Origin of the sequence: Micromonospora luteifusca, from assembly GCF_016907275.1 — a bacterium.
Classification (GTDB): domain Bacteria; phylum Actinomycetota; class Actinomycetes; order Mycobacteriales; family Micromonosporaceae; genus Micromonospora; species Micromonospora luteifusca.
Map to the genome: position 1 here is coordinate 4,974,538 of NZ_JAFBBP010000001.1, position 55,176 is coordinate 5,029,713.

Sequence of the window (55,176 nt, forward strand, 5' to 3'; positions counted from 1 at the left end):
CCTGAGCCTCGGGCTGACCGTCCTCGCCGTCGCCGTGCTGTTCCGGCACGCGCCGCGCCGCAACCAGCCCGGCCTGTCCTGGCTTCTGTTCGGCGCGGGCATCGCCACGGCCCTGTGGTGGCTGGCCAGCCTGCTGCTCGCCGCGTACGTGCGGTTCAGTGACGGCTTCGGGCAGACCTACGGCGCGTTGACCGGCATGATGGCGCTGCTGCTCTGGGCCAACCTGACCGGGATGGCGCTCTTCGGTGGGCTGGCCTTCGCCGCCCAGTTGGAGGCCCTGCGGATCGGTGTGGAGGAGCCGGCCCAACCGGATCTGTGGGAGCCCGACAATGACCGCGCCGAACTGCTCGACACCGGGGACATGACGGCGCTCTAGCGGCACCGGCGTGTACGACGGACGCGGATCGGGTAAAGCGCCTGCCCAGACGGACAAGGGAGGTGCGGGGTGACCGCGGTCAAAGAGGTGGCGCGACGTCCGATCGGTCATTTCGCCGAGCGGAGCATCGCCGGTCTGGTGGCCGTCACCGGCGCCGGGGTGGCCTTCGGGCTGTTGTTGCTGCTCGTCCGGGTGCGGTGGAGCCCACTACAGGACGTCGACCACGCGGGCGCCGAGTGGTTCAACGGGCTCGTCGCCCCACACCACGCACTGGTCACCGTCCTGCAGGCGGTGACCGACCTGGGCGGCCGCCCGATCCTCATCTGGTTGGTCAGCATCGCCGTGGTCGGGCTGCTGATTCGGAGACAACCACGGCTGGCCGTCTACCTGATCATCACCGGCGTCGGTGGCCTGATCCTCGATCCGTCGCTGAAGACGCTGGTCGGCCGGCTCCGCCCGGTCGTGGACGTGCCGATCGCCAGCGCCCCGGGGAACAGCTTCCCGAGCGGGCACGCGCTGGGCTCGTTCGTCGCGTACGGGGCTCTGCTGCTGGTGTTCCTGCCGGCCATGACGCCCCGCTGGCGCAAGCCGGCGATCGTCGGCGTCGGCGTGCTGGTGGCGCTGGTCGGTCTGACCCGGATCGCGTTGGGTGTGCACTACCTCTCGGACGTGCTGGCCGGCTGGCTGCTCGGCGCGGCCTGGCTGGGCGTCACCGCGTACGCCTTCCGGCTGTGGCGCCGCGAGCGGGGGCGCACGGTGCCGCCGCTGACCGAGGGCCTGGAGCCGGAGGCCGGGCACGACATCGCTCCCGCCCCGGCGGAGGAGCACGTGCTGGCCCACCCTCGCTCGGCGGTGGCCGAGCTGCTGGTCGGTTGGGTGCTCGTGTTCGGGGCGCTGTACGGCTTCGGCACGTACGTCAGCTACCACGCCAAGGGCACCTTCTTCGACACCCTCGACACGGAGGTGCCCCGCTGGTTCGCCGAGCGGCACACCGAGGTGCTGACGGAGGTGAGCTGGTGGTGGAGCAAGTTCGGTGACACCCACGCGATCCTGATCATCTCGCTGGTGTTCTGCCCACTGGTGCTGGCGGTCTGGCGGCGCTGGCGGCCGGTGCTCTTCGTGGCGCTGGCGATGGTGGGGGAGCTGACCCTCTTCCTCGCCTCGGCCCGGGCCGTCGACCGGCCTCGACCGGCGGTGGAGAATCTCGACGGGCAGATGCCCACCTCGTCGTTCCCGTCGGGGCACATCGCGGCCACGATCTGCGTCTGGCTGGCGATCACCGTCATCGTGTTCCCGCGTACCGATCGGTGGTGGCGTTGGGTCTTCGTGGCGCTGGCTGTGATCATGCCGATCGGGGTGGCCACCTCCCGGATGTACCGGGGGATGCATCACCCGACCGACTTCATGGGCGCGATCCTGCTCTCCGCGCTCTGGATCGGGCTGCTCTACCTCGTCATCCGCCCGAACGCCGACCTGGAGGAAGGCAACCAGCCGGCCATCGAGTCGGAGGATGTGGACACCCTCGACGACGAGCTGGCGCGGGCCGGCCGGGCCGACTGAGCGCCGCCGTGCTGCGGGCGATGACCTGGAACATCCGCACCGGCGGTCGGGATCGCGGCGGCTCCGACCGGCTGGATCAGGTGGTCCAGGTCATCGACGAGCAGGCGCCGGACGTGCTGGCCTTACAGGAGCTGCGTGGCTTCGACCGCGGCGGGCTGATGGCCGCGGTGGCGGGCCGGCTGGGCATGACGCCCCACCTGGCCCGGTCCTGCTTCGGGCAGCCGGTGGCGGTGCTGGTCCGGCCGCCGTACCAGGTCGTCGACGCGGGGACGCTGCGCCGGCCGTTCCACCACGCCGCCGTCCGCGTCGTGGTGGCGACCTCCGCCGGCCCGTTCACCGTGCTCGGCACCCACCTCTACCCGTACTCCGGGGGTCGGCGGCGGATGGAGGTCGACTGGCTGGTCCGCGCGGTGCGGCGTGCCCCGGGACCGCTGACCCTCGTCACCGGTGACCTCAACTCGCTCGACCCGACCGTCGACCACACCGAGCGGCTGGCCGGGATGCCGGCCCTCTACCGGCGGCGGCACCTTCGCCGCTCCGGTGGCGCCGTGGACACTCGCGCGATCGGCCGGCTGCTCGCCGCCGACCTGGTCGACCTGTGGCCGTCCTGCAACGTCGGAGCGCCGGAGGCCGCCGGCCTTACCGTTCCCACCCGGTTCGGCGGGGCGGAGTTCGCCGGTATGCGGCTGGACTACCTGCTCGGCACCCACGCCGTGGCCGAGCGGTTGCGGGAATCCCGGGTGCTCCGTGGCGGAGCGGCGGACACGGCCTCGGACCACTATCCGCTGCTGGCCGCGATCGAGGTGGACGCCGGCTGAAGCTGCTCGCCGCCCCGGCCCCGCGCCGCTGACCGTGGCGGCGCAGGCCCTCAGAGCACCAGGTTGAACAGGACGGTGAGCACCACCGAGGCCACGATCGAGAAGAGGATCATCAGGAGGCAGCCGAGGCCACCGCCGAGCGGGCGGATCTCCGTGTTGCCGAAGCGCATGAGGGTCACCTGTCCGTGAGTGCGCAATGCGCGGCGAGGAACTTGTGGATCGCGTCCGCGACCGCCGTCGGGGCCGTCGTGGCCACGTTGTGCGAGGCACCGGGAACGACCACGAGGTTGGCGTCCGGCACGAGCCGGGCCGCCTGGGCACGCCACTGGGCCGGTACGACCGGGTCACGCTCGCCAGCTACGACCAGGGTCGGCGCGGTGATCCGGACCAGATCCGTCTCGATCGTGTTGTGCACCGAGTGCGACAGCGTCGCGAGGACCCGCCAGGGTCGGGCGTTCCAGATGTCCCGACCCAGGATCGGCGCCTGCAACGGTGCCTCGCCCAGCGCGTCCAGCAGCAACCGACCGAGTTGAGCCCGAGGGGACCGGGCCGCCGGGTCGCTGGTCGGTCCGGCCAACACCAGCGCGCGTACCGCGTCCGGATGGGTCGCGGCGAGCGCGGCGGCCACCTCCGCGCCGAAGGAGTGCCCGAGCAGGCAGACCGGTGGCAGCCGGTACGCGGCCAGCCACGCGGCCAGGTGCTCGGCGTGCCTCTGGACGTCGTACGCGCCCTCGGGGTGCTCGGTCAGCCCGAACCCGGGCAGGTCCGGCACGTACACCGGGTGGGTGGTGGCGAGCGCGACGGCCAACGGCGTGAGGTAACGGTGCGAGACGGCCAGGCCGTGCACCAGCACCACGGGCGGCGCCCCGGTCCCCGGGTCCGCGCTGCGCCGGGTGTGGGTGCGCAGTCCGTCGACGAGCAGCCACTCGCTGGTCAGTCCGGCGGCCGGTCGGGGCGCGGCCGGGCGCGGCGCAGGTCGACCGGACCGAAGCGGCCCGATGGCCTCGGCGTCACAACGCCCGCAACCGGGGCAGCAACTGCTCCTGCGCCCAGTCCAGGAACATCGGCTGGGTCTCGCCACCGACCTGGACGATCGCCACATGGGTGAAACCGGCGTCGACGAACTTGCGGAACGCCTCGACGTGCGCGTCCACGTCAGGGCCGCAGGGAATGCCCTCGGCGACGTCCTCTTCGCGGACGAACTGGGTGGCGGCGGCGAAGGACTCCGGGCCGGGCAGGTCGGCGTTGACCTTCCAACCCATCCCGAACCAGCGGAACTGGTCGTGCACGATCTTGCGGCATTCGGCCTCGTCGGGGCCGTAGCAGATGGCAACCTGCCCGTAGCGGGGCTGGCCGACGCCCCCGGCGTCGTCGTACATCTCGATGATGCGCCGGTCGGGCTCGGTGGAGATGATGCCGTTGCCGTACTCGGCGGCCAGCGTCGCGGACTGTCGACCGGACGCGGCGACGGCCATCGGCACCGGCCGCTCGGGGCGATCCCAGACGTAGGCGTCGGGCACGTCGAAGTGATTGCCGGAGAAGGTCAGCGTCTCCCCGTTGAGCAACGGCCGGATGATCTGCAGTGCCTCCTCGAACATCTCGTGCCGTTGCTGCACGTGCGGCCAGCCGCCGACCACGTGCTCGTTCAGGTTCTCCCCGGCGCCCAGGCCGAGGGTGAACCGGCCGTCCGAGAGTGCGCCGATCGTGCTGGCCTTCTGCGCGACCACGGCCGGGTGGTAGCGGCGGATCGGGCAGGTCACGAAGGACATCAGCTGCGCGCGGGAGGTGGCATGGGCGACCGCGCCGAGCACCGACCAGGCGTACGGGGAGTGGCCCTGCGAGTCCAGCCAGGGGGAGTAGTGATCGGACATCACCAGTTGGTCGAAGCCGGCCGCCTCGGCCCGTACCGCATGGTGAACCAGGTCCTTGGGCCCGGCCTGCTCGCTCATCAGGGTGTAGCCGACGCTGACCATCCTGGTATCCCCTTTCACTGACGGATCGTTCCCGGCATACCCAGGTCGGCAGTGGTCAACCCTCCCGTCCGGTTCGCGCCGGTAGTGCTTGACGGATGGCGGCGACCTGCCTACCGTCGTTCTTAACCGGTTAAGACCGGGGGTGTGGCGCACATCCTGTGGTGGGGATGATCGCCCCGTGACGGCCCGCGTCCGCGTGGGCCGTTGCGGCTGTCCAGGGCTTGGCCCTGATCACTGAACCGGTTGCGCCGATCAAGCCATCGCCATACGCTGATGTCCGCGCGCCACGAGTCGGGGCGCGGCTGCCGGGCTGCAGCCGCCTTCCCCTGTCACGTCCCACCCCTGTCGGGCACCGGGGGTCCTCCCTGAGGAAGGCCATGAAGACTCGACTCACCGCCGCCGGTGCGGCCCTGCTCGCGTTGCTCGTCGCCGTGCTGGCATTCGGCCAGCCGGCGCACGCGGCGGCCGGTTTCACCGTCGCGAACGGCAAGTTGTACGACGCCAACGGTGCCGAATTCATCATGCGCGGCGTCAACCACGCGCACACCTGGTACCCGCAGCAGACCAGCACGTTCGCCGACGTCAAGGCCCTCGGCGCGAACACCGTGCGGGTGGTGCTCTCCAGCGGCGACCGGTGGACCCGCAACACCAACGCCGACGTCGCCAACGTCATCTCGCTGTGCAAGGCCAACCGGCTGATCTGCGTGCTGGAGGTGCACGACACCACCGGGTACGGCGAGCAGAGCGGGGCGATCACCCTCGACCGGGCCGTCGACTACTGGCTCAGCCTCGCCGACGTTCTCGCCGGCCAGGAAAGATACGTCATCGTCAACATCGGCAATGAGCCGTACGGCAACCAGAACTACGCCTCCTGGGCCACCGACAACGCCAACGCGATCAAGCGCCTACGTACTGGCGGGCTGACCCACACGATCATGGTGGACGCGCCGAACTGGGGGCAGGACTGGTCGTTCACCATGCGGGACAACGCCGCGTCGGTCTTCGCCGCCGACCCGGCGCGCAACACCGTCTTCTCCATCCACATGTACGGGGTCTTCGACACCGCTGCGGAGATCAGCGACTACCTGGGCCGTTTCCGCGCTGCCGGCCTGCCCGTCGTGGTGGGCGAGTTCGGCTTCAACCACTCCGACGGCGACCCGGACGAGGACACCATCCTCTCCTACAGCCAGGCGAACGGGATCGGTTGGCTGGGCTGGTCGTGGAGCGGCAACGGCGGTGGCGTGGAATATCTCGACCTGGCCACCTCCTTCAACCCGGCCAACCTGACCAGTTGGGGTCAGCGGCTCTTCAACGGCGCCAACGGCATCCGGCAGACCGCCCGGGAGGCCAGCGTCTTCGGTGGCACCCCGCCGCCCACCACGCCCCCACCGACGACGCCCCCACCGACCACCCCTCCGCCGACCACGCCCCCGCCCACCACCCCGCCGCCGGCCGGTGGCTGTGTTGCCACGTACACGGTCGTCAACCAGTGGCAGGGCGGCTTCCAGGGCGAGGTGCGGGTAACCGCTGGCGCTACGGCGATCACCGGGTGGACGGCCCGCTGGACCTTCGCCGGCGGTCAGAGCGTCAGCCAGTCCTGGAACACCACGTTGACCAGCAGCGGCGCCACGGTGACGGCACGCAACGCGGACTACAACGGTCGACTCGCGGCCGGTGCCAGCACCAGTTTCGGCTTCGTCGGCGGCTGGACCGGCAGTAACGCCGTGCCGCAGGTGAGCTGCACCGTGAGCTGATCATCGAACCAGCGACGGTGGCCGGGTCCGTGCGGGCCCGGCCACTTCTGTGCCGCGCGGTGCCCGAGCGTAGATCGCAGATGATGAATGACCTGGCAGGATGCTGCTGTGTGGGATTTGCCACATCCATCGGAGACGGCAAATGAACTGTTCGATCCCTAAGGTGGCCCTGCGGTTGCTTTCCGGCAACCGTTCAGCCCGCAGGGGCCACGGGGATCCTTTTTGTACGACTGTGCACAGTTGCGCCCACGAGCGATGGGCGCGACCAGTTTCACCACGCCCGGAGCCAGTGTGCCGTGCTCAACAGCCGACGACGTCAGCGCGGCACCACGTGCCCTCGCGGCGTTTCGACGCACGTCGTCACTGACGCCGGTACGCGCCGCGCAGCGTCCCTGCCCTCCGATCCAGAAAGGATCGTTTGTGTCATCGTCTAATCGGCGGCGAGCAGTCCAGGCAGGCCTGCTCGCGGTAACCCTGGTGGCGGGGCTCCTCAACGCCTCGCCGGCTCAGGCCGTGACCGGAGGAGCGCCCGTCACCGACGGGTCGTTCGACTTCGTTGCCAAGGTCGACGTCGGATCGATGGAGCGCTCGTGCAGCGGCTCTCTGGTCGACGCCTGGTGGGTGCTCACCGCCAAGAGTTGCTTCAGCTTCGACGGCCAGCCCGTGGTCGCGGGCAAGCCGACCAAGCCGACGACGGTCACCATCGGGCGCCCCGACCTCACCAAGTCGACGGGCACGGTCGTTCCGGCCTTCCGGATCGTGCCGCACGCCACTCGTGACCTCGTGCTCGTGCGGCTGTCCCACCGCGTCGACGTGACCCCGGTGGCGCTGGGTGCCGCACCCGCGGTCGGCGAGCAGCTCACCGGTGCCGGCTTCGGTCGTACCGCCACCGCCTGGGTTCCCGACCAGTTGCACGGCGGATCGTTCGCTGTCCAGGCGGTCGGGGCGTCCACCCTGGACATCCTGGGTAGCGGGCAGACCGGTATCTGCCGCGGCGACCTCGGCGGCCCCACCGTTCGCGTGGTGGGCGGCAAGCCGCAGTTGGTCGGCGTGCACCAGACCTCGTGGCAGGGCGGTTGCCTCGCCGAGACGGAGACTCGCCGCGACGCGGTGGACAGTCGGGTCGACGACCTCGCGTCCTGGTTCGCCGCGACCATGCCGCAGGGTGTGGCGACCGACGCCACCGAGGATCTGAACTTCCTGTACACGTACGACTCGGGGGATGCCGGTCCGACGACGTTTCCGACGAACTCGACGGGCGGTTTTCCCGGCCCGATCGGATCGTGGACGGGCGGTGGGAAGGACTATTACCACCGGGACCGGGTCAAGGTGTTCAACGACGACTTCGACGGTGACGGCATCAAGGACCTTGTGGTCCTGTCGACCCGCACCGATGGCAGCTTCGCCATCGACACGTTCATCACCGGTCCGGACGGCAAGTACGGTGCGCCGCTGCGTTCCTGGACGGCGGATGCCACCTGGGGTCATCTCGGTGCCATGAAGATGGCCTCCGGCGACTTCAACGGCGATGGCCGGGCCGACCTGACCGGCTTCTACGGCTTCAAGAGCGGCACCGGCGACGAGGCCTGGATCAACTGGATCGCCCGACCGGACGGCGGCTTCGACGCCCCGTCCACGGTGTGGCGGGCGTCGGAGTTCGGCACCTGGGGCTACACCGCGGTCTTCGCCGGGGACGTCAACGGGGACGGCCGGGCCGACGCCTCCCTCTTCTACCGCTACGACAGCGGGGCCATGTCGATCTTCACCTGGCCGGGTCAGGCCGACGGAAAGTTCGGCACCCCGTACACCTCCTGGTCCACCCCGAAGGAGAAGCCGTTCGGTGTGCTCTCCGCGATGAAGTTGGCCGACGGTGACTTCAACGGCGACGGTCGCGGCGACGTGGCGGTGTTGTACAACTACGGAGGCAGCCACACCGGTCTGCACACCTGGACGGGCAAGGCGGACGGGACCTTCAACGCGCCCGTCGCGTCCTGGTCGTCGACCGGCTTCGGCCAGTTCGCCAAGATGAAGCTGGCCACCGGCGACTACAACGGCGACAAGCGCGACGATCTGGGCGTGCTCTACTGGTACGCCGACGACAGCTTGGGGATGCACACCTTCACCTCGACGACGAGCGGAGGCTTCAACGCGCCGTTCGGAACGTGGCTGAACCGTCCGCGGACCTTCGGTTGGTGGGTCAACATGCGGTTCGACGGCGAGTGATCATCTCTGCCTGAGGGGGTTCCCCCGCTTCCCCGACGGGAGGCGGGGGAACCCCCTCACCGCTGTCGTCAGTGCTCTCCGCTCAGGTTGACGATGACCACCCCCGCGATGATCAACGCGATGCCGGCGAGTTTGACCAACCCGACCGGCTCGTCCAGGAACACCGCCCCGATCGCCACGATGGTCGCGGTGCCCAGGCCCGACCAGAGGGCGTACGCGACGCCCACCGGGATCTCCTTGACGGCCTGGGCCAGCAGGAGAAACGCCAGCACGTAACCGCCGAGGCACCCAACGGTCGGCCAGAGCCGGCTGAACCCGGCGGTGCTCTTGAGCAGGCTGGTTGCCAGCACCTCGGCGAGGATGGCGATCCCCAGCAGCACGTACGCCATGCGTCCCCAGTTCTGCATGCTCGGCGGAAGTCGTCGGTGGTCAGGCTAACGGCCCCACCGGTGCCAGGACGGCGCGTGGGTTCCCCGGGCACCTGTCGTCGACCGCGCCGATCAGGCCTCGGGTCAGGCCTCGGGTCAGGCCTCGGGTGCGGGCGGCGAGGCTTCGGCGGCGAGCCGGGCCGCTCGCATGGTGAGGTAGCGCTGTTCGGGAACGCTGCTCGTGCGCGCGGCGGCGGCCCGGAAGTCCGTGACTGCCTGCTCCCGGTCACCGGCCATCTCGTGCAGGTGGGCGCGGGCGGCGGGCAGCCGGTGGTGCCCGGCCAGTCGGGGGTCGTCGGCCAGCGCGTCGAGGGCGGCTAGGCCGGCCGCCGGCCCGTACACCATGGCTGTTGCCACGGCCCGGTTGAGCGCCACCACCGGGCTGCCGACGAGCCTCTCCAGCACCTGATAGAGCGCCAGGATCTGCGGCCAGTCGGTCTGCTGAGTGCTCGGCGCCTCGTCGTGCAGGGCGGCGATGGCGGCCTGCACCTGGTACGGGCCGATCGGCCCGCGCGGCAGCGCACGGGTGACCAGCGCGACGCCCTCGGCGATCGCCGTCGCATCCCAGCGGCTGCGGTCCTGATCGGCCAGTGAGATCAGCTCGCCGGAGGGCCCGGTCCGCGCCGGCCCGCGCGCCTCGGTGAGCAGCATCAACGCCAGCAGACCGGCCGATTCGCTGTCGTCGGGCAGCAGCGTGTGCAGCGCACGGGTCAGCCGGATCGCCTCTACCGCGAGGTCGATCCGGCGCAGGTCCGGGCCGGTGGTGCTGGTGTGTCCCTCGGTGAAGACCAGGTAGAGCACCTGCCGGACGGCCGTCAACCGGTCGGCCCGCTCCGCCGGCTCGGGCATCCGGAACGGCAACCCGGACGCGCGGATGCGCTGCTTGGCCCGGCTGATCCGCTGTGCCATGGTCGCCTCGGGCACCAGGAACGCCCGCGCGATCTCAGCGGTGCTCAGCCCGCCGACGGCGCGCAGGGTCAGCGCCACGGCCGACGCCGGGGCGAGCGCCGGGTGGCAGCAGAGCATCAGCAGGACGAGTGTGTCGTCCCGTTCGGCGGTCAACTCCTCGTCCGCGGCCGGCGCGTACTGTCGGTCGTCCGGGTCCCGGCGTGCGACCAGGTCCTCCCGGCGGCGTCGGGCCTGCTCACCGCGGACCAGCTCGATCATCCGGCGGTAACCGACCTGGATCAGCCAGCCGCGCGGGTTGGCCGGCACCCCCTCGGCCGGCCACTGGGTGGCGGCGGCCAGCAACGCCTCCTGCACCGCGTCCTCGGCGGTGGCGAAGTCACCGAAGCGCCGGGCGAGCACGCCGAGGACCTGCGGCGCCAACTCGCGCAGCAGGTCCTCGAAGCGGGGATCGGTGGAGGCCAGCCCTCACAACTCCTGGGCAGGGGCGGACATCACCGGGTGCACCTCGATCGGCATGTTCAGTGGGCGGCCGCCGGGGCCGGGTGCGGTGGAGATGTACGCGGCCAGTTCCACCGCCCGCTGCGGGCTGTCGCAGTCGATGATCCAGAAGCCGGCGAGGAACTCCTTCGTCTCGGCGAACGGCCCTTCGGTGACCACCGGCGTCCCGCCCTCACCGGCGCAGACGATTCGGGCCTGCTGCGGGCCGCCGAGGCCCTGTGCGTCGACCCACTCGCCGGCCGCGGTGAGCTTGTCGTTGACCTCGCCCATGAACGCGATGTGCGCCTGGACCTCCTGCGGGGTCCAGGTGTCGATGCCGGGGAAGTCCGTTCCGGCGGCGCTGAACTGCATCAGCAGCATGTACTTCATGGTTGGCTCCTCACGCCTGCGCACCCTCGTCGGTGCTCTCACCCTGAGGTAGAAGCAGGCGGCACCCTTCTCGACACCCCGACCAGAGATTCCCCGGAATCTTTTCAAACGACGGCATCGACCTCCAGCACCAGGCTCTGCTCCGGGTGCAGGGCGGGCAACTGCACGCCCACCCGGGCCAGCGCGGCCCCGCTGAGAGTGACACCGCCTGCCAGCCGGACCGGTGCCGCCCGCTCGATGGTCGCCGGGGCCGGGACGCCCGTCACCGGCCGCACGAGGTAACGCCGGTCCGGGTCCAGACCGGGCAGCCGGACCGCGCCGGGGACCTGCGTGACCGAGGTGGCCAGCCGTGCCACCGCGTACACCGCCCGGCTCTTGTCGCCCTCGACCACACCGTGCGCCCAGACGGCCGGGTCCGGGTGGTCGACCCGGACCACCCGGCCGGCGTGCAGCAGCGGGCGCAGCCGCTTGTGCAGTGCCACCCAGGCGGCCAGCTCGGTCTGCTCGGCGGCACTGATCGACGCGATGTCCCACTCGATGCCGTGGTGGCCGAAGATCGCGGTCGCCGCCCGGAAGCCCAGGTCGTGTACGCGGTTGGTGGTGTGCGAGCGTTCCGGGCCGACGTGCGTGCCGATCAGCTCCGGTGGCAGCAGCAACCCGGTCCAGCGCTGGATGCTGAGCCGTTCCAGGGCGTCGTTGCAGTCGCTCGCCCAGACCCGGTCGGTCCGGGCCAGGATGGCCAGGTCCACCCGTGCGCCGCCGGAAGAGCAGCTCTCGATCTCCACGCCGGGATGCCGGCGGCGCAGCTCGTCGAGGAGCCGGTAGACCGCGAGGGTCTGCCCGTGCACCCCGGGCCGGCTGTGGTGCCCGGCCTCGGTGAGGTCCCGGTTCTGGTCCCACTTGAGGTAACTGATCCCGGGATGGTCGGTGAGCAGGGTGTCGAGGCGTTCCAGCAGGTAGTCGTACGTCTCCGGGATGCCCAGGTCGAGCACCTGCTGGTTGCGCCAGGCCGGCGGCAGCCGCCCCGGCACGGCCAGCAGCCAGTCCGGGTGCGCGCGGAACAGGTCGGAGTCGGGGTTGACCATCTCCGGCTCGACCCACAGGCCGAACTCCAGGCCCCGGCCGGTCACGTGGTCGATCAGCGGTTGCAGGCCGTCGGGCCAGACGCCCTCGTCGACGTACCAGTCGCCGAGCCCTGCGGTGTCGTCGCGCCGGCCGCGGAACCAACCGTCGTCGAGCACGAACCGCTCCACACCGATCTGCGCGGCCCGGTCGGCGAGCGCCCGCAGCCGGTCCAGGTCGTGGTCGAAGTAGACCGCTTCCCAGACGTTGAGGGTCACCGGTCGGGGGGAGCGCGGGTGCGAGGGGCGAGCCCGCAGATGCCTGTGCAGCACGTCGCTGAGCCCGTCGAGCCCGGCGTCGGACCAGACCGCGTAGAGCAGGGGAGTGTCGTACGACTCGCCGGGGCCGAGCCGGATCTCTCCGGGGGCCAGCAACTCGCCGCCGCCGAGGGTCGACTCGCCGGTGGGCTGCCGCTCGGCGAAGGTGACGTGGTCGCCGCTCCACGCGGTGTGCACCGCCCAGACCTCGCCGTGGCCGAAGCCGAATCCGGCGGTGCCCGCCACCAGCAGCAGGGTGGCGTCGTGTCCGGTCCGCCCGTGCCGGCCCTCCCGGACCCAACTGCCCTGCTGCCACAGGTGCCGCTGCGGAGAACGTTCCCGGCACCACCGGCCGGTCAGGTCGAGCAGTTCGGTGGCGACCGCCGGCACCGGGAGGACCGGGGTCAGCTCCCGCAGCTCGTACGCGCTGTCGCCGTCGTTGCGTAGCCGGTGGCGAATGGTCAGCAGGCCGTGCGGGTCCAGCGCGATCTCGATGGCCAGGGCCAGACCGGCGGCCGGGTCCGACGCCCGCACGGTCAGGCGCGCCGTGTCCGAGCCGCTGTCGTCCACGTCCAGGCCGTCGAGGCGGAACGCGGTGGACCAGTCCCTTCCGTCGCGGTGCCCGGCCAATCCCGGCCGGCCGCTCCAGCCGGCACTGAGCTCCGGCAGCAGCGACAGGACGGTCGGCTCGTCGAAGCTGCTCGGCACCACCGGCGGTACGGTCGCGTCCGCGAGCTGACGTCGGCCGTCGTCGTCGAGGTCGCCGACGTCGCCGCCCCAGTGCACGACCCGGGGCAGCCCCGGGCCGCGCGCGTCGAGCAGCAGGCTGGTCCGCGCGCGGCGCAGGTGCAGGATCGTCATCCTTTGGAGGCTCCCAGGGTCAGGCCCCGAACGAAGTGCCGCTGGAGTATAAAGAAGATCACCAGGGTGGGGATCGCGACGAGCACGCTGCCCGCCGAGACCAGGTTGTTGTCGGTGAAGAACTCACCACGCAGGTTGTTGAGCGAGCTGGTCACCGGGAACTTGTCGCCGGTACGCATCAGGACCGTGGCCCAGAAGAACTCGTTGTAGATCCAGGTCACCTCCAGGGTCGCCAACGCGGCCAGGGCCGGCCGGCACAGCGGCATGGTGACCTGCCAGTACTGCCGCCAGATGCTGGCCCCGTCGACCATCGCCGCCTCGTACAGGTCGCGGGGCAACGCCTTCATGTAGTTGCTGAGCACGAAGACGCAGAATCCACACTGGAAGGCGACGTTCACCAGGATCAGGCCCCAGTAACTGTCGTAGAGCAGCTCCGAGTCGCTCATGAACTCCGGCAGCGGCACCTCGGTGAACAGCCGGAACAGCGGGATGAGCAGCGCCTGCTGGGGCAGGAGGTTGGCTGCGGTGAACACCCCGAGCAGCACGATGTTGAGTTTCCAGCTGAACCGCGCGATGACGAACGCCACGCAGGAGGCGAGGAAGAGGGTCAGCAGCACCGCCGGCACGGTGATGTACACCGAGTTGAGGAAGTGCTGCCCGAACTCCGCCGTCCGCCAGGCGGTGACGTAGTTGTCGAGGGTCCAGCCGCCGAACGAGACGTAGCCGTTGGCGGCGGTGTAGTCGTACGAGCGCAGCGAGGTCAGCACCGCCCAGGCGATCGGGAAGAGCCAGGCCAGCGAGACGACGATGAGGAAGCCGTGCAGCAGCAACCGCAGCGGGGTCAGCTTGCGGCGGCGCTGCGGCGCGTGGGGTTCGCCCTCGGTACGCCGGGCGATGGTCGCGGTGCTCATTCCCGGTTCTCCCTCATCACGGTCGCCAGGTAGATGGTGATGAAGACCAGCGAGACGACCAGCATGATCGTCGCCAGTGCCGAGCCGAACCCGATCCGGCTCGCCTCACCCACCACGTTCTGGGTGACCAGCGCGGAGATCAGCTCCAACCCGTTGCGGCCCTTGTTGACGACCCAGACCAGGTCGAACGCCCGCAGTGACTCGATCACCGTCACCACCAGCACGATGATGTTGATCGGTCGCAGCACCGGGAAGACCACCCGGAAGAAGGCCCGGCTCTCCGAGGCCCCGTCGACCGCCGCTGCCTCGCGCAGGGACGGGTCGACGCCCTTCAGCCCGGCCAGGTAGAGCAGCATGATGTACCCGACGTGCCGCCATCCGGAGGCGACCATGACCGCCCAGATGTTGACGTTCGAGTCGCCGTACCAGTCGATGTTGCTGCCGAAGACGGCGTTGATCAGACCCTGGTCGCGGGAGTAGAGCAGCTGCCAGACGAAGCCGATCAACGCCAGCGAGAGCACCACCGGCAGGTAGAGCGCGGTCTGGTAGAAGCGGCTGCCGCGTATCTCCTTGTCGAGCAGGACGGCCAGGAACATGCCGAACGGGGTGGCGACCACGAACAACGCCGCCAGCCAGAGCAGGTTGTGCTGGATCGCCGGCACGAACGGCGGGTAGATGTTCACCACGTCGCTGTAGTTTCGTGCGCCGACGAACTCGATCTCGTTGAGTGGGCCGATGCCGTCCCAGTTGGTGCCGGAGAGCAGCACGGTGGCCACCGCCGGCAGCCAGACGAACCCGGTGACGAGCAGCAGCGGGACGAGCACCATCAGCGTGATCACCACGCGGTCGGTGCGGGACAGGAGCCGTAGCCGCCGGCGACGACCACCCGTGGAGGTGGTCGCGGCCGGCGGCGGCACGGCGCGATCCGCTTGGATCAGGGGTAGGTCGGACATGATGTCCTCCCCCTTCCGCCGTCAGTCAGTGAAGATCGACTTTTTCTGGTTTTCGATGCTCGAGGTGAGCCCGTCGATGTCCTTGGGGTTCTTGATGAACTGCTGGATCGCCGGGATCATCACCGTGGAAGCGAAGTCCGGCCGGGTGTCCCGGTCGAGGAACTGGGCGATCTCGGTGGCCGACCCGACCAGTTCGGCGGCCTTCTTCTGCAGTGCGGTGTAGCCGCCGACGTCCGCGCCACTGTTGGCGACGAGGACGGCTGGGTCGTTCTTGAGGTTGATGTCCGCGGCGGCCTTGCCACCGAAGTACTCCAGCAGCTTGCGCGCGTTGTCCTCGTTCTTGGGCTTGCGGGCCATCATGTAGCCGTCGATCGGAGCGTCCAAAGCCTTGGCGCCGATGGCCGGGTCGATCTCGGGGAAGGTGAAGAAGTCGAGGTCGTCCTGCTCGTCGTTGCTGAACTGCTGACCGACGAAGAGACCGAGCAGGTACATGCCGCTCTTCTTCTGCTGCAACGACTGCGCGGCCTCCTGCCAGGTGCGGCCGAGGCTGTCCGGCTGGTGCAGGGGGAGCAGGCCGGCCCAGGTGTCGAAGACCTTCTTGACCTTGTCGGAGGTCCAGGCTTCCTTACCGGCCATCAGGTCGACGTGGAACTGGTATCCGTTGATCCGCAGGTTGAGGATGTCGAAGGTGCCCATCGCCGGCCAGCCGTCCTTGTCGGCGAAGGCGATGGGGATGAGGCCGTCCCGTTTCATCTGCGCGCCGAGCGCGGTGAACTGGTCCAGGGTGGTGGGCACCTGGTAGCCGTGCTGCTGCCACACCGACTTGCGGTAGAAGACCGCCCACGGGTAGTACGTCGCCGGTACGAAGTACTGTTTGCCGTCGTCGCCGGTGGATGCCTTCTTGAAGGCATCGGAGTATCCGGAGAGCTTGCTCCACACGTCGCTGATGTCGCTGGCCAGGCCCTTCTGCGCGAAGAAGCGCATCCGGTAGCCGGCGAACCAGGTGAACACGTCGTCCGGCTTGCCCTGCAGGTAGTTGTTGATGTTCTCCTGGAACGTGTTGTGGTCGACCGTGTTCACCGCGACCTGCACCCCGGACGAGGTCTTGAACCCGTCGGTGACCTTGGCGAGGACGTCCTTCGGCTTGGGGTCGGACTGGTTCGAGCCGAGCGACACGTCCTTACTGGACCCTCCGGAGCCGGCGTCGTCGCCGCAGCCGGCGAGCAGGCCGGTGCCGAGCAGCGCACCCGTGCCGGCCGCGCCAGCCAGCAGCGATCGCCGGTTGATGCCGGCGACTGAGGACGGTACGAGCCGAGCGAGGTACTCGGCTTGGGACTGGGGACGGGACATCTGTGCCTCCTGCGGATGAAGAGGTGCTACGCCCAAGGGCCGTCAGGGGTGGTGAAGGCGGTGCCGGCGTCGTGATCACACATTGAGATCCACCGAGAACCCACATTGGCGAACACGAACGGCCATTGGGGCCTCAAGCTACCCTTCAGTCGGACTCTGTCAAGAGGGCAGTTCGCCTCTGATAACCCAGTCGTGATGCGGCTGTTACGTGGTAAACGTTGGAAACGAATCTATGTTGGAACCTGTTGACTTCGGTGGATCTGTGGGTGCACCCTCAGCTGTCATGCGGCGATGGCAGGGTGACAGCATCTATTTCGGCGGCGATTACAACCCCGAGCAGTGGCCCGAGGAAATCTGGTCGGAGGACGTCGAGCTCATGCGCCGGGCCGGGGTCAACCTGGTCTCCGTCGGCATCTTTTCCTGGGCGCTGCTGGAGCCCACGCCGGGCCGGTTCGAGTTCGGCTGGCTGGACCGCGTGCTGGACCTCCTGCACGTCGGCGGTATCCAGGTCGACCTCGCCACCGCCACCGCCAGCCCGCCACCGTGGCTCGCCCGGGCGTACCCGGAGACGTTGCCCCGCCGTGCCGACGGCGCGATCCTCTGGCCGGGCGGTCGACAGGCGTACTGCCCCAGCTCCCCGGTGTTCCGCGAGCGGTCGCTGGATTTGGTGCGCGCGGTCGCCGGCCGCTACGCCGAGCACCCGGCGGTGGTGATGTGGCACGTCTCCAACGAGTTGGGCTGCCACAACGTGCACTGCTACTGCGATGTCAGCGCCGCGGCGTTCCGTGGCTGGCTGCGGGAGCGCTACGGCGACCTGGACCGGCTCAACGACGCCTGGGGCACGGCCTTCTGGAGTCAGCGCTACGGCGACTGGGCCGAGATCAACCCGCCGCGCACGGCGCTGACCTTCGCGAACCCCACGCAGCAGCTCGACTTCCTGCGCTTCTCCTCCGACGAGCAGCGCGCCCAACTGCGCGCGGAACGGGACGTGCTCAGCAAGCTGGTCCGTCAGCCGGTCACCACCAACTTCATGATCGGCATGGGCGTCAAGCACATGGATTACCACTCCTGGGCCGACGACGTGGACCTGGTCTCCAACGACCACTACCTGACCGCCGCCGACCCGCAGGGACATCTCGGGCTGGCGTTCGCCGCCGACCACACCCGAGGCGTCGCCGGCGGTGATCCCTGGTTGCTGATGGAGCACTCCACCAGCGCGGTCAACTGGCAGCCGCGCAACGTGGCCAAGCTGCCCGGGCAGCTACGGCGCAACAGTCTGGCGCATGTCGCCCGCGGCGCCGACGGGGTGTTGTTCTTCCAGTGGCGCGCCTCCCGGGCCGGTGCCGAGAAGTTCCACTCCGCGCTCGTGCCGCACACCGGGCCGGACACCAAGGTGTTCCGCGAGGTCTGCCAGCTCGGCGCCGACCTCAAGGCGCTGGCCGAGGTACGTGGCAGTCGCGTGGACGCCGACGTGGCGATCCTGTTCGACTGGGAAGCATGGTGGGGCGTCGAGTTGGATTCCCACCCCAGCGTCGACGTCCGGTACGTCGACCGCCTCACCGCCCTGTACGGAGCGCTCTGGCGAGCCGGCGTGACCGCCGACATCATCCACCCGTCGGCGGACCTCAGCGGCTACCGGCTGGTCCTGGCGCCGACCCTCTACCTGGTCCGGGACGCCGACGTCGCGGCACTGCACTCCTACGTCGAGGGTGGTGGCACGGTCGCCGTCACCTACTTCAGCGGCATCGTGGACTCCAACGACCACATCCGGCTCGGCGGCTACCCGGGCGCGTTCCGGGAGTTGCTCGGTGTACGCACCGAGGAGTTCTTCCCCCTGCGCGAGGGCGAGCAGGTCCGACTCGACGACGGCAGCACCGCCGACGTGTGGACCGAGTGGCTGCACCCCGACGGCGCCGAGGTGCTCGCGTCGTACACCGATGGGCCCTTGCCGGGCGTGCCGGCGCTGACCCGACATCGGGTTGGCGACGGCGCCGCCTGGTACGTCGCCACCCGGTTGGACGAGCCGGCCACGGATCGACTCGTCGCCCGGCTCGTCGCGGAGGCCGGCGTGCGTCCGGCGGCGCCGGCACCATCCGGGGTGGAGGTGGTTCGACGACGTGACGGCGACCGGAGCTGGCTGTTCGCGATCAACCACACCGACACCGAGGTACGCCTGCCGGCGCGCGGCGTCGAGTTGTTGACCGGAGGACACTGCACCGGTGAGCTGGCACTGCCAGCCGGTGAGGTGGCGGTGGTCCGTGAGGATCGGACCTGATTCTGACGACAGTCACGGCGCGAAGGAGGTTCCCCCCATGCTTGCCCAGCAGCGGCAGACCGCCATCCTCGATCTGATCCGCCAACGTGGCGGCGTACGGGTGAGTCACCTGGTCAGCCGGTTCGGCGTGTCCGACATGACGATCCGGCGGGACCTGGAGGTGCTGGCCGAGCGCGGCCTGGTCGACAAGGTGCACGGTGGTGCGACGCTCGCCGGGCCGGGTTCCGCCGAGGAACCTGGCTTCGCGGCGAAGTCGATCCGTCAGCAGGCAGAGAAGCGGGCCATCGCCGAGCGGGCGGCGAAGATGGTGGAGCCGGGGATGGCCATCGCGCTCTCCGCCGGCACCACCACAGCGGCGCTGGCCACCCTGCTCTCCGACGTCCACGGGCTGACCGTGGTGACCAACTCGATCCCGGTGGCCGACGCGCTCTACCAGAACCCGCGCGCCGACCAGACGGTCGTGCTGACCGGTGGCATCCGTACCCCATCGGACGCGTTGACCGGGCCGGTGGCCGAGGCGGCGATCAGCGCGCTCAACGTCGACCTGCTCTTCCTCGGCGTGCACGGGCTCAGCCCACGAACCGGCTTCACCACGCCGAACCTGCTGGAGGCCGGGGTCAACCGCTGCCTGATCGGCGCGGCCCGCCGGCTCGTGGTGCTCGCCGACCACACCAAGTGGGAAACCATCGGCATCGCCACCATCGCCCCGCTGGAGGCAGCCGACGTGCTGATCACCGACCGTGGGCTGCCACCCGAGGCACGCACCACGATCGGCGAGCAGGTCGGCGAGCTGGTCGTCGTGGAACCTGACTAGGCGCCTGGCCGCTGAGGCCGGAGGAGTGCCTCGGTGGCCCGGTCGACCAGCCACCGCTCCGCCTCGTCGTACGACCAGCCGCCCTCGTCGACGAGCTGTGGCCAGGAGTGCAGCCCGAAGTAGAACCAGAGCACCTGGGTGGCCTGTTCGACGGTGAGGCCCGGACGCAGGGCGGACAGCTCGTCCAGGCGTACCGCCCCGACCCGCAGTGCCTGCCGGTACGCCACCGCGCCGTCTCGCGCTGCTTCTGCCGCGCTCGCCGTCATGCCCGGCGCCGCCCTCATCAGCTGGATCGTGTGGGGGCGGCTCTGGTGGCCGTACCGTGTCCCGGCCCCGATGAGACGCACGACCTCGCCAGGGTCGGTGGCGACCGCGAGGGCCGCCACGTTCTGCGCGGTCTCCGGGTCGTTCACACCCGCCTCGATCAGCGCCCTCAGCAGCGTCGGCTTGCCGCCAACGCTGGTGTAGACGGTCGCCACGGCCACCCGGGCACGGGCGGCGATGTCGTTGACCGTAGTGGTGGCGTATCCCTGGGCGACGAAGAGTTCCAGGGCCGCATCCAAGATCAACTGCCGCGTTTGTTCAGCGCTCTCCTGGCGTCGCCTGGCACGGGGTTGATCAATCATCAGGGCACTCTATCGGCCTCTTCTCGTCAGAAGAGTATTCTGATGAATATGCGAGTCCTCTTCTCGAATGTGCCCTCTTTCGGGCACTTCCTTCCGCTTCTGCCCCTGATCCGCGCGATCCGACGGCAAGGCCACGATGTTGCCGTCGTGACCGCCGTGGGCATGACCCCACTCATCGCGCCCGAGGGGATCGAGCTGCTGCCGGCCGGGCCCATGCCGGATGTCCTCTTCGCCGAGGTGGGGCGCAAGCTGGGCATCAACCCTGCGACCGAGCCGATCCCGGAGGCGGTCGCCGAGTTCTTCGCCGGGGTCCGGGTCGACCTCACTGCGGACGAGGCGTTGGCGCAGGCGAAGAGCTGGCGGCCGGATCTGATCGTCAACGAGCTGCTCGACTTCGTGGGGCCGCTGGTCGCCGCCGGCCTCGACGTGCCGCTGGCCACCCTCGCCTTCGGTCCGGCGGTGCCGGTCGAGTTCACCGACCCGCTGATCGCCGTGGTCCGCTCCCGCTACGAAGAGCGCGGGCTGCCCGCGCCGCAGCGCGTCCAGGCCGGGCGGTGGCTGCTGGACACCTGCCCGCCGGGGCTGCAGTTCGAGGACTTCGCCGTACCGCAGGGGGTGGAGCGAATCGCGCTGCGGCCGGAACCGCACCAGGCGCCCGACGCCACGACGGGCGGCCAGACGCCGTCCGCCGGCGGACGTCGGAGGGTGCTGGTGAGCTTCGGTACGGTCTTCGCTGATCCCGCTGTAGTCGGCCCACTGCTGGGCGCGCTCACCGACATCGACGTCGACGTGCTGGCCACGCTCGGTCTGGACGGTAAGCCGGAGGACTACCAGCTCGACTCGGAGCGGGTGGAGTTCAGCCCCTTCGTGCCGCTGGCCCAGTTGCTGGAGAACGTCAGCGCGGTCATCACCCACGGCGGCGCCGGCACCACCCTCGGCACGCTGGCCCGTGGCATCCCGATGGTGGTCGTGCCCCAGGGCGCCGACCAGTTCATCCAGGCGGACCGGGTCGCGGCCTCCGGGGCGGGCCTCGCGCTGATGCCCGGTCAGGCCGACCCGGCCGCGATCGCGGCGGCCCTGCGCCGGTTGCTCGACGAGCCGAGTTTCACCGAGGCGGCACAACGGATCAGCGCCCAGGTCGCCGCCATGCCGTCGCCCGACGAGATGGCCGAGCGACTGAGCGCCGAGGTGCTCGGGTAACGCACCGAGTCCTGGTGGGCGGCGCTCCACCGTCCCACCAGGACCTGGCGCGCTGGCTCGTCCGTCGGCTCGGGAGGTGCGACAACCGGAGCCAATCACCTCTGACGTCGCTGCCTACCGGCCGGCATGACACCATCCAGCGGTGGAGTCGCATGAGGTGGCGGACTTGTTCGACCAGGCGGTGGTTCAGCTGCGTCGCGTCGTCGAGTCGGGCGCCCCTGACGCCGTCGACGACCTCGACGACGGAGCTGGCCTGCTTCGCCACGCCGCCAGCGCCGGTGCGGTGGCGCTCGGGCTGGCTGTCGGGAAACTGGCCGATCCGGACCGTGTGGTGCGCGCGGCGGCGTGCGACCTGCTCGGCGTGACGAGCAGTCTGCACGAGGAGGTGTGCGCGGAGGCGGCGACGGCTCTGATCCTGCTGGCGGCGAACGAGGCCGACCCCGAGGTGCACTGGTCGATCGCACGTGCCCTCGGTGCCACCTGCGATGCCCGGGCTCTGCCAACCTTGATCACCCTGGCGGGCAGCCCGGACTCCGACGTGCGGTTCCACGTCGCGGTCTCGGTACCTGCCGTCCTCGACGATCCGCCGGCCGAGGAAGGCGAAGCGGTGTTGATCGACCTGTGCACCGACTCCGATCCGAACGTCCGGGAGTGGGCGACCTTCGGCCTCGGCTGGGTGAGCAGCGCGGATGGGGGAGCTGTGCGGCAGGCGTTGTGGGACCGCGCCCACGACGCCGACCCAGCGGTACGCGAGGAAGGTGTCCGGGGGTTGGCGCGGCGCCGGGACCGCAAGGCTCTGCCCCTGGTACGCGGGCTGCTCGCGCAGGACGAGGTTCACCGGTTCACCTTCCAGGCAGCCGCATACCTCGCGGACCCGTCTGTGCTGCCGTTGCTGGAGGGGTTCGATCCCACCGCGGACGGTGTCGCGGAGGCCCTGCGGGAGTGTGACCCGACGCGCCGTGCCCAGCGCGACGAGGCGGCGTGGCGGCTTCTGAACGCCATCCATCTGCGGCGGCCCGATCTGCAGGTCGCCATCTTCGCCGAACGCTTCGACCTTGGCCTGTTCATGGACGTCACCAACGGTTCGACCTTCTCCGGCCACTGGTTCGTCGATGGACTGCTCAAGCGGGCCGAAGGCGACCCAGATCGTGCGGCCGAGCTGGCGATCGCGGCGGTGACCTAGGCCTGATCCGCGGTTTGTGGCGTCCCCGCGTTACGCCACTTCACAGCCACCTCACAGGGCTGCTGGATAGGGTGCCCGTCGAGTCAACGTCCGACTCCATCGGAGGAGCGGTCGGCGTCGCACAGGAGTTCCGATGGTCTTCAAGAAGATGTTGAGCGCGTTCGGTGTGGGCGGCCCCAGTGTGGACACTGTGCTGACCAACCCCAACACCCGGCCCGGCCTGACCCTCGACGGGCAGGTCAACCTCGTCGGTGGCGACGCTGAGGCAGCCATCGAGCAGGTGGTGATCGGCCTGGTCACCCGGGTCGAGGTCGAAGGACACGACACCGAGTACGCGGGCACGATGGAGTTCCACCGGATGGTGGTCAGCGGGCCGCTCCAGCTCGCCCCGAAGCAGCAGCTCTCGATCCCGTTCCAGCTGCCGGTGCCGTGGGAAACCCCGATCACCGACGTGTACGGCCAGCGCCTGCACGGCATGACGATGGGTCTGCGTACCGAGTTGGCGATCGCCCGCGCGGTCGACAAGAGCGACCTGGACCAGGTGGCGGTGCACCCGCTGCCGGTGCACGAGCGGATCCTGGAGGCGTTCCAGCGGCTCGGCTTCCGGTTCAAGCACGCCGACCTGGAGCGCGGGCACATCCGGGGTGTCCAGCAGACGCTGCCGTTCTACCAGGAGATCGAGTTCTTCGCCTCGCCGCAGTACGCGAGCACGATCAGGGAGGTCGAGCTGACCTTCGTGACGAGCCAGCGGGGCGTGGAGGTCATCCTGGAGTGCGACAAGCGCGGCGGGTTCCTCAGCGCCGGGCACGATGCCTTCGGCCGCTACCAGGTGTCCCACGCCGATGCTGACCGGGTGGACTGGGCGCAGGTCGTCGACGGCTGGCTGCGCGAGACCACCTCCCGTTACGGCAGCCTGCGCTCGCAGTACGGCCCGAGCCGCGGCCACGGCCACAGCCGCGGTCACGGAATGGGCGGCATGGTGGCGGGTGCCGCACTCGGCGTCGCCGGCGGCATGATCGCCGGCGAAATGATCGAGGACGCGTTCGAGGGTGACTTCGGCGATTTCGGTGGCGACGAGTAACAGTGCACAGACGACGGTGGCCTCCGGGAGATCCTCCCGGAGGCCACCGTGCGCTGTGAAGCGGCCTGACTATCGTCAGTGTCGGGCCTTGCGCTCCTCGCCGCTGCGCCAGTTGCTGCCGGCCTTCGAGAGGCCACGGCTACCGAGGTAGCCAAGTGTCAGCAAGGTGATCAGGAACCAGGCGTTGTCGGCCCGGAAGATGTCCACCCCAGCGGAGTTCTTACCGACGACCTGCGACGCGCCCAGTACGGCGGCCACCGCGATCAGGTAGATCCAGAACTCGGTGGTCTTGAACGCCTGCTTGGTCTCCGTACCGGGTGCCTGCATGTCGTTGCGACGCCCATCGTGCATGACCGGCATCTGCTGGGTCGGCATGTCCCGCATCTGAGCGGGATTCTGCGGGTCGTTCATGGGCCGGTTCATCGGCCGGGTGGAAGCAGCCTGCGTGCTCATCTGGTCCTCCTCAGGATGCGATGAGTCGTACCTGCATTCCCTCGCCCCGCTACCGCGTTTCGGCCACGGCACGGTTCGCTTTCGTGGCGGGGACACCCCCCGACTACCCGAGGCCCCGGAGCAGGTAACACCGATCGCCGGCCGGAAAAATCCGGCCGGCGATCAGTGCTCAGCGTGTCAGCGCAGGCCGTTGCGGATCGCGACGCTCACCAACAGGTCCGGGTCGTCGGTGATCCTGCCGTCGACGCCGAGGTCGATGACGCGCTGCATCACCGTCGCGTCATCGACGGTGTACGGAATCACCTTCAGGTCGTAACGCGTCTGCAGGGGTCCGGACGTCCGGTTCGTGGAAGTACGCCGGGTTCTCCCGCAGGTACCAGTCGGCTGAGGCGACGGTGCCCTGCAACGGGTCGTGCACCTGCCAGTTGGCCGACACCCGGCCGGCCCGTACCGCCGTGGACGACCTCCGGGGTTTGGTCGGCCGGTGGCCGGGCACGCAGTCAGTTCCACAGCTTCTGCGAGGTGATGGACGTGCGTGAGGACGACATGCGGCAGGACGCCGCCCGCCAGGCCGAGGACCGGATCGCCGGCGGCGTGTACGGCAAGGGCGCTGTCGAGGCGGTGACGGTGCCGCGCACCGATGTGCAGAGTCAGATTCAGCGCGACGACCCGCTCGACCCGGCGCACGAGCGGGTCGATCCGCAGGTGCTGCGCGACGGCGGCCCTGTCGGCGGGCAGGGCGCGGTGACCACGACCGGTGGCACCGCTGGGCCGGCGAGCGTACGCCGGGTGGCCCGGCAGCCGGAGCGGCACCGAGGCAAGGTGGCGCCGACGACGACCGGTGACGCCACCACCGGTGGTCTGAGCACCCCGATGGGCGGTGGCACCAGCGACCAGTCCACGTCCGCGACCGGACCAGCCAAGACCATCAGGGACAGGTCCAGGGACTGACCCGCCGAGCGACTTCCGCCCCGCCGCCTCCGCCGAGCGACAACTCGGCGGGGGCGGCGGATCTCTCGGTCAGTTGCCGGGGCGCAGGATGCCCAGGCGTTGGGTGGCGCGGGTGAGCGCCACGTAGAGGTCGCTGCGTCCGCGCGGCGACTCGGCCACCATCCGGTCCGGGTCGACGACCAGCACCGAGTCGAACTCCAGCCCCTTGGCCTGCGCGACGGTCAGCACCACCACCCGGCTCTCCAACTCCGGATGCTCGCCCACGGCGGCCTCCGGCAACGCGGCGGTCACCGCCGACCCCAATTCGGCCACCCGGCCGGCCGGCACGAGCACACCGAGTCGACCCTCGGTCAGACCGGCCGCCTCCCGGGTGGCCGCCGCGACCAGTTCCGCCGCCAACTGCTCGTCGGGCACCGTCTGGTCCCACGGAGGTACGCCGCTCTCCCGCACCGAGCGCGGCGGCCGCAGCGCGGGGTCGATCTCGGCCAGCACGTCGGCGGCGACCGCCATGATCTCGGCAGGTGTGCGGTAGCTGACCGTCAGCTCGGTCAGCCGCCACCGCTGCGCCACGTACGGGGCGAGGGCGTCCGCCCAGGACGGTGTGCCACTCAGCGCGCCGGTCTGCGCGACGTCGCCGACGATGGTCATCGACCGACTCGGGCAGCGGCGCATCAGCAACCGCCACGCCATCGGCGAGAGTTCCTGCGCCTCATCCACGATCACGTGGCCGAACGCCCAGGTGCGGTCGGCGGCGGCCCGCTGCGCGGTGGTCAGCCGGTCGGCCTCCTCCTGCCGTTCCAGCAGCCGGTCCGCGTCGATCAGGTCGGTCACGCCGAGGATCTCACCACCGTCGGCCTCGTCCTCGACGTCGATCGAGCGGGAGCCCCGGGCGATCTCGAGAACACCCTCGGCGTACTCCCGCTCCATCCGGCGGATCCGGTCCCGGCGGGCGGCGGCGGCCCGCTCGTCCTCACCGAGCAACTCGGCGGCCTCGTCCAGCAACGGCACGTCGGCCGGCGTCCAACCACCCGGCTCGCGGTGCAGCATCGCCCGCTCGCCGTCGGTGAGCATCGGCGCGGCGGCGGCGATCCGGTCCGGGTCGGCGTACAGGTCGGCGAGCAGGCGCTGCGGGGTGAGCACCGGCCACAACCGGTCCAGGGCGGCCCGGATCTCCGGCTCCTCGCGCAACTCACGGCGGATCTCGGCCCGGTCGGCCTCGTCGAGCAGGTTGTCCCCGCCCAGCGGGTCGGCGCCGATCCGTTCGGCCACCTGGTCGGCGAGCGCGTGGACGACCTCCGTGTCGAACAGCGCGCGGGCCAGGTTGTGCGGCCGGTCGACGCGGCGTACCCGATCGCGGGCGGTTCGCACGGTCTCCGGGTCCAGGCTCAGCGCCTCCCGCTCGACCTCGATCTCCAGCGGCTCGTCCGGCACCCACTGCCGGTCCCGTACCGCACGTGCCAGGACCTCGGCCAGCACGGCCCGGCCCTTGAGCGCAGCGGTCTCGGCCGGTTCGACCCGCTGGGCGCTCACCCCGGGGAAAAGATCACCCTGGGTACGCAGCAGCACGCCCGTCTCGGCCAGCGTCGGCAGCACCTGGGAGATGTAGCGCAGGAAGGTCGCGTTCGGGCCGACCAGCAGCACGCCCCGGCTGGAGAGTTCGCGGCGGTGGGTATAGAGCAGGTACGCCGCCCGGTGCAGCGCGACCGCGGTCTTGCCCGTTCCCGGGCCGCCCTGGACCACCATGACGCCGGGCAGTTCGGCGCGGATGATCTCGTCCTGTTCGGCCTGGATGGTCTCGACGATGTCGCGCATCCGCCCGGTCCGGCCGGCGTTGAGCGCGGCGAGCAGCGACGCCTCACCGGTCAACTCCTCATGGGCGCCGGGGGAGGCGGTGCCGATGTCGAGCACCTCGTCGTTGAGCCCGGTCACCTTGCGCTGCCGGGTGCGCAGGTGCCGACGACGGCGTACGCCCTGCGGGTTGGCGGCGGTGGCGAGATAGAACGGGCGGGCGGCGGGGGCCCGCCAGTCCATCAGCAGCGGGTCGTAATCACCACTGGTGTCGAAGATGCCGAGCCGGCCGATGTAGTGGCGGGAGTCATCATCGCCGTCGAGGCGGCCGAAGCAGAGCCCGTTCTCCACGGCGGAGAACTGCTCGACCTGATCGGCGTACATCGCTACCGAGCTGTCCCGCTGCGAGCGGTCCTGGAGGGTTCCGCCGGTGTTGCGCAACTCGGCGGTGAGCCGTTGGGCGGCCTGCTCACGCAGCCCGTCCAAGCGGTCGTAGAGCATCGAGACGTACTCCTGCTCGCGACCAATCTCGTCGTCGAGCGGCAATTCGCCGGAACCGCCGGAGTGCCTTGACAAGCCGTCTCCCTAAAGATTAGAATCCTATGCAGGAACGGCTTTTAGCCGTTCTTTTTTATGCCCACGAACTGTTGAAGATAGCGCGTTCCCCGGGTTCTCACCAAGCCGAGCGGTCCGGGGTGCCGGTGATCGCGAGGTGGCGTCGGATGATCCTGCGGACCGGGCAACGGGTGGTCTTCATCGGCGACAGCATCACCGATTGTGGTCGGCGCGCCGCCGCCGCGCCCTACGGCAGCGGTTATGTCAGCCTCGTCCGCGCCCTGGTGGGCGCGCGGCACCCCGAGTTGGAGCTGGAGTGGGTCAACCGGGGTGTGAGCGGCGACACCGTGCGGGACCTGGCCGCCCGCTGGGACGACGACGTCATCGCCGAGCGCCCCGACTGGCTCGCGGTGCTGATCGGCATCAACGACATCTGGCGACACTACGGCGACCGGCCCGAGGAGGCCGTCGGCATCGAGGAGTACGAGCGCACCCTGCGCGACCTGCTTCGTCGGGCGGTTGCCGCCACCGGCTGCCGACTGATCCTCGGTGATCCGTTCCTCATCGAGGCCGACCGCACCGACCGGCAACGCGCCGATACCGACCGGTACGCGGCGGTGGTGGCAGGGTTGGCCGCCGAGTTCGACGCGGTGCACGTGCCCAATCAGGCGGCGTTCGACCGGGTGCTGGCGGTCAGTGCGGCCAAGCGTTGGGCCGACGACCGGGTGCATCCGCACCTGCCCGGTCACGCGGTGATCGCCGACGCCTACCTCAGCGCCCTCGGCGCGCGCTGACTCAGGACCGCCGACGCCGGCGCCTGCCCGGACGCACGCGGCAGGGTCGGACACGATGACGCGCCGGGCCAACCGTGCGGTCGACCCGGCGCGGACATCTGTGGATCAGCCGCGAGCGACCTGGTAGAGCCGCTCGGGAGTGACCGCGCCAGCGAGCACCCGGCCGTCGTCGGTGAGCAGCACACTGAACAGCTTGCCGGTGAGCAGCCGACCGCTGCCCCAGTCGCCCTTGACCGCAGCGAGCCCGCCGAGCAGCTTCGACAGGTCCATCTCGGGTGCGGCGCCAGCCGGTGGCACGGCCGGCTTCGCGTCGGCCGACTTACCGCCGATCGCCCCGTCGAGGCGGGCCACCAGCACGGTCGCCCAGCCGGAGCCGACGGCGCGTACCTGCGGGTCACCCGCAGGCGCGGTGTGGCCGGGCTTGCCCGCGGCCGGCCGCTCGGCCTTCTCCTCGTTGACCTTCACGCCGGGCGGTGGGTTGAACGTGAACTGGTCGGCGTCGGGGCGGCGGTAGTCGACCTGGGTGAAGGCCATCTCGAACGCCGGCTGGTCGCTGCCCTTGGCGAGCACCTCGAAGCGCAGCGGCACGTGCTGCTTGGCGTCGATGGCGATCCGCAGTTGGTGCACCAGTGAGTCACTGTCGCGCGGCTGGAGCACCAGCTCGTACGCGTCCTGGCCGGCGACGGTGGCCGAGCGGCCGACGCTCACTTCGGTGCTCGGGTCGATTGCGCCCAACGCCAGGTCGGCGGCCTCCTGCGGGGTGGCCGGCAGGTTCGGCACCGCCTCGGGGGCCGGCTTCGCGGCCCCGGCGTCGCCCAGGGTGCGGTGGCTGGCGGTGTTGGTGCGGCTCTGCCAGGTCCACAGGTCGCGGCCGTTGCGGATCACGTCCTGCTCGCCGAGGGTGTCCAGCAACGCGACCCGCTGCCGCTCCGGGCCGGAGTACCAGACCCGCAGGGTGTGCGTGCCGGTCAGCAGCGTGGTCAGCTCGTTGCCGGGAACCAACCCGGCGAGCGGCGGCAGGCCGAGGTCGGCGCGTTGCACGACGGTCCCGGACAGCCCTTCCAGCCGGGAGGTCTGCAGATCGACCAGGAGTTGGGCGGCGGTACGCGGCGGCAGGCTCGGCTCGGCCTCCGCGGCGAACGTGCCGATCGCCGCGCCACCGCCGATGACGGCGACGGCGGCGGTGGCCGGGACCAGCCAACGAAGGACGGGACGGCTTTTCAGAACGGACATAGTGACACCTCCAGGGGTCATCCTGCCCTCTCGGTGCTGTGAACGTGCTGAGGAAGCCGAACCGGCCCATTGAACGGGGGTGGCACCCTTGAGCTGTGCGGTTGCTGGTGGTGGAGGACGAGGCTCGGTTGGCGGCTGCCCTGCAACGCGGCCTACAGGCCGAGAGGTTCGCGGTGGATGTGGCGGGGACCGGCCCGGCCGGCCTCGACGCGGCCCGGCACGGCGAATACGACGCGATGATCCTCGACGTGATGTTGCCCGGCCTCTCCGGCTACGAGCTGGTCCGGCGGCTACGAGCGGAGCAGCACTGGTTGCCGGTGCTGATGCTCTCCGCCAAGGACGGCGAGTACGACCAGGCCGACGGCCTCGACTGTGGCGCGGACGACTACCTGACCAAACCCTTCTCGTACGTGGTGTTGCTGGCCCGGCTGCGGGCGCTGCTGCGTCGCGGCGCGCCGGCGCGCCCGGCGGTGCTGGCAGTCGGTGACCTGCGGCTGGACCCGGCCCTCCGACGGGTGACCCGGGCCGACGCCGAGGTGGCGCTGACCGCGCGGGAGTTCGCGTTGCTGAACTACCTGATGCGCCGGCCCGGCCAGGTGATCTCCAAGACCGAGCTGTTGGACCACGTCTGGGACGCGAGTGTGGAGACCGCGCCGAACGCGGTCGAGGTGTACGTCGGCTACCTGCGGCGCAAGCTCGGCCGGGACCGGCTCGAGACGGTCCGGGGTGCCGGTTACCGGCTGGCCACGTGACCGTCGACGACCCGGTGCCCGCCCGCCGTTCGTGGCAACGCTGGATGCCGGTGCTGGGGCTGCGGGGGCGGCTCATGGCGATCGGAGTCCTCGGCCTCACCGTCGGGCTGGCCCTGGGTGGGGTGGTGCTGCTCGCTGCGCTCGGCTTCGTGCTCCAACGAACGGTCGACACCGAGGCGTTCCGGACCGCCGACGCGGTAGCCCTGCTCGCCGCCGAGGACGCGTTGCCCGACCCGCTGCCGGTGGCCGGCGGGCAGGTCCGCGTCCAGGTCGTCGACGCGCAGGGACGGATCAGGGCCGCCTCGATCGACGCCGACCGGCTGGTGCCGATGGTCCGCCCGGAGCGGCTGAACCGCGACCGTCGGCAGCGACTGGAGGTGCCGGCGGAGCGGGTCGGGCTCGCCGGTCCGGTCCGGGTGGTCACCGTGCCCGCCGGCACCGCGGCGGACCCGCTCACCGTGCTGGTCGCCCGGTCGATGGCCGACGTGCGGCACAGCACCCACGTGGTCCGGACCATCCTGCTGGTGGCGTTCCCACTGCTGGTGGCCGTGCTGGCCGCGGTGGCGTGGCGGGTGGTGGGCGCCACTCTGCGCCCGGTCGAGGCGTTACGGCGAGGCGCCGAGGAGATCACCGGGCGGGCTGGCCCCGGCCGGCTGCCGGTGCCCGCATCGGGCGACGAGATCCACCGGTTGGCGGTCACCCTCAACGGCATGCTGGACCGGCTGGAATCCGGCCGGGTCCGCCAGCGGGCGTTCGTCTCCGACGCCGCACACGAGCTGCGCAGCCCGTTGACCAACATCCGCACCGAGCTGGAGGTGGCCCAGCATCTCGCCGACCGGACGGACTGGACGGCGGTGACCGCCAACCTGCTCGCCGACACCAACCGGCTGAGCCGGTTGGTCGACGATCTCCTGCTGCTGGCCCGCCTGGACGAGGCACCACCGGCCCGGGGGACCGGCCCGGTGGAGCTGGGTGCGCTGCTGGCCGAGGTCGCCGCCCGCTACCCCTCCCCGCCGGTGCGCGTGGCGTCGCCGCCAGGCCCGCTCTGGACGACCGGCAATGCCGACGAGCTGCGTCGGGTGCTGGCCAACCTGGTCGACAACGCGGTCCGGCACGCGTACGGCAGCGTCGTGCTCGCTGCCGAGGCGGCGTCGGCGGCGCGGCGGACGGTCGGACCCGGCGTCGGGTCCTACCACCTGGTGACGGTGACCGACGACGGCCCGGGGATCCCGGTGGCGGACCGGGAGCGGGTGTTCGACCGGTTCACCCGGCTGGATGACGGCCGGGCCCGTGACGACGGCGGCGCCGGCCTGGGGCTGGCCATCGCCCGGGAGCTGGTGCGACGGGCCGGCGGCACCATCACCCTGACCGACGCGGAGGAGCAGCACGGGCTACGGGTGTGCCTGCTGCTGCCGGCGTCGGCGGTCGAGGTGGGCCTGGAGACCGTCCTCGACACGCCGTGACGGCAGGTGGCCCACCGCCCGCCCGTGGTCAGCGGCGGCGGGTGCAGACCTGCTCCGAGCTGGCGACGGTGTCGGTGGACCAGACGACGGCGACGGTGAAGCAGTAGTCGTTGGTGCGGTTGAGCGCGTAGATGACGTAGCTGTTCGTGCCGGCGGGCAGGGTCGCGAAGACGTTGCGGTCCTGGCCGGTGCGGCCACCGGCGATGACCACCGGGCCCTCGCTGCCGGCTGGGTAGGTCCAGTTCAGCGCGATGCTGTCCCGGTTGTCGCGCAGGGTCACCGCACTGGGCGGGCTGCCGGGCGGCGCCGCTGCGCCGGCCGATGTGGGCGCCGCGCCGCCCGGGGTCTGCACGGTGGGCGCGGCGCCGCCCGGGGCGGGCGCCGTGGTGGCCGGGGGAACGGCGGTGGGGGAGCCGCTGGCCGGAGGCGAGGTCGGCTCGTCGTCGCCGTCGACCCGGGTCACCCCGGCGATCACCGCGGCCGCGCCGAGCAGCACCACCACCACGCCGGCCACCAGGATGGGCACCAGCCGGTTGCGCTGCGTCGGCGACGTCCGGCGCACGGGCACCGGCAGCAGCCGGGACGGTGTGTACGGCTCCAGCGGCGCGTACGGGTCGGGCGGTGAGTAGGGATCGGACGTCGCGTACGGGTCGGGCGGTGTGTACGGGTCGGACGTCGCGTACGGGTCCGGCGGAGTGTAGGGATCGGACGTCGCGTGGGGGTCGGGCGGCACGGTGGGTCCGTGTAGCCGGTACACCCCGGACTGCTCCTCGGTGCCGCCGGCCAGCCCGATCACGGACGGGGGCACCGGAGTGTCGGTGGCGTGGGGCGCGTGCTCCTCGGCCGGCTCGGGCGGCCATCGGGTGCCTGTCGACCCGACCGGTTCGTCGGCTGGCGTTCGGGGATTCGGAACCGCCCCTCCGGCCGCTGCCGGTCCGGCCTGCTGCGGCGGAGGTGGGTGGTATCCGGACTCGCCCGGAGCGTCGGTGTGCGGTGGGATGCGGGCGGCCGGCACCACAGGGGTGTCGCGGGCCGTCGGCGGGTTGTCGGCGCAGACGTGGTCGGGGTTGGCGGCCGCGCGGGCCAGGGCCGCCACCTGCGCGGCCAGCGGATCGTCGGCGGGCAGGTGCTGCCGACACAACTCGCGGGCCAGCGCCAGGTTGTCGTGTGCCTCGGTGAACTGCCCGCAGTCACGCTGCATCGCCCCGAGCCGCGCCAGCATCTTGATGCCGCTGGGGTGCCCGTCGCCATACACCTCGCGGTGCAGCTCCCAGGCATCCTGGAGCCGGTCCCGGGCCACCGTGCACTGGCCGCGGGCGTACTCGACGGTGGCCAGGTCGGCATGCGCGGCGAGCACTCGCGGGGACTCGGGGCCGTCCTGTGCGGTCAGCTCGATGATGACTTCCTGGTAGAGGCGGGCCGCCCGGGAGTGGCTGCCGACCCGGTGCAGCACCGCGGCCAGGGTCGCCGCGGCGGCTACTGTGCGCGGGTCGGAGCGGCCGTGCAGGCGGGTGCTGGCCGCGTACGCGTAGGCGGCCCATCCTCGGGCCGAGTGCGGCTCACCGAGGGCGACCAGCACCCGCGCCTGGAGGCTGGCCGCCTCGGCCACCTCTGCGGTGGCGTTGGCCGGGCGGGGGTCGGCGTCGGTGAGCGCGTCGGAGAGCAACTGCTGCGCGCCGGCCAGATCGCCGGTCGACACGAGGTGGTGCGCCTGATCAGTCAGTTCACCGAAGCCGGAAGACACGCCCCATCGTGCTCATCCGACGACGGTAAGTACAAGACCCGCGCCGGTGACGATTGGTCAGTATCCGGTCAGGTGCTCGGCCAGCGTCTCGCTGATTCGGCGCAGCTGGTCGACCTGGGCCGGGCTCAATGCGTCGAACAGGTGCCGGCGTACCCCCTCGACGTGGCCTGGTGCGGCGGCCGCGAGGGTGGCGAATCCCTCGTCGGTGAGCAACGCGATCTGCCCGCGTCGGTCGGTCGGGCACTCCTCGCGACGCACCCAGCCGGCCGCTTCCAGCCTGGCCACCGCGTGTGAGAGTCGGCTGCGCGACGACCCGGCGGCCTCGGCGAGGTCGCTCATCCGCAGGCGGCGACCGGGGGATTCGGAGAGCACGACCAGGAGCTCGTAGTAGGCGTGCGGCATGCCCGCGTCGCGTTGCAGCTCGCGGTCGAGCGTGTCCATCAGCGCCCGGGAGGCGGCGAGGTACGCGCGCCAGGTGCGCTGCTCGTCGGGGTCGAGCCAGCGGGTCATGACCGTCATCATACCCGCAATAGTTGAATGCTCAACTAAAAAGCGCTAACCTCGGGTCATGGGTATCCACCGGCTCAACCACGCGGTCCTCTACGTCAGTGACCTCGCCCGCAGCGTCGCCTTCTACCGTGACGTGCTGGGATTCCGCCCGGTGGCGATGACCCCGGACGGCTTCCGGGGCGCCACCTTCCTCCAGGCCCCCGACTCCACCAACGACCACGACCTCGGCCTGTTCGAGATCGGTGCCGCCGCCGGGCGGTCGACCGCAGGTCGGGCCACCGTCGGCCTCTACCACCTCGCCTGGGAGGTGGACACTCTCGACGAGTTGGCTGCGACCGCCGAGCGGCTCGCCGCCGCCGGAGCACTGGTCGGCACCTCCGACCACGGCACCACCAAGAGCCTCTACGGGCAGGACCCGGACGGTCTGGAGTTCGAGGTGGTCTGGCTGATCCCGGCCGACCTGCTCGACGACGCCGCGCTGGCCGCCCGCAAGCAGATCGGTCGGCTCGACCTGGACGCCGAGCGGCAGCGCTACGGCGGGCAGACCCGGGGCGGGGTGGGGATCTCCGTCCCGGCCTGACCGGTCGTACGGTAGAACGGACCGATGCCGACCGACCGGACCACTGATTTCCTCCGCGAGCTGCTGGTCCGCCAGTTGACGAGCTGGCTGCCCACGGCCCTGCACCGCTCCCGGCGGGCCACCGTCGCACTTGCCGGCGCCGACGCCGACGGCGCGGTGGCCGCGCTGCGGCTGGTCGCCGCGCACGCCGACCAGTTGCGCGGCCGGCAGGTGACGGTGCTGGTGCTGGCCGACGTCGCCGCCGACCTGCCGGCCCGACTCGGCCCGATCGAGGCGGAGCTGCCGGCCGAGGTCACCGTGCACCTGCTGCCCGGTGACCCCTACCGGCTTCCGGTCGCGGTGAAGGCCGCCGGGGCGGCTGGCGCCCCACTGTTCTCCTTCGTGGACCTGCCCGGCGCGGTGACGCCGAAGCTGGTCACCGCCGCGACCAACGGCCGCACCGGAGAGTTGCTGCTGCACACCGGCGACAGCGCCCGCGGCGCGCTCGTTTCCGCCGGTTTCCCCCTGGTCGCCGAGGTGGCGCCGGTGCTGCCCGACGGTGAGGCGCCCGGTGTGATCGCGTTCGGCAGCCGCTCCGACCGGAGTCTGGAGGCGGTGCGCGACGCGCTCTGGGCGGTCGGTGCGGACCTCGGCGTGCGCTACCGCGACCCGGCCGACCCGATGGGCGCGACGGTCGACGTGGCCGGTGAGCCCGACCTCGAACCACTGACCCGCGAGTTACTGGCCGAGCTGCGAGAGGGCGGGCCGCGGCCGGTCACCGAGCTGCGCCGGCACACCCTCACCGCGACCGTCTACCGTGCCGCGGACGCCAACCGGGCGCTCACCGACCTGCTCGACGCGGGTGCGGTGCGGCGCGACCGCGAGGCCGGCAAGCTGGCCGGCGACGAGATCATCACGCTGGCCCGCTGAGAGCTGAACCCCCACGGACGCCGAGCGGGGTGCCGGTGAATCACCGGCACCCCGCTCGACTCCCGGGATGCTACGACCGGGACTTGTCCTGCTTCCAGGACAGCGGACCCGGCAGGTCGACCCGGTGCGCGCGAGCCTTGGAGTTCCAGGACCAGCGACCGATCTTGATGCTCCACGAGGAGAAGCCGTTCTCGGTGAAGTTCAGGATGATCGGACCGTACTTCTTGCGCTTGCGAAACATGAGGCCCATCGGAGGTCTCCCCTCGTCACCGTTCCCTGCCGTGTCGAGATCGAACATGCCCGCAGCGACGAATTCCGAAACCCACTCGCCGTCCCGCTTGGACGGTGGTCGGGCAGTCCTCATTCAACAGACGGTCGCACGGCCCCAACGGTCAGCGCGGCTCCCATGCGTCGGGCAGCGCGGTGAGCTTGCGGACGTGGGCGGGCAGCCGACCGCTGATGATCTCGGCGAGGCTCACCTCGTCGACGACGCGCCGCACTGCCGCGCGCACCGCCACCCAGAGGCCGGGCAGGTTCTCCGCCGCACCCTCGTACCGGGTTTCCTCGGGGCGCAGCCCGCGTACCCCGGCCAGCGGGCCCTCCACGGCGCGCAGCACCGCGCCGACGGTCACCTCGCGCGGCGGGCGGGCCAGCGTGTATCCACCCTCGGCACCGCGCTGGGCGCGCACGACGCCGGCCCGGCGCAGATCCGCCAGGACCGCCTCCAGGAACTTGCGGGGCATGTCCTGCTCCGCGGCGATGGCCTGGGTGGACAACAGCGAGGGGTACGCGGCGGCGAGGCTCAGCGCTGCCCGTACCGCATAGTCGCCGCGCGCCGAGATCTGCACCCCGTCATCATGCCCGGCCGGTGCCGAGTGCCGGTCCGGCGGGCGACCCGGGTCGCCCGGAGTAGCCGCCGTTCGCCGGTTCGCCGAGGGCACCGGGGCGGAACCGACCGCCGTTGGCGCTCGTCGGCTCGGCCGGCGGCCGGGGTCGGACCACCCGGCTGGCCACCGGTTGCAACCGTGCGGCCCGGAACGCGCCCGGGCTGACCCCGACCTCGCGGGTGAAGAAGCGGCCGAAGTTCGTGGGTTCGGAGAAACCGAGCTCCCGACCGATCTGCGCGATCGGCTGGTCGGTCGCGGCGAGTAGCCGGCCGGCCTGCAGGGCGACCCGCTCGTCGATGATCTGCTTGGCGCTGCGGCCGGTCACGGCCAGGCAGGCCCGGGTCAAAGTCCGCACCGAGCAGCGGAGCCCGAGCGCGTAGTCCTCCACCCGCCGGGTCTGCGGGTAGCCGTGTTCCACCTCCCGGCAGAACCGGTGGAACGTCTCATCCTCGGGTCGGGGCGTCGACCGGTCGACACTGGCCAGGGCCAGCCGCAGCAGCAACACGGCCAGTTGATGGCGGAGCAGTGCGCGGGCGGTGCGGCTGTCGGGGTGCCGCTGGCAGTCGACCGCCAACTGACTGACCTCGCTGATCACCGCGTCCTCGTCCTCGCCGGCCAGTTGCCGCCAGGTCACGGGCGCGTCCGCGTCGACGTCGAAGCCGCGCAGCGACTCGGGCTCCCAGGAGACCACGGTGGCGTCGAACTGCGGGCCGGCGCAGCGCAGCACCTGGCCGGGGCGGACCCGCAGCAGCGTGCCGGGCCGGCACGACAGCAGGTGGAAGTCGAGCTCCGCGTCGCCGTGCCCACGCGTGGTGAGGATCAGCAGCTCCCGCTCGACGATCACCGGCCGGCGCCAGCTCGGGTCACGGGAAAGGTCGGCCAACGCGAACGTGGCAATCTCGTCGGGTACGGGTGAAGCCGTTCCGAGCGGTGGCGCGGGGGAGGGACCGGTGGAGACCATCGCTAGCGACGGTAGCCCGAACCGCAGGTCACCGCATCCCGGTCGACGCGCGTAGCGGAATCCGTGTCGCACTGCGGGCTTGTCGTCATCCCGGCGGCCGGGCTACGTTACCCGGCGGTAGTGCCGTCCGGTCCGTGACCGCCCGGCGCCCCGCCGGCCGCCCAACCGGCCGACGGCCCCCGCCGACTCGCGATGGGATGGGCATGACGCAGCTGTTCTCGGTCGAAGGTAAGACGGTCCTGGTCACCGGCGGGTCGCGGGGGATCGGTCTGATGATCGCCCAGGGCTTCGTCCGGGCCGGCGCAAACGTGATCATCTCGTCCCGCAAGGCCGACGTCTGCGAAGCGGTCGCCAAGGAACTCTCCGCCGAGGGCCGTTGCGAGGCCATCCCCGCCGACCTGGGCGACGACGCCGGCGCCGAGGCGCTGGCCGCCGCTGTACGCGAGCGGTTCGCTCACCTCGACGTGCTGGTCAACAACGCCGGCGCGACCTGGGGCGCACCACTGGAGTCGTACCCGGAGGCGGCGTTCGACAAGCTCTGGGCGGTCAACGTCAAGGCCGTCTTCCGACTCACCACCGCGCTGCTGCCGGCGCTGCGCGCCGCCGCCAGCGCCGACGATCCGGCCCGCGTGATCAACATTGGGTCGATCGACGGCATCCGGGTGCCGTTCATGGAGGTGTACGCGTACTCGGCCACCAAGGCAGCCGTGCACATGCTCACCCGCAGCCTGGCCCATCAACTGGCCGGCGAGCAGATCACCGTCAACGCGATCGCGCCCGGCCCGTTCGAGAGCAAGATGATGGCGTTCGCTCTGAACGACCCCGAGAGCCGGGCCGCAATCGAGCAGCAGGTGCCGCTCGGCCGCATCGGACGCCCGGAGGACATGGCCGGCACGGCCATCTACCTCGCCTCGCGCGCCGGCGCGTACCTCACCGGCGCGATCATTCCCGTCGACGGCGGCATCACCACGCACGGCTGAGCACCGGCCGGCCCGGGGCGGGCGTGCCCGCGTACCCCGGGTGTGCCGGAGCCGCGCGGACTCGGCAGATCCGCGCGGCCCCGGAAGTGGCCATTGTTGCCCGTGCGGGCGGTGGTCAGCGACCGGCGAGCAGCCGGTTCACCGCCGTGTCGACGTCCAGGTGCTCGGCCTCGCGGCCGCGCGGGACGACGACGTAGGTCCGTCGAAGGAAACGCACCAGAACGCTGCGCGGCACCTCGAAGAGGGCGTTGCCGTCCGGTGACGAGAGGGCCAGCGCGACGAAGTCGCCGCGCGGGGTGGCCCAGGGCCAGACCCGCACGTCACCGATGCCGGCTGGCTCGTCCAGGCCGGTGACCAGCAGTTCGCGGGCGAAGGACCAGCTCACCGCCTCGCCACCGGCAGATTCGGCATGGAACAGGACATGGACCGCATACGGGTCAGCAGGGTCGTAACGCAGACTGGCACGCACCGGCAAGGCGGTGGCGTCAGGTGCGACGAGCCTTAGCGACGTCTCGACCTCTACGGTCGTCGGTCGGATGACACTCATGGACGTTCTCCCCCCGGCACCGCTGCGGAACGCGCGTGTCCCGCTTTTCCCATACTCAGGTGCTACTCCTGGCTACGCTCCGCCATACGCTGACTTCACCCAGTGGTGGGAAGGGGGACGGAAAGGCCGCTTGAATGCGAGCATTCATGTAGGATTTCCGGTTCTGCCCAGTGCGTGATCCCGCCCGGCATCGGGTGGTTCAGTCGTCGACTTACTCCGGTAACGTCCAGTCGGCCGTTGCAGTGACGGGCCCGGGCGACACTGGGGGGTGAAATGGTGACGAAGCGATCCTCAGTGGATCCGCCCGCGGCGTTCGGCCCGCCGAAGGTCGCGGTCCGAGCAACCGAAAAGCGGGGGTACGCAGTGCCGATGGAGGAGCCCGAACGCGCCGGACGGCCGACGTCCGGCGCCGATCGCCCCGGCGGCGTCCTGGTCGACGGGGAGCCGCCGCGACGCCCTCGTTGGCGGGAGCGGATCTCGATGACGCTCGACCTCATCCGAGCCAACCCCACCGGCCGGATCGCCCTCAAGATCTTCATCGCGATCGCGGGGGCCGTCGTGGTGACCATCGGCATCGCCCTCATCCCGCTGCCCGGGCCAGGCTGGCTGCTGGTCATCGCCGGGCTCGGCATCTGGGCCGTCGAATACCACTGGGCCCGCCGACTGCTCGGCTTCACCCGCCGACACGTCCACGGCTGGACACAGTGGGTGACGCGACAGTCACTCGTAGTGCGAATTGTGCTCGGCTTGGTCGGGCTGGTCTTCGTGGCCACCGTGGTCTGGCTGTCCCTCAAGTACAGCCTCGGCATCGACGTGGTGGCCGAGGCCATGCACTACCTCGCGACGCACTGACCCCGGATTTCCGGTCCGGTTCCACGATCGGGTAGAGTCAGTGGCGCTGAGGGCGATTAGCTCAGTGGGAGAGCGCTTCGTTCACACCGAAGAGGTCGCTGGTTCGATACCAGCATCGCCCACTCTCAGTTCCGCAAGTCAGAGGCCGCTTCCCGAGTTCGGGAGGTGGCCTTTCTGCTGTCGTGCAGCAGGGAAATGCAGCAATGGTCAGCGCGCGGGTGACGACCAGGCGAGGAGATGTCCCCCTGTGCTGTTACTTTGCCGGCCGTGAATGATCAGCTGACGTGGATTGACCGGGTCATCAATGTGACCGGGTGGCGCCATGAGCCCGAGGACGGTGCCGGCTGGGAGCAGGCGGAGGCCGAGCTCGGCGTCACGCTGCCAAGCGACTTCAAGGAGTTGTGCCGGCGGTTCGTGCCAGGCCTGTTCATGGGTGTCCTTGACCTACTGCGACCGACCGACGATCACGATTCGACTTCGCTGCTCGGGTGGTGGAACTACAACCGGCGTTGGGTGAGCGAGCACGACGGTTCCGCCGCGCGCTTGTACGCCCCGCACGATCTGTACGGGCCCGACAAGGGGTCCGGGCTGATCGAATGGGGTCACGACTCGGCTGGGGGTCAGTACTTCTGGCTGGCGGACCGCTCGGTGGAGTCTGATCGGTGGCCCGTGGTCGCTCGGCACGACCCGCCCCACCCGTGGCACCGGTTCGACATGTCCATGACGGAGTTCGTCTACCGCATGCTCGCGGACCCGGAGCTGGAGTCGTTTTCGATGGTCAGTTCGACGTGGCGACCGTTCTATCTGCCGTACTGGCAGCCGTTTCCCAGCACACCTGAGGCGTGGGACGCTCTCGGCGACCCGAACCGCGAGAACTGAACCAGTACCCGTCTCTCCCCGTGCAGGTCAGATGCCGAGCGAGCCGCCGAGGCGCTTGAGGGCTCTTCGCGCGTCGCCTTTGATGAGACCTGCGTGCAGATCTCCATCGTCACGGAGAACCGGGCATGCCGGAGGATCTGCGTCATGGACAGTGATCGGCGTGACCTTCCTTCCTTACGTCTATCAAGGCGGCCCTGAACGGGCCGCACGCGCCGCCGACAGGGCGCGCGGCCTGCACTCCGCTGTCGCTCCGCCCCGGCCGCGCAGAACGCCCGGCGGCTGGCGTGGAAGCGGGGAGCCCACGAGGCCGCCGTAGGACGACAGGCCGTTGGTGGGTGAATGGTGGGCCGGCAGCCGGCCGGGCCGCACGGCCACGAGCCCGCGCGGCAGTGGGGAGGTAGGCCGGCCGCGTCGTCGAGCTGGCGGTAGTCGCGGGGGTTGCGGGTTACTGCGCCTCCGGCGGGGGCGCTCGGGCTCCGAGATGGTTGTAACCCGTCGGCGCGTTGCGGTCCGTGGGTGGTTGTGCGGGCCATCCCGCCAGCCGGCGACCCGGGCAAGCCGAGCAAACCACCGCCCGACCCGCCAGCGTTCGACCGTGCCTCAACGCCGTCTTGACGTGGCGGGCCGGGCGACGGCCCGCTCCCCAGGAGGGTGGGTCGGCGGCAGACAGTGATGGCTTGAGGATGTCGTCTAGTCTCGCTGTGTCAGCGGGGCTGCCCGGGAGCCGTTCGGCGGAGGCATCGTGATGTGGCGGGTTTCGCTCGGGCTTTTATTAGGATTGCTCTTCATCGTGATTGGAGCGTCCCTCGCGAGTGACTATCGCGGCATCGCGACAAAGCATATAGAACTATCGATGCAGATCGTGCGTCCGCTTAGTCCTTTCCGGTGGACGGATGACCGACTGGCTCGACGCCGCACTTTCTTCATTGTGTTCGACAGGCTCTTTGGGGTGTTGATGATATTGGCGGGCGTGGCGATGCTGGTCGCCGACGGGCAACTGCTACTCAGTGAGCGCTTGTAGCTCAACAAGGCGTTGCCCCCGCATGTATGGCGGGCGACCCGTGAGGATGTTGTGCGGGTGGGCGAGGCGGGCGACCCTGGGTGACTAACCGAGTGACGATCGGTGCGGACGCCAGTGGACAAGCTCGGACGATGGCGGACCGTGCGCCCAGGTCAAGGGCCGTGGAACAGCAGCTCAGGTGGCAGTGCTGGTTGCCTGGGGGTCAAGGGGTCGCGGGTTGACATCCATAGGAGCATCGGGATGGCAACATCGCTCGGGGCGGTGACAGCAACCGGCCCGACCGAGGACGCCCGGCGACGGAAGCGCGCGGACAGTCGCCCGAGGTTTCGAACACGGGCAGACGACGCCGGACGACCTGCACAGAGCTACGAGGACGAGGAGTAAAGATTCGCTTGCTGTCGTGCCTTTTGACGGTCAGCGGTCCTGATGAGGTCGTGAAGCTCATCCGCCGGTGATCGTTTGCCGTGGGATGAGGGCGTCAGCGTCACCGGCAGTGCCGTAGCGGCCTCCCCGGTTGGCGGTAATCCGCTCAGCCAGGGCGAGCGCCGCTACGACCTGACCTTGCGCGCCAGCTACACCGTCTACCGTCGAAATCCGTGCATGGAGCGCTTCGTCACCGCGGACTATCCCGATAGAGCTGCCGTCACCGGAAATTGTGCCCGCCAAGACGGTCGGACCGATCGTGGCGATCTGTGCGGCCATGGTCACGATCGCGGCGTTCCGCTCGGCTGAGTTTCGCTCCACGTATGGTGCCCCGGTCACCAGGACCGCCCCAGCCGAGGGGCCATCGAGCTGCTTGGGTGCGGCGAGGTACCCGGCGTTCGCGAAGGCAGGCATCACCGTTGGATGGTGGGCGCTGGCTGGTCCGAGCAGAGTCGTGGCTAGGAGGGCGCTAGCGGTTTCGACTCCGTTGCTGTTGCCCGGCAGAGTGATCGGCGGAGGGCTGTTACGGCGGGTCAGCCCAAGCAGGTCCAGACTGTTCTTCGGGTCGAAGAATGCTTCCTGGATGTGGATGGGCCCGGATACGGCGGCGCCGGCCAGTTCAAGCTTTTCGATCACGCCCTCGGCGCGGTCGCGTCCGGACGGCGTCGTCAGCACCACGATCCGGCGGTTGGCCAGCGTCCCGCGCAGCACTGCGGGCGCCGTGTCGTTGATGTAGTCGTCCTTACGGCTCGCCTCCTCTTGGAGGTCATCGGTCGTCTGACGAAGCTGATCGTTAGTCTTGTGCGCTGCATCGATCGAGCCCCGGAGCACGTCGGTGGCGTAACCGTTCGCTGCGGCGGTGCCGAATACCGCACCGACCGCCAAGGCGACAAACACCGCAGCAAGCGAGATGACGTGGTAGCGAAAATTGATCATCGGCAAACCTTAGTGACGAGGCACGTGCGAGTCACTGGGACAACCCGCGCGGTGCGAGCCCGCCCGCCGTCAGCAAGAAAGCGGCGGTAACCTGGGTGATCATACGGCGGCTAACGACGGGCGATTGACTCTGAACGGCAACTTCGCCGTGGTCAGCGGCATCCGGCACCCATCATCATCCGCCATTGCGAGGCAGTCCCGGCGATGCGGCAACGGTGGCTGTTGACAGCAACGATGACAGTAACCGCGCCGGACGCGAGTGTCCGGCGGCAGCCGAATAAGGATCTTCGTCAGAGGCCACGGACGTTGCCAGACCTATCGGACGACGTGCACAGAGCTTGTAAGCGAGATGTCGAGGGCGTGGCGGCCGGCTCTGCGAGGGGATCTACTCGGCGACGAAGACGCCAACGCCGGGAAGTGTTTCGGTCATCCCTTTGATCCGTAGTACCTGCATGGCACGGTCGATCACTGGCTCGGTGACCCCGTAGTGCTCGATCAACTCTCGCCGACTGGGCAGCTTGGAACCCGGCTGGAACTCGCCCGACGCGATGCGTTCGGCGAGGTCGTCGGCAATCTGCTCGTAGCGGTAACGCGGTGGCACGTGGTTCTCCTCGGTTGGCAACACGAGTAGACCACCTACGTCAGCCCTTGACTACCCAACGGTACCTGTGGGACGTTGCCGAGGAGGTCGATTCCCTCGGTTGGCGCTGTGGGCCGTCCTCGCCGGCGTGGATGTTCGGCGCGTCCCCCGCGTTCGGGCATCCACGCCTCCAGATTGCTCTGGCACAAGGAGACGGCGGTGCTCCCTTCGACAAGGGCAGGCCAGACCTTGGCGCGAGCGGGCGAGGCGACCCAATGAAGCGAGTCTCGTACGACGAGTACGTCTTGGCGGTGGCACTGACTCTGGCTCGTCAGCACCGGCCCGTCTGGTCCTGGCGACACTGGCGGCGCATCTGCCGCTGCGGAGGCGAGCTGCCATGCCGAAGCCGCCACCGCATCCCGATCAACCGCGGCCACTGGCCCAGCCAGGACGGCCCGCAGTGACCACTCACCAACCGATCAAGCCGGCCTGGATCTGCGGCGGCTGTGCGGGGGAGTGGCCATGCCAGACCCGGCGCCGAGAGCTGCGAGCCGAGTACGACCGCGCCCCGGTGTCAATGGCTCTCTACCTGGCCGCCCAACTCGTCGACGCCGCCCAGGATTTGGTCCACGTTCCCGCCGGCCACCTGCATCACCGCTTCCTCGGCTGGACCCGATGAGCATCCTGCGGCCGGGTGACGAGAAGTTCCACTACAGCGATGGTTCCCACAAGTGGATCCCACCGGACCCGGACTACGACCAGGAGGTCTGGGACGAACAGGTCCGCCAACACAAGCAAGGGCACCTGAGAAACGTGCGCCCGAAGGTACGGATCCAGCGCCTCGTTTGATGCCAGCAGTACAGCAGCGAAGTACGGCAGCCGGGCCAGCCGAACCGGGCCGAGAAGGGCTCTACCAGTCACCAGACCGTCTGACCTCGCATCAAGCCCGATCCGGCCGGCTTGCCGAGAGCTCACAACGAATAGGTCGCCGGTTCGATACCAGCATCGCCCACTCTCAGTTCCACAAGTCGGAGGCCGCTTTCCCGGGTTCGGGCGGTGGCCTTTCTGCTGTCGTACAGCAGGGAAACGCAGCAACGGTTAGCGGGCGATGATGAGCAGGCGAGGTGATGTCCCCCTGTGCTGTTACTTTGCCGGCCGTGAATGATCAGCTGACGTGGATCGACCGGATCATCGACGTGACCGGATGGCACCAGGAGCCCGCGGACGGTGCTGGCTGGGAGCAGGTGGAATCAGCGCTGGGCGTGGTGCTGCCTTCGGACTTCAAGGAGCTGTGTCGACGGTTTGTGCCGGGGGCGTTCTACGCGTACCTGGACCTTCTGCGGCCGACGGACGACCACGCGCAGCCGCTGCTTCGGACGTGGGCCTCTCTTCGGCAGTGGGCAGCCGGGCATGAGTCCGCGCGGCTGTGGGCCCCCTACGAGATGTACGAGCCTGACAAGGGGTCGGGGCTGATCCAGTGGGGCAGCGATCAGACCGAAGGGGAGTACTACTGGCTAGCGGACCGCTCAGTGGAGCCCGACCGGTGGCAGGTGGTCGCGCGGCGGGAAGCCGACCCGTGGCATCAGCTCAATATTTCGACTGCCGAGTTCGTCTACCGGGTGATCGCGGATCCGGAGTTCAAGCCGTTCACGGTGGCCGATCCACCGCGGCGACCGTTCTACCTGCCGCACTGGGGGCCGTTCCCCATGAGCGCCGACGACTGGGACGCTCTCACCGACCCGAACCGCAAGAGCTGAACTACGTCCGGGGGACCGCTGCCGTGACCTTCCTCTTCTCGCACCTGGCCTGCCAGCAGCGTTGGAAGTTGCATGGCCCGATCGGTGTGCCATAGCAGGTGGTAGTGCGATGTCGGTTTCGTTCCGGGCGTTGCCGGCGGCTCTAGGTTTCACTTCAACGTCTGCACCCCGCTGGGCAACTAATGGGTGACAACGGACGCGGGCAACGCCGTGCGTCGGCGGACGTCAGTGGACCACTCCGACTGTCAGCCTTGGTGTCGGCGCAGCTCGTCGCGGGCTGGTCGTTCCTTCGGGACGACGAACCGGTGCCGGTATTCTCTGGCAGTGCATGGAGAGTTTCGCCTGTGGCAGATGATTGGCCGAATTGGGCATGCAGCGGATGTGGCTGTCGCGGTTGAAGCAGCAGACCGTGACGAGGTAGACGTCTCCCCGGATGCCTTTGCCTGGTTGCGAGATTCCTATGGGCCGCGAGCGGTGATCGATCGACCGGTCAACGATCGGTTGGTGGCTGAGGCGGTTGAGGGCGTGCGGTATGCGCTCGCCCGCTTGGGGGGACCCGGTGGCTACAAGGTCACGGTGACGAAGATTGTAGATTCGCCCGTGGACACCGCCGACGGTGATGTGAAGTTCGCGGCTGCCCACGCGGTATGCCTCGCGTTGGGTATGAGGCTGGAACCACCACCGCGTCTTACGACGAACGGCGCCGTCTTTCCGTCATAGCTCGGACTCTGCGGGGTGCGCCCAATCAGCGCCGTAGGACGGGTGACTGCCAACGTGGCAGTATGCCGGGCCGGCGTGGTGGGTTTGGACAGATGATGTAAGGCCCTCACCAATATCAGAATCTCCTCGTCACCAACGTCCGTCGTCGGTACAGCTAGATCTCCAGCCGTAGTCCGGCCCATCGGTGGAGCCATCCCTTGACCTCCACGCGGCGCTGTACTGTCGCACGGCCCGCTGCGTTGTTCATGGCTGGAGATGGGCGGACGACCATTCCCACAAGGTCAGTCAAACCGTGGCAGGACACCAGGCGAACAGAGTCGTCGTGCAGAGTCACCGCGACGCACGTCGCCGTTTCGGGCCAGCGCGATATCGCGTCCAGGGTGGATGTGTAGGACTCATCGCCATTGCGCAGATGCATCCGTGCTTGATTACGAATCTCCCACGGCACCTCGGGCAGGGCCACCGTGGCTTGGGCCTCGGCGCGGGCGTCCTCCCGCGGGTCCAGCTTTTCCGGGTCGAAGTAGGCGACATCCACGTCGCGCTCCGGCGAGACCGGGAGGCCGCTGATCGCGTCCCAGACGCGGTTGCGTACGAAGCCGGCACCGATCCACCAGTCCGGTAATCCAAGGTTGGCCGCAGCCCGAAGGATCCTCATTGCTCCCGGGTCTGACTCGATCACGCCCACAACGTCCTGCGCACTCATGACCATTAAAGGGACCCTAGACCAGCAGATGTGTACACCGCTTGCGAGGCGAGGGGTGAGAGCAGAGCGAAGTCGCGATTGCGTCAGGGCCGGCCGCCGCCGCTGCGCGCGGGGCTTCGATCGGGATTCGTGGGCGTTACCGCAGTTGGTCGCGGCGGCGGGTCAGGTTGGCGGTCTGGGCGGTGTTGCCGGCCAGCTCGATGGCTTTGTCGTAGGCCGCGCGCGACTGCTGACTTTGGCCCAGCCGGCGCAGCAGGTCGGCGCGGGTCGCGTGGTAGGCGTGATAGCCGGCCAGCTCGTCCTCAAGACGGTCGACCGCCGCGAGCGCCACCTCTGGTCCGTCGAGCTCGGCGACCGCGATGGCCCGGTTGAGGGCGACGATCGGCGAGGAGTCGAGGTGGACGAGTTGGTCGTAGAGGGCGACGACCTGCGACCAGTCGGTGTCGCGAATGTCGCGGGCGGAGGTGTGCACGGCGTTGATCGCGGCGAGGATCTGGTAGCGGCCCGGAGCCACCCCGGCGGCGGCAGCGACGAGGCGCTCGCGCACGAGCTGGTGACCCTCGGCGATCAGCGCCTTGTCCCAAGCCCCACGGTCCTGCTCGTCGAGGGTGACCAGTTCGCCGCTGACCGAAACCCGAGCGGTGCGGCGAGCTTCGGTGAGCAGCATCAGCGCCAGCAGCCCGGTTACCTCACCGTCGTCCGGCAGCAGAGCACGGATCAGGCGGGTGAGCCGGATCGCCTCGGTGGTCAGGTCGTGACGTACGGGATCGGTGTCGGGGCCGGTCGCCAGGTAGCCCTCGTTGAAGACCAGATACAGCACTGCGAGTACGCCGGAGACGCGTGCCGGGAGATCCTCGGCGGCCGGCACACGGTAGGGGATCCGTGCCGCCTTGATCTTGGCTTTCGCCCGGGTTATCCGCTGCTCCAAGGTGGTCTCCCGCACCAGGAAGGCGCGGGCGATCTCGGGCATGGTCAGCCCGCCGAGCATGCGCAGCGTCAGCGCCACGCGGGCTTCCATCGCCAGCGCCGGGTGACAGCAGGTGAAGATCAGCCGTAGCCGGTCGTCGTCGATGACGCCGAGAGGCTCGGGTGGGGTGTTGTCGTACACCATCTGAGCCTCCTTGTGCTTGTCGTCGCGCTTGTTCTCGCGCCGGATCCGGTCGATGGCCTTGCGAACGGCGGTGGTGGTCAGCCAGGCGCCGGGGTTGGGAGGTACGCCGTCGACCGGCCACCGCTCCACGGCGGTCGCGAACGCCTCTGCGGCTGCCTCCTCGGCGATGTCGAGGTCACCGAAACGCCGGGTCAGCGAGGCGACCACACGGGCCCACTCGTCCTGGTGGGCCCGGGTGACTGCCTCCTTGACGTCGCTCATTGGAACGGCCGCACCTCGATCTTCCGATCGCAGACCTTCGACGCCTCGGCGGCGAGCTTGAGCGCCACATCGAGATCGGGGACCTCCCACACCCAGACGCCGGCGAGGTACTCCTTCGACTCCACGAAAGGCCCGTCGCTGAACACCGTCTGCTCGCCCCGGTTGTCGATGACCGTGGCCGCGTCGGTGCCCGCGAGTCCGCCCGCGAAGACCCAGTAGCCCTCGGCGATCAGTCGTTCGTTGAACGCGCTGATGGCAGGCCGCCTGTCCGTGCTGCCGGGACTGCTCTCGTCATCGATCACGGAAACCAGGTACTGCATCTGAAGATCATCTCCTGTTGGCAAGAAGGCGTGGTTCGGTGGTCAGGGACTTCAGGCCGTTGCATACCGCGGGCGCCCGGCGGGCCGGAAGACCTGGGTCGTTACGCCCTTCGAGTCGACCCGCGATTCGACCAGGTTGAACGCCAGATCCGGACCGGTCTCCGGGAACAGTCTCGCGCCCTGGCCGAGGATCACCGGGATCACGATCAGAGTCATCTCGTCGACCAGATCGTTCTCCAGCAGCCACCGGGTCAGGGAGCCACTGCCGTGCACCTGCAGCTCACCCCCGGGCTTGGCCTTCAGCTCACGGACGGCCGCCGCGAGATCGCCGCCGAGAACGGTCGTTTCCTCCCAACGCGGCGCGGTGAGCGTGGTCGAGGCAACGTACTTGGGGGCCTCGACCAAGGCCACGCCGATGGGATGTGCGCGCATCTGGTCAATTGATCCCCAGGAGCCGGCGAACAACTCGAAGGTCCGCCGGCCGAACAGGAACGCGTCGGCGCGCTGGTAGGTCTGCGTGATGAACGTCCTGGTCTCGTCGTCACCCGCTCCCCGGGCCCAACCGCCGCGCTCGAATCCGTTCCTGCGGTCATCCGACGCGGCGCCGTTTCCCTGCATCACTCCATCGAGGGTGACCTGGGTCATGGTCGTCAGTTTCATGATCGCGGTTTCTTTGCCTTGGCGCCGCCTCTTGTGGGTGGCCTCACCGCTGCTACGAACACCACCGCCCCGATCCGACACCTTCTTCCGGACTTCTTTGGAGGAATTTCCGGGACGCCGGTCGTCATCGCTCCGACAGCACGACAGCGTCGCACCGACTGCGCTCCGCCTCCTCAAGCACGCCCAGTGCGGACAAGCTCCTGGACCAGATCGACCGATCACGAAGATCCTGAGTAGTCGTCCGCACCTGCCGCTGATCGCGCGACTCGCACCGCGTTCGGCTCGGTAGTCCGGGCACGCGGCGAAGTGGCATCTCGGTCCACCGCCTGCTTCGCTTCGACCAGGCTCGTGCCAGTCTGCTTGCGGTAGGCGCGAGCAGCCTCATCCGTCCGTCCGCTCTCCGGGAAGCAGGGGCGGAAGTCCAGCAGACCGTCACCCGAACAGCCGAGGCGTTCACAACGTCAGATTCTGTCAAGAGTGACGCAGTAAATCTGGCCGCGACTCTTCAGCCATGCACCGTCGGCGGCACAGTCCGACACATCGCGCGTGGCCCGGGTGATCTCAGCATCGTGGACAGTTTCGCAGTCGACCACCGCCGCCCGACCGCCCACCTCGCGGAGTCCGCCAGTCGCGACGACGCTCGTGTCGTCACCCACCTGGAAGCAGGTGCCGACGTGGAACGGACCGGAATCCTGGTACCCGTGACGGACGCCTAAGGACACGACCACCCCGACCACCACCACCGCAGCCGCCACGACCGACCATGCGATCCGGCGTCTGCGGGGCTTGTCGCCCCCCGTGTCGTCAGCCATTGCCGCCCCCATCCGCAGCAGCGCCGAGACTAGAGCACGATGCTGGTTCTCCTGGCGGTCTGCTCTACTGATGGGATGCGTGCCCGCCTACTTCTCTGCGTCGCCTTGCTGGTTGTCGGCGTGCTGACGGCAGGAGTTGGACTGATGGTCGCCATGGGATTTGCCGAGCAGCCTGGGCCCTTCAACGCGGCAATACTGGGCGCGATCGGCGCGGGTATCGCCTCGGCGGGATTCCGCCGTTGGCGGAAGTACCGCTCGTCGGGCTCGGCGCACAAGGCAGCGTGAAACGCCGGCAACCAGTCACCACTGCCGGGTGCTATGCCCAAGGCGGGTCGTATCGGCGCACGTACTCGCGGGCACGTGGGAGCGGATCACGCCAATACTGGTGTGGCATGCGGTGGCAGTGCTCCGCACAGAACTCGGCGAGATCGACCGTGATCCTGACGCGCTGCAACGGGAGCCCCTCGAAGTCCGCGTTGACGGCCAGCAACTGCGGTTCCGGATTCCAGCCTGAATGGTCGAACGCCCAACCATCCCAGACCGCGTAGACGTGGAAGACCGGTAGCTCGCCCCCCGGGCGCACCGCCGTCACCTCGATCGATCGTTCCAAGTACACATTTCGACAGGCCCAGGCGAGGATGTGACACGCACCGGCAGCGAAGAAGGCCTGGTCTGCCCGCTCCCACGCGATGCGCTGATCTGATCGCTCGATCGCTGTCCGACGAAAGGCTCCCGCTGCCTCTGCTGCCACCACGCCCAGGCTAATGCACGCACGATCCGAGGGCGGCAGACGCGAAACGGAGGTGCGGTCCTCGCAAAGGCTGCGGATGATGACCGGTGTGACTGAGCAGGGCAGTGGGTTGGCGGAGCAGCGCCTCTACGACGCCGCGGCGCGGTGGGACACTGACACCGGGTATGGCTTGACGGACGTTATCGATGCCGCCTGCCAGGCGCTGGTCGACGGTTTGGACTCGCCGGCTCTGTGTGAACTCGCCGGCGCTTCGGTGGGTGACTCGTCCTGGGACATCCGCGAACTCCTGGTCAAGTCGCTCCAGGAACTGAAGATCCCCTACCCGGGCACTGTCCCTCCAGGCCTCGCCCTTGCGGCAGGCGGAGGCGTCGCCCGCCGCTCAGGAGTCGACTCTCTGCGTTTCGAAGTGGTGCCGGCGTCTGGCGATGCGGGCGGCGGATTCCAACTGCGGGTCTACGTCAACGGTACGGAGATGACCTCTGCCGCGGCGGGTCTCGGGATGGACCCGTATGCCGTCCTTGTTCCCACCAATCGTCTGGTGGCCACCTCCCAACCACGCACCGTCCCGATCGCCCGCTGTGAGTGCGGTGTGTACGGCTGCGGATCCACAGACGTCACCATCATGCGTGACGGCGATCTGGTGCACTGGGACTGGTCGCTCGAGGTGCCCATGATGCGGGGCGTGTCCTTCGCGGCCGACGAGTACGACGTGGAAGTCGCACGGGTGGCCGCAGATCATTCGTGGGAGACGCCCGAGCGGCAAGCCGGACGACGTGTCCTGACAGACCTGGACCGCGAACGGCTGCTCACCTACGGCCTCCGACTTAGTTGGGCCGCCAACGACTATCGCAATCACAAGCTGTTCCAGGTCGCCCTTCAGATCGACGATGATTATCAGGTCTTCGTCACAACCCCGTGGCGTGGCCGTGGCCCCGAGGAGTTGGCGGGCGAAGTATGCGCCACCTTGGCGCTTCCGCCCAGCGCCTGGCGCGCCACCTGGCAGGCCATCATCCCCACGCTTACCCAACCGCCGAAGATCGCGGGACCGCGCTGGCGACCCGCACGGCTCTAGCAACAACAGGTTGCGGTCAGTGTGTGTGGGTCTCCCAGGCCGGCTCCTGCGGCTCGTCGTTGTGCACGACGAAGTCGACGTGTTCGGTCGGGCGGACGGTCGAGAAGTAGAGCTGTTGGGAGGGGATGTAACGCTCGCGCCAGCGCCGTTCGACTTCGACCTGAGATGACACCCGGCGCTCTCGGATGACGGCACGATCCATGGTCTTCTCGAGCGCGGTCGACACGAAGATGCGCAGGTCCCACCGATCAATCAGTTCGGGGCGCATGAGGAAGACGCCGTCGAAGAGCAGCACGGTGCTGGCGGTGGCGGTCCTGACCGGCGGGGACAACGCGGTATCGGTTGTGTGGTCGTAGACCGCGTGCTGGAAGCGCAGATCTCCGCCCGGGCCGAGTGGGTCGAGCAGAACCCGGTTCAGCGCATTGCGGTCGTGGGCGTCGAAGTAGCAGCTTTCGGCCGAGTACATGCCGCGCGGATAGCGCTGTGCCCGAGGAAAGAGGAAGTCGTCGATCGTCGCGCGGATGACGTCGCGGCCCTGGGTGCGCAGAACGACGGCCAGTTCGTCGGCGAGCGTGGTCTTGCCTGCGGCGGGCGGTCCGTCGATGGCAACCCGCGTCGGGTGGGTGGCTGTGACGGACCCGACCGCCTCCGCCAGGTGGTCGAGCAACTCGTCGCGGGTGCCTCGGTCCATGTCCTGCCCGTCCTCATCTCGCGAGGGCCACCGGTCGAGTCGACCCTATGCGCCAGCCGTTCGCGCCGGCCACCCCTCGAACGCACTCTGCCGATCGTGAGATGGCGATGCCGCCCGGGCGGGTGCGACCTGCCGCCTGGCCGCGGTGTCGGCGGGGGGACGGTGAACGGTCGACGCTGACCCGGCGGTGGGGCCCCGCCACGCGTCCACGGCGAGCAGCACGAGGGCGGCCAGGGTCAGCAGCCCGCCGACGAGTGCCAGCGGGCGTGCCCCCGAGGTGGGCAGGAGGGCGCCGCCGAGCAGGGACCCGCCGGCAATGCCAGCGTTGAAGGCGGTGCTGACGCCGGCCGACGCCATGTCGGTGCTGCCCGGTGCCAGTTGCACCATCCGGTTCTGCACGGCGGAGCCGAACGCGGCGTAAGCGAGGCCGATCCCGGCGATGAGTGCGACCGCGCCGGGCTGGAGCGCACCGAGCGCGTACATGCCGAACAGTGCTGCGGTGCCGATGCTCAGCGGCGTCAGCAGGGAGGCGATCGGCCGGGTGTCCAGGGTCCGGGCCGCGGCCAGGGTGCCGACGACGCCAGCGGCGCCGGCGACGAACAGCAGCGGCGCGAGGACCGCGTCGGCGAAGCCGCTGACGTCGAGCAGGAACGGTGTGACGTAGGTCTGCAGGGTCATGAAGCCGCCGATGCCGAGGGCGGTCGCGATCAGTAGCACGGTGAAGCGCCGCCCGTCCGGTGTGGTGCCCCGGGCGCCGCCGCCGGCTGCCGGGGGATAGGAGGGAAGGAGGACGAGCACCGCCGCGGCGATCGCCAGACCGACCCCGGCCAGCACCGCGAACGCCGCGCGCCAACCGGCTTCCTGTCCGAGCCAGGTGCCGAGGGGTACACCGAGCACCGGGGAGAGCGTCGCCCCGGTCGCGAACAGCGCCACCACCCGGCCGCGCACCGCGACCGGAAAGGGCCCGATCACGGTCGCCGTGGCGATGGACCAGAACAGCGCCTGGGCGAGGGCGGTCACGAGGCGGGAGCCGGCCAGCACGGCGTACGTCGGCGCCAGCGCGGCGATGGCGTTCGCGGCGGCGAACAGGACCATCGTGACGCCGAGCAGGTGACGCCGGGGAATCCGCTGGGTGAGCCGGGCCAGCGGCACCGACGCCACCACGACCACGACGGCGTACCCGCTGACCAGCAGACCCACCTGCGAGCGGGACCGGTCGAGATCGGGTGCGATGTGGGTCAGCAGCCCGACGGGCAGCAACTCGGTCGTGATGAACGCGAACGCGGCGAAGGAGAGCGCGACGAGCACGGCTCTGGCCCTTCGCGGCGACACCTCGGGCGCCATGGCCCACCCCCATTCATCGCCACCGTAATCGAGGGCCCGACCTCGATCACTGCTTGCGGCGTAGTTCGCGCAACACGCCGTGCCGGCGCAGGGCCCACGCGAGACGCCGGACGCTCGGGTGCCGCACGAACAGCACCGCCGCCCGGCGAATCAGGCCGAGCCGGTTGTCGCTCACCTGGTTGTCGACCGCCTGCCAGACCAGCTCGCGCACCTTGGCGCTGTCCAGCACCGCCCGGATCTCACGCCGTACCGCAGGATCCTCGGCCGCCGAAGTGATGGCGGCAACCTGACCCGGCCGGCCCGCAAGCGGCTCCACCGCCGCCGCGACGAGCGGCCTGCGCACCTCGTCCTGTTCCAGCAGCAGCAGTACGGCTTCCCGAATCTCGATGGTGTCCAGGCCGGAACGCAGCAGGCTCAACAGGCTTCGCTCAACCTCGCGGTCATGATCTGGGACGGACAGCGTGGCCAGCAGCACCGCGACCTCTTCCAGATCGATGAGGTGTCGTACCCCGGTACGGAACTCCGGCAGCCCCCACGCAACCTGCAGACCCTTCACGAGATCGCGGTTCATGAGCCATCCGCTACCCGGAAGCGACAGCCGGCGAAACCCCGCGAGAGCCGGTTCTGCGGGTTCGGTCGCAGCAGGCGTTGTCAGTCTGCGAACGATGGTTCGGCGGGCTGGGCCGTGAAGAAGCGGACGATGTCTTCCGCGGCGGTCGGAGACAGCATCATCGCCTGGACTCGTGCGGACATCGCGGCGACCGGGTGGATCCTGCTGAACATCCCCTCCTCGTACGCCCGGATTGCCGCGTCCGGGTCGGCGGGATTGGCGGCGAGTCGGCTGGCGAGTTCGGCGCCGTCGAGCATGGCCTGGTTGGCGCCCTCGCCGACCGGCGGCATGAGGTGCGCGGCGTCGCCGATCAGGGTGACGCCGGGCCGGCTGGTCCAGCGCGTACCGATGGGCATCGTTTCGATCAGACGCGGCGTCGGCGCGCTGTCGCCGGCTTCGATGAGTGCGGTGAGGCGGGGGGCCCAGTCACCGAACATGTCCAGCAGGGCGCGCTTACTGCGGTAGGCGTCGATGGGACGATCGGCCGCGCGCAGCGAGATCCCCACACGTACGCTGCCGTCGCCGAGGCGCTGCGCTGCCAGGATCTGGTTCACACCGACGCACCACAGGTTTCCAGCGCCGACCAGCTCGGCGAGATCGGGGTGACGTCGGTCGACGTCTTCGATGCTCAGTTCCACGAGAGTGGCCACATAGGACAGCTCGACGTCGGTGAGCAGCGACCGGACGACTGAGCGTGCGCCGTCCGCGCCGACGAGGATGTCGCAGCTGGCTCGGTGGCCGCCATGGAACGTCAGGTCCCAGCCCCCGTCGGGTCGCCGGGTCGCCGCGACAAGCCGGCGCTGCCAGACAACCATGTCGCCGGGGAGGGAATCGAGCAGAAGATCACGCAGTACGCCCCGGTCGATCTCGGGCCGTCCGGAGAATGAGCCCGGTTGCGGCTCATGGTGGACCAGGGTTCGTCCGGTCGGGTCGACGATGCGATGTTCCTCGCCCTCGGGCCGCGCCTCCGACCGGAACCGGTCGGCGAGGCCCGCCTCGGCCAGGGCCTGCTGCCCCGACTCCGG

Annotated in this window: 57 protein-coding genes, 1 tRNA gene and 1 pseudogene (2 of these 59 cut by a window edge); 27 read left to right on the plus strand and 32 right to left on the minus strand. The window is 69.8% G+C overall.

Going from position 1 to position 55,176, the window contains the following annotated elements; all coding sequences use genetic code 11:
* The 3 genes from JOD64_RS22740 to JOD64_RS22750 form a co-directional block, all read left to right on the plus strand.
* Positions 1-376, plus strand: the final stretch of a protein-coding gene (locus JOD64_RS22740) for a YihY/virulence factor BrkB family protein (protein WP_204944059.1). The gene continues 626 nt to the left of window position 1, outside the view; the window shows 376 of its 1,002 coding nt (coding positions 627-1,002); its start codon lies beyond the left edge, outside the window; the stop codon is at positions 374-376.
* A 69-nt stretch (positions 377-445) separates the two neighbouring features.
* Complete coding sequence (locus JOD64_RS22745) at positions 446-1,936, plus strand: phosphatase PAP2 family protein (RefSeq protein ID WP_204944060.1); 1,491 nt, start codon at positions 446-448, stop codon at positions 1,934-1,936.
* An 8-nt stretch (positions 1,937-1,944) separates the two neighbouring features.
* Positions 1,945-2,754 carry an endonuclease/exonuclease/phosphatase family protein gene (locus JOD64_RS22750; RefSeq protein ID WP_204944061.1) on the plus strand — a complete coding sequence of 270 codons (810 nt, stop codon included), beginning with the start codon at positions 1,945-1,947 and terminating at the stop codon, positions 2,752-2,754.
* Between the two features lie 175 nt (positions 2,755-2,929).
* Here the strand turns inward: JOD64_RS22750 and JOD64_RS22755 are convergent, their stop codons facing one another.
* Both JOD64_RS22755 and JOD64_RS22760 read right to left on the minus strand, forming a co-directional pair.
* A complete protein-coding gene (locus JOD64_RS22755) occupies positions 2,930-3,610 on the minus strand; it encodes an alpha/beta fold hydrolase (protein ID WP_307813565.1) in 681 nt (226 codons plus the stop codon).
* Positions 3,611-3,764: 154 nt separating this feature from the next.
* Positions 3,765-4,727, minus strand: a complete 963-nt coding sequence (locus JOD64_RS22760) for a TIGR03557 family F420-dependent LLM class oxidoreductase (RefSeq protein WP_204944063.1) — start codon at positions 4,725-4,727, stop codon at positions 3,765-3,767.
* A 377-nt stretch (positions 4,728-5,104) separates the two neighbouring features.
* Between JOD64_RS22760 and JOD64_RS22765 the strand changes: the two genes are divergently transcribed.
* Together JOD64_RS22765 and JOD64_RS22770 are read left to right on the plus strand one after the other, a co-directional pair.
* Complete coding sequence (locus JOD64_RS22765) at positions 5,105-6,481, plus strand: cellulase family glycosylhydrolase (RefSeq protein ID WP_204944064.1); 1,377 nt, start codon at positions 5,105-5,107, stop codon at positions 6,479-6,481.
* 420 nt (positions 6,482-6,901) lie between these two features.
* Positions 6,902-8,704: a trypsin-like serine protease gene (locus JOD64_RS22770; RefSeq protein ID WP_204944065.1), complete on the plus strand. Its 1,803-nt coding sequence runs from the start codon at positions 6,902-6,904 to the stop codon at positions 8,702-8,704.
* Positions 8,705-8,772: 68 nt separating this feature from the next.
* On the opposite strand, the pseudogene JOD64_RS22775 reads toward JOD64_RS22770, so the two are convergent.
* The 7 genes and pseudogenes from JOD64_RS22775 to JOD64_RS22805 all read right to left on the minus strand — a co-directional run.
* Positions 8,773-9,114 (minus strand): annotated as a pseudogene (locus JOD64_RS22775) (DMT family transporter); the annotation flags it as partial.
* Between the two features lie 114 nt (positions 9,115-9,228).
* Positions 9,229-10,503: an RNA polymerase sigma factor gene (locus JOD64_RS22780; RefSeq protein WP_204946192.1), complete on the minus strand. Its 1,275-nt coding sequence runs from the start codon at positions 10,501-10,503 to the stop codon at positions 9,229-9,231.
* A gap of 3 nt (positions 10,504-10,506) precedes the next feature.
* Entirely contained in the window at positions 10,507-10,908 is a 402-nt protein-coding gene (locus JOD64_RS22785) for a YciI family protein (protein ID WP_204944067.1), read from the minus strand.
* 104 nt (positions 10,909-11,012) lie between these two features.
* Positions 11,013-13,148: an alpha-galactosidase gene (locus JOD64_RS22790; RefSeq protein WP_204944068.1), complete on the minus strand. Its 2,136-nt coding sequence runs from the start codon at positions 13,146-13,148 to the stop codon at positions 11,013-11,015.
* Positions 13,145-14,059: a carbohydrate ABC transporter permease gene (locus JOD64_RS22795; protein WP_204944069.1), complete on the minus strand. Its 915-nt coding sequence runs from the start codon at positions 14,057-14,059 to the stop codon at positions 13,145-13,147. Before JOD64_RS22795 ends, JOD64_RS22790 begins: the two co-directional genes overlap by 4 nt.
* Positions 14,056-15,012: a carbohydrate ABC transporter permease gene (locus tag JOD64_RS22800; protein WP_204944070.1), complete on the minus strand. Its 957-nt coding sequence runs from the start codon at positions 15,010-15,012 to the stop codon at positions 14,056-14,058. Before JOD64_RS22800 ends, JOD64_RS22795 begins: the two co-directional genes overlap by 4 nt.
* 21 nt (positions 15,013-15,033) lie before the next feature.
* Positions 15,034-16,362 carry an ABC transporter substrate-binding protein gene (locus JOD64_RS22805; RefSeq protein WP_204944071.1) on the minus strand — a complete coding sequence of 443 codons (1,329 nt, stop codon included), beginning with the start codon at positions 16,360-16,362 and terminating at the stop codon, positions 15,034-15,036.
* 283 nt (positions 16,363-16,645) lie between these two features.
* Here JOD64_RS22805 and JOD64_RS22810 point away from each other — a divergent pair, with 283 nt between their 5' ends.
* Together JOD64_RS22810 and JOD64_RS22815 are read left to right on the plus strand one after the other, a co-directional pair.
* A complete protein-coding gene (locus tag JOD64_RS22810; RefSeq protein WP_204944072.1) occupies positions 16,646-18,637 on the plus strand; it encodes a beta-galactosidase in 1,992 nt (663 codons plus the stop codon).
* 37 nt (positions 18,638-18,674) lie between these two features.
* The gene (locus tag JOD64_RS22815; protein ID WP_204944073.1) at positions 18,675-19,451 is read left to right on the plus strand and encodes a DeoR/GlpR family DNA-binding transcription regulator; all 777 of its coding nucleotides are present in this window, start codon (positions 18,675-18,677) and stop codon (positions 19,449-19,451) included.
* On the opposite strand, the gene JOD64_RS22820 is transcribed toward JOD64_RS22815, so the two are convergent.
* The gene (locus JOD64_RS22820) at positions 19,448-20,077 is read right to left on the minus strand and encodes a TetR/AcrR family transcriptional regulator (RefSeq protein WP_204944074.1); all 630 of its coding nucleotides are present in this window, start codon (positions 20,075-20,077) and stop codon (positions 19,448-19,450) included. The genes JOD64_RS22815 and JOD64_RS22820 overlap by 4 nt on opposite strands.
* Positions 20,078-20,125: 48 nt before the next feature.
* Here JOD64_RS22820 and JOD64_RS22825 point away from each other — a divergent pair, with 48 nt between their 5' ends.
* From JOD64_RS22825 to JOD64_RS22835, 3 genes are all read left to right on the plus strand, one after another.
* Positions 20,126-21,277 (plus strand): glycosyltransferase, encoded by a 1,152-nt coding sequence (locus tag JOD64_RS22825; protein ID WP_372434251.1) that lies wholly within the window; start codon positions 20,126-20,128, stop codon positions 21,275-21,277.
* Positions 21,278-21,419: 142 nt separating this feature from the next.
* Positions 21,420-22,460 carry a HEAT repeat domain-containing protein gene (locus tag JOD64_RS22830; RefSeq protein WP_204944076.1) on the plus strand — a complete coding sequence of 347 codons (1,041 nt, stop codon included), beginning with the start codon at positions 21,420-21,422 and terminating at the stop codon, positions 22,458-22,460.
* A gap of 133 nt (positions 22,461-22,593) precedes the next feature.
* Entirely contained in the window at positions 22,594-23,541 is a 948-nt protein-coding gene (locus tag JOD64_RS22835) for a sporulation protein (RefSeq protein WP_204944077.1), read from the plus strand.
* A 75-nt stretch (positions 23,542-23,616) separates the two neighbouring features.
* On the opposite strand, the gene JOD64_RS22840 is transcribed toward JOD64_RS22835, so the two are convergent.
* Entirely contained in the window at positions 23,617-23,994 is a 378-nt protein-coding gene (locus JOD64_RS22840; RefSeq protein WP_204944078.1) for a hypothetical protein, read from the minus strand.
* Between the two features lie 177 nt (positions 23,995-24,171).
* Positions 24,172-24,504, minus strand: coding sequence for a glycerophosphodiester phosphodiesterase family protein (locus tag JOD64_RS33980; protein WP_372434180.1), 333 nt, complete (start codon positions 24,502-24,504; stop codon positions 24,172-24,174).
* Between the two features lie 21 nt (positions 24,505-24,525).
* Here JOD64_RS33980 and JOD64_RS22850 point away from each other — a divergent pair, with 21 nt between their 5' ends.
* Complete coding sequence (locus JOD64_RS22850; RefSeq protein WP_204944079.1) at positions 24,526-24,945, plus strand: hypothetical protein; 420 nt, start codon at positions 24,526-24,528, stop codon at positions 24,943-24,945.
* Positions 24,946-25,014: 69 nt separating this feature from the next.
* Here JOD64_RS22850 and JOD64_RS22855 read toward each other — a convergent pair whose 3' ends face one another.
* Positions 25,015-27,309, minus strand: a complete 2,295-nt coding sequence (locus tag JOD64_RS22855) for a HelD family protein (protein ID WP_204944080.1) — start codon at positions 27,307-27,309, stop codon at positions 25,015-25,017.
* A gap of 146 nt (positions 27,310-27,455) precedes the next feature.
* Between JOD64_RS22855 and JOD64_RS22860 the strand changes: the two genes are divergently transcribed.
* Positions 27,456-28,082, plus strand: a complete 627-nt coding sequence (locus tag JOD64_RS22860) for an SGNH/GDSL hydrolase family protein (protein WP_204944081.1) — start codon at positions 27,456-27,458, stop codon at positions 28,080-28,082.
* A 105-nt stretch (positions 28,083-28,187) separates the two neighbouring features.
* Here JOD64_RS22860 and JOD64_RS22865 read toward each other — a convergent pair whose 3' ends face one another.
* On the minus strand, positions 28,188-29,315 hold the full coding sequence (locus JOD64_RS22865) for a LolA family protein (protein ID WP_204944082.1): 1,128 nt from the start codon (positions 29,313-29,315) through the stop codon (positions 28,188-28,190).
* A gap of 95 nt (positions 29,316-29,410) precedes the next feature.
* Between JOD64_RS22865 and JOD64_RS22870 the strand changes: the two genes are divergently transcribed.
* On the plus strand, positions 29,411-30,067 hold the full coding sequence (locus JOD64_RS22870) for a response regulator transcription factor (protein WP_204944083.1): 657 nt from the start codon (positions 29,411-29,413) through the stop codon (positions 30,065-30,067).
* A gap of 74 nt (positions 30,068-30,141) precedes the next feature.
* Positions 30,142-31,530 carry a sensor histidine kinase gene (locus JOD64_RS22875; RefSeq protein ID WP_204946193.1) on the plus strand — a complete coding sequence of 463 codons (1,389 nt, stop codon included), beginning with the start codon at positions 30,142-30,144 and terminating at the stop codon, positions 31,528-31,530.
* A gap of 28 nt (positions 31,531-31,558) precedes the next feature.
* Here JOD64_RS22875 and JOD64_RS22880 read toward each other — a convergent pair whose 3' ends face one another.
* Positions 31,559-33,274 carry a tetratricopeptide repeat protein gene (locus tag JOD64_RS22880; protein ID WP_204944084.1) on the minus strand — a complete coding sequence of 572 codons (1,716 nt, stop codon included), beginning with the start codon at positions 33,272-33,274 and terminating at the stop codon, positions 31,559-31,561.
* Positions 33,275-33,331: 57 nt separating this feature from the next.
* On the minus strand, positions 33,332-33,793 hold the full coding sequence (locus tag JOD64_RS22885) for a MarR family winged helix-turn-helix transcriptional regulator (RefSeq protein ID WP_204946194.1): 462 nt from the start codon (positions 33,791-33,793) through the stop codon (positions 33,332-33,334).
* Positions 33,794-33,842: 49 nt separating this feature from the next.
* Here JOD64_RS22885 and JOD64_RS22890 point away from each other — a divergent pair, with 49 nt between their 5' ends.
* Complete coding sequence (locus JOD64_RS22890) at positions 33,843-34,364, plus strand: VOC family protein (protein ID WP_110562948.1); 522 nt, start codon at positions 33,843-33,845, stop codon at positions 34,362-34,364.
* 24 nt (positions 34,365-34,388) lie between these two features.
* On the plus strand, positions 34,389-35,273 hold the full coding sequence (locus JOD64_RS22895) for a hypothetical protein (RefSeq protein ID WP_204944085.1): 885 nt from the start codon (positions 34,389-34,391) through the stop codon (positions 35,271-35,273).
* Positions 35,274-35,343: 70 nt separating this feature from the next.
* Here JOD64_RS22895 and JOD64_RS22900 read toward each other — a convergent pair whose 3' ends face one another.
* From JOD64_RS22900 to JOD64_RS22910, 3 genes are all read right to left on the minus strand, one after another.
* Complete coding sequence (locus tag JOD64_RS22900) at positions 35,344-35,523, minus strand: DUF4236 domain-containing protein (RefSeq protein WP_030333600.1); 180 nt, start codon at positions 35,521-35,523, stop codon at positions 35,344-35,346.
* Positions 35,524-35,665: 142 nt separating this feature from the next.
* Positions 35,666-36,121: an RrF2 family transcriptional regulator gene (locus JOD64_RS22905; RefSeq protein WP_204944086.1), complete on the minus strand. Its 456-nt coding sequence runs from the start codon at positions 36,119-36,121 to the stop codon at positions 35,666-35,668.
* A gap of 7 nt (positions 36,122-36,128) precedes the next feature.
* Complete coding sequence (locus tag JOD64_RS22910; RefSeq protein WP_204944087.1) at positions 36,129-37,121, minus strand: helix-turn-helix transcriptional regulator; 993 nt, start codon at positions 37,119-37,121, stop codon at positions 36,129-36,131.
* A 203-nt stretch (positions 37,122-37,324) separates the two neighbouring features.
* Between JOD64_RS22910 and JOD64_RS22915 the strand changes: the two genes are divergently transcribed.
* Positions 37,325-38,101 carry a glucose 1-dehydrogenase gene (locus tag JOD64_RS22915; RefSeq protein WP_204944088.1) on the plus strand — a complete coding sequence of 259 codons (777 nt, stop codon included), beginning with the start codon at positions 37,325-37,327 and terminating at the stop codon, positions 38,099-38,101.
* A gap of 115 nt (positions 38,102-38,216) precedes the next feature.
* On the opposite strand, the gene JOD64_RS22920 is transcribed toward JOD64_RS22915, so the two are convergent.
* Positions 38,217-38,648, minus strand: a complete 432-nt coding sequence (locus JOD64_RS22920; protein WP_007457244.1) for an SsgA family sporulation/cell division regulator — start codon at positions 38,646-38,648, stop codon at positions 38,217-38,219.
* 273 nt (positions 38,649-38,921) lie between these two features.
* On the opposite strand from JOD64_RS22920, the gene JOD64_RS22925 reads away from it, so the two are divergent.
* From JOD64_RS22925 to JOD64_RS22940, 4 genes are all read left to right on the plus strand, one after another.
* Complete coding sequence (locus JOD64_RS22925) at positions 38,922-39,500, plus strand: TIGR02611 family protein (RefSeq protein ID WP_204944089.1); 579 nt, start codon at positions 38,922-38,924, stop codon at positions 39,498-39,500.
* 50 nt (positions 39,501-39,550) lie between these two features.
* Positions 39,551-39,622, plus strand: a tRNA-Val gene (locus JOD64_RS22930).
* Between the two features lie 145 nt (positions 39,623-39,767).
* A complete protein-coding gene (locus JOD64_RS22935; RefSeq protein WP_204946376.1) occupies positions 39,768-40,379 on the plus strand; it encodes an SMI1/KNR4 family protein in 612 nt (203 codons plus the stop codon).
* Positions 40,380-41,121: 742 nt separating this feature from the next.
* A complete protein-coding gene (locus JOD64_RS22940) occupies positions 41,122-41,400 on the plus strand; it encodes a hypothetical protein (RefSeq protein WP_204944090.1) in 279 nt (92 codons plus the stop codon).
* 441 nt (positions 41,401-41,841) lie between these two features.
* Here the strand turns inward: JOD64_RS22940 and JOD64_RS22945 are convergent, their stop codons facing one another.
* Together JOD64_RS22945 and JOD64_RS22950 are read right to left on the minus strand one after the other, a co-directional pair.
* A complete protein-coding gene (locus JOD64_RS22945) occupies positions 41,842-42,759 on the minus strand; it encodes a copper transporter (protein WP_204944091.1) in 918 nt (305 codons plus the stop codon).
* 385 nt (positions 42,760-43,144) lie between these two features.
* Positions 43,145-43,360: a winged helix-turn-helix domain-containing protein gene (locus tag JOD64_RS22950; RefSeq protein WP_233578732.1), complete on the minus strand. Its 216-nt coding sequence runs from the start codon at positions 43,358-43,360 to the stop codon at positions 43,145-43,147.
* Positions 43,361-43,799: 439 nt separating this feature from the next.
* Here JOD64_RS22950 and JOD64_RS22955 point away from each other — a divergent pair, with 439 nt between their 5' ends.
* From JOD64_RS22955 to JOD64_RS22970, 4 genes are all read left to right on the plus strand, one after another.
* Positions 43,800-44,018, plus strand: a complete 219-nt coding sequence (locus tag JOD64_RS22955) for a flavin reductase (RefSeq protein ID WP_204944092.1) — start codon at positions 43,800-43,802, stop codon at positions 44,016-44,018.
* Complete coding sequence (locus tag JOD64_RS22960) at positions 44,015-44,188, plus strand: hypothetical protein (protein WP_186718653.1); 174 nt, start codon at positions 44,015-44,017, stop codon at positions 44,186-44,188. Before JOD64_RS22955 ends, JOD64_RS22960 begins: the two co-directional genes overlap by 4 nt.
* Positions 44,189-44,496: 308 nt before the next feature.
* A complete protein-coding gene (locus JOD64_RS22965; RefSeq protein ID WP_204944093.1) occupies positions 44,497-45,096 on the plus strand; it encodes a hypothetical protein in 600 nt (199 codons plus the stop codon).
* A 324-nt stretch (positions 45,097-45,420) separates the two neighbouring features.
* On the plus strand, positions 45,421-45,816 hold the full coding sequence (locus JOD64_RS22970) for a hypothetical protein (RefSeq protein ID WP_204944094.1): 396 nt from the start codon (positions 45,421-45,423) through the stop codon (positions 45,814-45,816).
* A gap of 154 nt (positions 45,817-45,970) precedes the next feature.
* On the opposite strand, the gene JOD64_RS22975 is transcribed toward JOD64_RS22970, so the two are convergent.
* The 5 genes from JOD64_RS22975 to JOD64_RS22995 all read right to left on the minus strand — a co-directional run bounded on the left by JOD64_RS22975 (position 45,971) and on the right by JOD64_RS22995 (position 49,683).
* On the minus strand, positions 45,971-46,525 hold the full coding sequence (locus tag JOD64_RS22975; RefSeq protein ID WP_204944095.1) for a nucleotidyltransferase family protein: 555 nt from the start codon (positions 46,523-46,525) through the stop codon (positions 45,971-45,973).
* Between the two features lie 130 nt (positions 46,526-46,655).
* Positions 46,656-47,891, minus strand: a complete 1,236-nt coding sequence (locus JOD64_RS22980; protein WP_204944096.1) for an RNA polymerase sigma factor — start codon at positions 47,889-47,891, stop codon at positions 46,656-46,658.
* Positions 47,888-48,211 (minus strand): YciI family protein, encoded by a 324-nt coding sequence (locus tag JOD64_RS22985; protein ID WP_204944097.1) that lies wholly within the window; start codon positions 48,209-48,211, stop codon positions 47,888-47,890. Before JOD64_RS22985 ends, JOD64_RS22980 begins: the two co-directional genes overlap by 4 nt.
* Positions 48,212-48,262: 51 nt before the next feature.
* A complete protein-coding gene (locus JOD64_RS22990; protein WP_204944098.1) occupies positions 48,263-48,871 on the minus strand; it encodes a dihydrofolate reductase family protein in 609 nt (202 codons plus the stop codon).
* A gap of 461 nt (positions 48,872-49,332) precedes the next feature.
* The gene (locus JOD64_RS22995; protein WP_204944099.1) at positions 49,333-49,683 is read right to left on the minus strand and encodes a hypothetical protein; all 351 of its coding nucleotides are present in this window, start codon (positions 49,681-49,683) and stop codon (positions 49,333-49,335) included.
* Between the two features lie 39 nt (positions 49,684-49,722).
* On the opposite strand from JOD64_RS22995, the gene JOD64_RS23000 reads away from it, so the two are divergent.
* Positions 49,723-49,968: a hypothetical protein gene (locus JOD64_RS23000; RefSeq protein ID WP_204944100.1), complete on the plus strand. Its 246-nt coding sequence runs from the start codon at positions 49,723-49,725 to the stop codon at positions 49,966-49,968.
* Positions 49,969-49,999: 31 nt separating this feature from the next.
* On the opposite strand, the gene JOD64_RS23005 is transcribed toward JOD64_RS23000, so the two are convergent.
* The gene (locus tag JOD64_RS23005; protein WP_204944101.1) at positions 50,000-50,434 is read right to left on the minus strand and encodes a hypothetical protein; all 435 of its coding nucleotides are present in this window, start codon (positions 50,432-50,434) and stop codon (positions 50,000-50,002) included.
* 88 nt (positions 50,435-50,522) lie between these two features.
* Between JOD64_RS23005 and JOD64_RS23010 the strand changes: the two genes are divergently transcribed.
* Positions 50,523-51,506, plus strand: a complete 984-nt coding sequence (locus JOD64_RS23010) for a hypothetical protein (protein WP_307813570.1) — start codon at positions 50,523-50,525, stop codon at positions 51,504-51,506.
* Positions 51,507-51,522: 16 nt separating this feature from the next.
* On the opposite strand, the gene JOD64_RS23015 is transcribed toward JOD64_RS23010, so the two are convergent.
* The 4 genes from JOD64_RS23015 to JOD64_RS23030 all read right to left on the minus strand — a co-directional run.
* Positions 51,523-52,197, minus strand: a complete 675-nt coding sequence (locus JOD64_RS23015; RefSeq protein WP_204944103.1) for a cytidylate kinase family protein — start codon at positions 52,195-52,197, stop codon at positions 51,523-51,525.
* Positions 52,198-52,242: 45 nt separating this feature from the next.
* The gene (locus JOD64_RS23020; RefSeq protein WP_204944104.1) at positions 52,243-53,541 is read right to left on the minus strand and encodes an MFS transporter; all 1,299 of its coding nucleotides are present in this window, start codon (positions 53,539-53,541) and stop codon (positions 52,243-52,245) included.
* 46 nt (positions 53,542-53,587) lie between these two features.
* Positions 53,588-54,112: a hypothetical protein gene (locus JOD64_RS23025; protein WP_204944105.1), complete on the minus strand. Its 525-nt coding sequence runs from the start codon at positions 54,110-54,112 to the stop codon at positions 53,588-53,590.
* An 80-nt stretch (positions 54,113-54,192) separates the two neighbouring features.
* Positions 54,193-55,176 carry the 3' portion of an FAD-dependent oxidoreductase gene (locus tag JOD64_RS23030; protein ID WP_204946195.1) on the minus strand. The gene runs 141 nt beyond the window's last position, so the window shows 984 of its 1,125 coding nt (coding positions 142-1,125); the start codon falls outside the window, past its right edge; the stop codon is at positions 54,193-54,195.

What these genes read in the sequence shown, in the direction of transcription:
- JOD64_RS22760 (WP_204944063.1), bottom strand. Translation starts at nt 4,727, where the DNA reads ATGGTCAGCGTCGGCTACACCCTGATGAGCGAGCAGGCCGGGCCCAAG.
- JOD64_RS22765 (WP_204944064.1), top strand. Translation starts at nt 5,105, where the DNA reads ATGAAGACTCGACTCACCGCCGCCGGTGCGGCCCTGCTCGCGTTGCTC.
- JOD64_RS22785 (WP_204944067.1), bottom strand. Translation starts at nt 10,908, where the DNA reads ATGAAGTACATGCTGCTGATGCAGTTCAGCGCCGCCGGAACGGACTTC.
- JOD64_RS22790 (WP_204944068.1), bottom strand. Translation starts at nt 13,148, where the DNA reads ATGACGATCCTGCACCTGCGCCGCGCGCGGACCAGCCTGCTGCTCGAC.
- JOD64_RS22795 (WP_204944069.1), bottom strand. Translation starts at nt 14,059, where the DNA reads ATGAGCACCGCGACCATCGCCCGGCGTACCGAGGGCGAACCCCACGCG.
- JOD64_RS22800 (WP_204944070.1), bottom strand. Translation starts at nt 15,012, where the DNA reads ATGTCCGACCTACCCCTGATCCAAGCGGATCGCGCCGTGCCGCCGCCG.
- JOD64_RS22805 (WP_204944071.1), bottom strand. Translation starts at nt 16,362, where the DNA reads ATGTCCCGTCCCCAGTCCCAAGCCGAGTACCTCGCTCGGCTCGTACCG.
- JOD64_RS22810 (WP_204944072.1), top strand. Translation starts at nt 16,646, where the DNA reads ATGCGGCGATGGCAGGGTGACAGCATCTATTTCGGCGGCGATTACAAC.
- JOD64_RS22815 (WP_204944073.1), top strand. Translation starts at nt 18,675, where the DNA reads ATGCTTGCCCAGCAGCGGCAGACCGCCATCCTCGATCTGATCCGCCAA.
- JOD64_RS22820 (WP_204944074.1), bottom strand. Translation starts at nt 20,077, where the DNA reads ATGATTGATCAACCCCGTGCCAGGCGACGCCAGGAGAGCGCTGAACAA.
- JOD64_RS22825 (WP_372434251.1), top strand. Translation starts at nt 20,126, where the DNA reads ATGCGAGTCCTCTTCTCGAATGTGCCCTCTTTCGGGCACTTCCTTCCG.
- JOD64_RS22835 (WP_204944077.1), top strand. Translation starts at nt 22,594, where the DNA reads ATGGTCTTCAAGAAGATGTTGAGCGCGTTCGGTGTGGGCGGCCCCAGT.
- JOD64_RS22840 (WP_204944078.1), bottom strand. Translation starts at nt 23,994, where the DNA reads ATGAGCACGCAGGCTGCTTCCACCCGGCCGATGAACCGGCCCATGAAC.
- JOD64_RS22860 (WP_204944081.1), top strand. Translation starts at nt 27,456, where the DNA reads ATGATCCTGCGGACCGGGCAACGGGTGGTCTTCATCGGCGACAGCATC.
- JOD64_RS22865 (WP_204944082.1), bottom strand. Translation starts at nt 29,315, where the DNA reads ATGTCCGTTCTGAAAAGCCGTCCCGTCCTTCGTTGGCTGGTCCCGGCC.
- JOD64_RS22875 (WP_204946193.1), top strand. Translation starts at nt 30,142, where the DNA reads ATGGCGATCGGAGTCCTCGGCCTCACCGTCGGGCTGGCCCTGGGTGGG.
- JOD64_RS22885 (WP_204946194.1), bottom strand. Translation starts at nt 33,793, where the DNA reads ATGACGGTCATGACCCGCTGGCTCGACCCCGACGAGCAGCGCACCTGG.
- JOD64_RS22890 (WP_110562948.1), top strand. Translation starts at nt 33,843, where the DNA reads ATGGGTATCCACCGGCTCAACCACGCGGTCCTCTACGTCAGTGACCTC.
- JOD64_RS22895 (WP_204944085.1), top strand. Translation starts at nt 34,389, where the DNA reads ATGCCGACCGACCGGACCACTGATTTCCTCCGCGAGCTGCTGGTCCGC.
- JOD64_RS22900 (WP_030333600.1), bottom strand. Translation starts at nt 35,523, where the DNA reads ATGGGCCTCATGTTTCGCAAGCGCAAGAAGTACGGTCCGATCATCCTG.
- JOD64_RS22910 (WP_204944087.1), bottom strand. Translation starts at nt 37,121, where the DNA reads ATGGTCTCCACCGGTCCCTCCCCCGCGCCACCGCTCGGAACGGCTTCA.
- JOD64_RS22915 (WP_204944088.1), top strand. Translation starts at nt 37,325, where the DNA reads ATGACGCAGCTGTTCTCGGTCGAAGGTAAGACGGTCCTGGTCACCGGC.
- JOD64_RS22920 (WP_007457244.1), bottom strand. Translation starts at nt 38,648, where the DNA reads ATGAGTGTCATCCGACCGACGACCGTAGAGGTCGAGACGTCGCTAAGG.
- JOD64_RS22925 (WP_204944089.1), top strand. Translation starts at nt 38,922, where the DNA reads ATGGTGACGAAGCGATCCTCAGTGGATCCGCCCGCGGCGTTCGGCCCG.
- JOD64_RS22945 (WP_204944091.1), bottom strand. Translation starts at nt 42,759, where the DNA reads ATGATCAATTTTCGCTACCACGTCATCTCGCTTGCTGCGGTGTTTGTC.
- JOD64_RS22960 (WP_186718653.1), top strand. Translation starts at nt 44,015, where the DNA reads ATGAGCATCCTGCGGCCGGGTGACGAGAAGTTCCACTACAGCGATGGT.
- JOD64_RS22975 (WP_204944095.1), bottom strand. Translation starts at nt 46,525, where the DNA reads ATGGTCATGAGTGCGCAGGACGTTGTGGGCGTGATCGAGTCAGACCCG.
- JOD64_RS22980 (WP_204944096.1), bottom strand. Translation starts at nt 47,891, where the DNA reads ATGAGCGACGTCAAGGAGGCAGTCACCCGGGCCCACCAGGACGAGTGG.
- JOD64_RS22985 (WP_204944097.1), bottom strand. Translation starts at nt 48,211, where the DNA reads ATGCAGTACCTGGTTTCCGTGATCGATGACGAGAGCAGTCCCGGCAGC.
- JOD64_RS22990 (WP_204944098.1), bottom strand. Translation starts at nt 48,871, where the DNA reads ATGAAACTGACGACCATGACCCAGGTCACCCTCGATGGAGTGATGCAG.
- JOD64_RS22995 (WP_204944099.1), bottom strand. Translation starts at nt 49,683, where the DNA reads ATGGCTGACGACACGGGGGGCGACAAGCCCCGCAGACGCCGGATCGCA.
- JOD64_RS23000 (WP_204944100.1), top strand. Translation starts at nt 49,723, where the DNA reads ATGCTGGTTCTCCTGGCGGTCTGCTCTACTGATGGGATGCGTGCCCGC.
- JOD64_RS23015 (WP_204944103.1), bottom strand. Translation starts at nt 52,197, where the DNA reads ATGGACCGAGGCACCCGCGACGAGTTGCTCGACCACCTGGCGGAGGCG.
- JOD64_RS23020 (WP_204944104.1), bottom strand. Translation starts at nt 53,541, where the DNA reads ATGGCGCCCGAGGTGTCGCCGCGAAGGGCCAGAGCCGTGCTCGTCGCG.
- JOD64_RS23025 (WP_204944105.1), bottom strand. Translation starts at nt 54,112, where the DNA reads ATGAACCGCGATCTCGTGAAGGGTCTGCAGGTTGCGTGGGGGCTGCCG.